This window comes from Actinomyces urogenitalis DSM 15434 (genome assembly GCF_000159035.1).
GTDB lineage: Bacteria > Actinomycetota > Actinomycetes > Actinomycetales > Actinomycetaceae > Actinomyces > Actinomyces urogenitalis.
In genome coordinates this window covers 33,148-88,730 of the sequence record NZ_DS999576.1, presented here as the reverse complement: position 1 = coordinate 88,730, position 55,583 = coordinate 33,148, and the positions used below count along the sequence as shown (strand labels likewise).

The following is a 55,583-nucleotide window of genomic DNA, read 5'->3' as shown; positions in this document are numbered from 1 at the left end:
GAGAAGCGGTAGGAGTTCAGCCCCAGGGAGGCCAGCAGCGCGATGTCCTGGCGATAGCGGTGGTAGTGGTCGCAGGCATCACCGGACGACTCGGCGTACATCGTGGGCCTGACGTGCTCGTAGAGCCAGACGTCATTGTTGGTGTTGCCACCCTCAACCTGGTGGGAGGCCGTGGCCGTCCCCCACAAGAAGCCCTCGGGGAAGACGGGAGCGGCTGCCGCCTGGGGCGCCGAAGCTGTTGTCACAGGATCTGTCCTTTCATGTCCTTCATTGTTACCAGTGGCAGATGGCTGCCGGCTCACCACCAGGAACTGGCGACGGCGCACCCGCGGCCCGCTACCTACCTACTTCACGCCCTTGACCAGCGGCATGATGAGCGCCGCCAGGACGCAGAAGCCGGTGCCCACGCCCCACAGGAGCGGGTAGTTGGTGGAGTCCGGCCCCAGCAGGGTCGGGGCGATCGCCGGGACCAGCACGTTGCCGAGGTTGAGGGCCAGACCGAAGACGGCCATGTCCTTGCCCGCGTCAGCCTCGCTGGGCAGCACCTTGGCGCACAGGGCCAGGTCCACCGTGAGGTACATCGGCTGGCCGACAGCGAAGAGCATCCAGGCCACGGTGAAACCGGTCAGGGAGTCCGAGGTCGCCGCGATGACGAGGGCGACGCCCATAATGACTGAGGCCAGGGCAACCAGCGGCTTGAGCATGCCCAGCTTGTCCGCGATCCAGCCCGATCCGGTGAAGACGATGATCGAGACCGGGGCGCTCATCAGGGACAGGCGCCCGGCGATAGCACCGGCGGAGGCGGGGTCGTTGCCGAGCCCGACGATGAGGTAGAGAACGAAGAACCCTAGGAAGGCCGCCATCGCCGAGCCGGCAAGGAAGCGGGAGACCCACACCCAGGCGAAGGCCGGGTGCTTGACGGGGTTGACGAACATATGGGTGAACATGGAGAGCATGCCGCCGGAGGGGATCTCCTCGCGGGTGTGCTGCGGGTCCTTGTAGAGCAGGAACAGGGGCAGCGCAAGCACCAGGGCCAGGACGGCCGGCACGGTCATCAGGGCCACCGAGCTGACCTTGACCAGGGCGCCAGCCAGGTAGGAGCCGGCACTCATGGCCAGCGCGCCGCACAGGCCCATGACCCCCATGACGCGAGCACGCATATTCCCGGGGATCCCCTCGACCGGGATGGTGGAGTAGGCGTTGAATCCCGCCTGGGCGGCAGCGATACCGATGATGTAGGCCACGATGCTCACCAGCGACGAGGTCGAGGTGCCGATGAGCCAGAAGCAGGCCAGCGCGACGAGGTAGCCACCCAGCATCCAGGGCCGACGGCGTCCGAAGCGCGAGATTGTGCGGTCAGACAGCGCTCCGACGATGGGCACGACGGCCAGCATGAGCAGGGCGGACAGCGAAGTGGCCCGCGAGTAGACGAGGGTCGCCAGGTCCTTGTCAATGACGGACAGGCGCAGCTGGAACGCCGTCCCCATGCCCATCATCATGATGTAACCACCGATGGCGGCGATCAGGACCAGCCAGACCGTGCGCTTGGGGCTGCCGAACTTACGGGTGATGGCCTGGTACTCGGCGTCCAGGGAGTCCGGGGCGTCCTGGGAAGCCTGGGTATCAACGACGGCGGGAGCGACGTCGTCGGCGACGTCGTCCGGGCGGGGTGCGGAAGTGGTGCTCATCGATCGTCCTTGAGATGAGGAGGCCGGCTTATGGCCGGCTGGTGGGCGCAGCGGTCGCTGCGTGCCCACACCATACACAACATGTTCCACTTTGGTCGAGATCTACATCTCAACCAGAGTGGAACATGTCTCACTCGCTAGACTGTTCCAGACAGGGAGCGAGGACCATGCCAAGCACACCATCACCGAGGCACACCCCCACCGCAGGGCAGCCCTCCGCGCAGACAGCACCCGCTCTCCAGCCCACCCCCTCCCCCATCGCCACCCCAGACGGGCGCACCCGCTACGCCAACGGGGAGCGACGGCGCGCCGAGATCGTCGACGCCGCCATGCAGGTCTTCGCCGATCAAGGGTTCCAAGGGCTCTCACTGCGCCAGATCGCTGAGGCAGTCGGCGTCAGCCACACCCTGCTGCGCCACCACTTCGGCACCAAGGACGCCATCCTCCAGGCCGTCCTGACCCGCCGAGAAAAGCTTGAGGCCAGCTGGCGGGCCGAGCTCTTCGCCCAGCACGGTTTCCTCGACGCCCTACCCCAGGTCATGGCGCACAACGCCACGATTCGCGGGCTCATCCAGCTCGACGCCGTCATGCGAGCAGAGGCAGTCAACCCCTCCCACCCCGCACACGACTACATCGTCGGCCTGACCCACCGCTTCCGCTCCGCGATCCGCGCCGACCTCGCTGCAGACCAGGCCGCAGGACGCATCCGCGCCGACCTCGACCTGGATCTGACCGCACTGGCACTCGCCTCACTCATCGAAGGAGTGCAGCTGGAGTGGCTGCTTGACCCGGCCGTTGATATGGCCGCCGTCATGACCGACGCCGTCTCGCGCCTGCGCGCCTAAGACGCCAGCACCGCCCACGCATCCGCCCGACCGCCCTGCACACACTCACCCCACCCCACGCCTCCCACCCCGCGCTCACGCCCACCCTATCGCGAGCGTTGACAGCGCGCCAAGCACGTGCCTACAGTGCCTCACACCGATATGAAACGGTTCAAGGACGATCCGGAGGACGCCATGTCTGACCACCCCACTCTTCTCGACGCCCCGGCGCCCGAGCTCTCCAACCCCGTCGGGACCCTCGCTGCCCCCGTACGCCTGCGCGTGGACCACCACCGCGCCGGCGCCGAGGTCCTCGGCGGCACCTTCGCCACCCCGTCCCTGTCCTGGGAGGTGCCCTGCGCGCCCCAGGGCTGGAGCCAGGCACGCGCCGAGATCGAGATCGCCCGCGCCGTCGTCGGCTCCCAGCCGGTGACCGAGGTGGTCTCCCTCGCCTCCCCCTCCTCCCTCTTCCAGGCCTGGCCAACCACGCCGCTGACCTCTCGCGAGCGCGCTACCTGGTGCGTACGCGTGGCCGGGGACGACGGCGTCTTCTCACCCTGGTCGCAGCCCGCCGTCGTCGAGACAGGGCTCCTGGAGCGCACTGACTGGACCGCCCAGGCGATCACCGCCCCTGGCAACCAGCGTGCGGACGTCGCTCCCGTCCTCGTGCGCCGCTTCACCGTCACCGAGTCCCTGGCCGCCGCCCGGCTGCACCTGAGCGCCGGAGGCACCTACGAGGCCTACCTCGACGGCGTCAAGATCGGCAGCGACGAGCTCGCCCCCGGCTGGACGGAGTACCGCAGCCGCTTCCTCGCCCAAACCCACGACCTCACCTCTGCCCTGACCCCCGGCGAGCACGAGCTCGCCGTCGTCCTGGGCAACGGCTGGTACCGCGGGCACCTGACCTGGCTGATGAAGGAGTGCGTCTACGGTGACCAGCTCTGGCTGGCCGCCCAGCTGGAGCTGAGCAGCGAAGGTGGCGAGCGCACCACGATCGCCACCGACTCGACCTGGGCGACCCGCCCCTCCAACATCACCGCCAACGACCTGTACAACGGCCAGTCCACCGATCTGCGTCTGCCCGCCCTGGGCGATCAGGCCGCCGAGACGGCCGTGGAGGTGCTCGACCTTCCCGAGGCCGCGCTGGAACCGACCACCCTGCCCCTGCCCACGGTCATCGGCGAGGTCGCACCCGTGGAGGTCCTCACCACGCCCGCCGGCAAGACGGTGGTGGACTTTGGCCAGAACCTGACCGGCCACGTCCGCCTCGCCGCACACGGCGAGGCAGGCCAGGTCGTCACCCTGCGTCACGCCGAGGTCATGGAGCACGGCGAGCTGGGGACCAGGCCGCTGCGCAATGCCGAGGCGACGGATCGCGTCACGCTGTCCGGCGGCGAGGACATCTTCGCCCCCACCCTCACCCAGCACGGCTTCCGCTACGTCGAGGTCGACGGCTTCCCCGGTGACGACGCTGCGCTGGCCGCCTCGATCACCGCTCGTGTGGTCTCGGCGGGCATGGAGCGCACCGCCTGGTTCTCCTCCTCCCAGCCGCTGGTGACCAAGCTGGTGGAGAACACCCGCTGGTCCACCATCGACAACTTCATCACTGTGCCCACCGACTGCCCCCAGCGCGACGAGCGCCTGGGCTGGACCGGGGACATCGGCGCCTTCGCCCCGACCTCACTGTCCCTGTACGACGCCTCCGCCTTCCTGGACTCCTGGGTCAAGGACCTGGCCTGGGCCCAGACTCCCGACGGCGCGCTGCCGGTGGTCTCCCCCAACGTCCTGGAGGGCAACAAGCTGACCTGCGCCTGGGGCGACGCCATCACGCTCGTGCCCTGGGCCGCCTATGAGGCCACCGGGGACCTGGGCCTGCTGGCCAGCTCGGTGGAGGCCATGGCCTGCTTCGTTGACGGGATCGACGACGTCGCCGGAGCCAGCCACCTGTGGCGCGGAGGATTCCAGTTCGGCGACTGGCTCGACCCCGACGCCCCGCCGGAGGACGCTGCTGCTGCCAAGGCGGACACCGACGTCGTCGCCACCGCCTACTTCGCCCGCAGCGCGCAGATCACCGCCCGCGCCTACCAGGCCCTGGGCAACACCGAGCGCGCCGCCCACTACGAGGCGCTGGCCACCGCGGTGCGCCAGGCCTACCTCGATGCCTACGTCACCGCTGACGGCATGGTCATGTCCGACTGCGCCACCGTCTACTCCCAGGCCCTGGCCTGGGACTTGCTGGACACCCCGCGGCGCGTGGCCAGCGCGGGCCGGCGCCTGGCGGACCTGGTGCGTCTGCGCTCCTTCCGTATCTCCACCGGCTTCGTGGGCACCCCGCTGGTTCCCATCGCCCTGGTCAAGGGCGGCCAGGCGGCCACGGCCTGCCGTCTGGTGCTGGAGAAGGGCTGCCCGAGCTGGCTCTACCCCATCACGATGGGCGCCACGACCATCTGGGAGCGCTGGGACTCAATGCTGCCCAACGGGGACATCAACCCTGGGGAGATGACGAGCTTCAACCACTACGCCCTGGGTGCGGTCACCCAGTGGCTGCTGACCGACCTGGCTGGCCTGGAGCTGGTCAGCCCCGGCGGCAGCCAGCTGCGCGTAGCCCCGCAGGTGGGCCATGGCTTCACCTGCGCCAGTGTGGTGCGACGCCTTCCTCTGGGCACCGCCCGCACCTCCTGGGAGCTGAAGGGGACCACCCTGCACCTGAGCCTCCAGGTGCCGGTGGGCGCCAGCGCCGAGGTCTGCCTGCCGGGTGGCGAGTGCGTCCAGGTGGGTCACGGGCTGCACGAGTGGACTGTGACCGTCCCTGCCCTGGAGGCCGCCCAGCGCCCGATCCTCACCGTGCGTGACGTTATCGATGATCCCCAGGTCTGGGAGCGCGTTGTTGAGGCTGTCTCCGGTGCGCACCCGATGTTCGGACAGGACCCGGCCTCCACGCTCACTCGCATGCTCAAGCACGAGCTGGACTCCACCGCGAAGGTCCTACCCGGGGCCGCCACGGTCTACGGCTTCGTGCCGGGGCTGGAGAAGGTGCGTGCCGCCCTCGACTCGGTGATCGAGGAGGTCGCCTCCCAGGCGGCCCCCGTCCCGGCGGCACAGCAGTCCTGAACCTAACGACCTGTGGCCTGGCCCAGCATCCCTGGGCCAGGCCACAGCAGCAAGGAAACGGCGATGAACGCGCTCAACACCCTGCCGGTCCTGCCCGGCTTCTACCCCGATCCCTCGATCTGCCGGGCGGAGGGAACCTTCTGGCTGGCCAGCTCCAGCTTTGAGTACCTGCCCGGCGTCCCGGTCCACCGCTCAGGCGACCTCGTGGCCTGGGAGCAGGTGGGGCACGCCTACGAGTGCCCCTCGGCCCTGCCACTGCCTCGGGGCGACGCCGGCTCCCAGGGCACCTTCGCCCCCACGATCCGCCACCACGAGGGCACCTTCTACCTGGTGGTGACCAACATGGGCCAGGAGCCCATGGGGCAGCGGATCGTCACTACCACCGACCCTGAGGCCGGCTGGTCCGACCCCGTTCTGGTGCCCGACACTCCCGGCATCGACCCGGACCTGGCCTGGGACGAGGAGGGCACCTGTCACCTCACCTGGCGGGCCGTCTCCTTCGCCGACGGCGCCGTGACCTCCACGATCACCTCCGTGCCCATCGACCCCACCACCGGCAGGCGCCTGGGCGAGCCCGTGGCCCTGTGGCAGGGAACAGGCATGCGCGACCCCGAGGGGCCACACCTCTACCGCCGTCACGGGTGGTGGTACCTGCTGCTGGCCGAGGGCGGGACCGGCGTCGGGCACTGCGTGACGATGGCCCGCTCGCGCGAGCTGACCGGGCCGTGGGAGCCTCACCCGGCCAATCCCGTCCTCACCCACCGCTCAACCGACCACCCGGTCCAGGCCACCGGTCACGCCGACCTGGTGCCGCTGGAGGGCGACGAGGCCTGGGAGGGTACACGCTTCGCCATGGTCCACCTGGGTATCCGCCAGCGTGAGCCCTTCCCCGGCTACCACCTCAACGGCCGCGAGACCTTCGTGGTTGGCGTGGACTGGGACGGGGACTGGCCCGAGGTCGACGAGTCCCGCTACGACCGGGCCGTGCGGGACCAGGAGGCGGCCACGGACCGCTCCTTCACTGACGCCTTTGCCGGCCCGGCAGGCCCTGTGGCCAGCGGGGACGAGCCCTGGGACCTGGATGACCGCTGGGTCTCCCCCGGCGGCCTGGCACGCGCCGCGCTCTGCCGGGGTAAGGACGGTGTCCTCGCCATGACCGGCCCGGAGAACGCAGCCCTCCCGGCGCCGCTGCTGTGCGCCCGCGTGCGCGACGAGCAGTGGCGTGCCGAGGCGCTGCTGGAACCGGAGGCAGGCGCCGTCGTCGAGCTGTGCGTCTACCTCTCCCCTGAGCACCACGTGGCCGTGCGATGGCAGGACGGCCAGGTCCGTGCCGTCGCCACGGTCCTGGACCTGTCCCAGCAGCTCGGCCCGGTGCTCCAGGCCGCGGGCCCGGTGCGCCTGTGGGCGCGAGCCGAGCCACCCGAGCCCGGGTTCTTCGGCTCGCAGGTGCCTGACACCCTCCTCCTGGGCCTGAGCGACGACGAGGGCGCCCACGAGCTGGGCCGCCTGGACGGCCGCTTCCTGTCCAGCGAGGTGGCCGGTGGCTTTACCGGCCGCATGATCGGAGTGCGCGCGCTCGCCGGCCGCACCCGTATCAGGTCGCTGACCTACACCACGGTCTAGCACGCACTGCTCACAGGCAGCCATCCGACGGCGCCGCCCTCCTACAGGGGAGCGCGGCGTCGTCGGCCACCCCAGCACCGACGCAACCTGGCCGCTCACTGACAAGGACCTGCCATGACCCAGTCACCGCTCACCGACCACTCCACCACGGCATCACCCGCCTGGGCGATCCACCCCGCCTCCACCCCGATCGCCGTCCCCACCGGCGAGACGGGCCCCGTGGTCAGCGCGCCGGCCGGGAGCCTGCGTGGGGTCTGGCGTCAGGTCGCACTCCCGCCCGGTGCCACGGCGGTCCATGACCGCTCGGCTGCCTTCTACAACATCCCCTACGCTCAGGCGCCGGTGGGCCCGCGACGCTTCATGGCACCCGTGCGCGCCGAGCGCTGGCAGGGCGTACGCGAGGCGGCCCTGCCCGGCCCCACGCCTCAGCGTCGTCCCTTCGGGGTGACCACCGCGATCCCTGAGCCCAGCGTGAGCGGTGAGGAGGTCCTCAACCTCAACGTCTTCACTCCCGATCCCTCCTCACAGGCCCGGCTGCCGGTCCTGGTGTGGATCCACGGCGGCGGCTTCTTCGCCGGCAGCCACAACAGCCCGTACTACGACGGCGCCGCCTTCAACCGCGACGGCGTGGTAACGGTCAGCCTGTCCTACCGCCTGGGCATGGACGGCTTCGGCTGGGTGCCGGACTCTGACGCGCCGGTCAACCGCGGCATCCTGGACCAGGTCATGGCGCTGGAGTGGGTTCGCGAGAACATCGCGGCCTTCGGCGGGGACCCAGGGCGCGTCACCATCGCCGGTCAGAGCGCGGGCGGTGCGAGCGTGCTCGCGCTGCTGACCGCTCCGGGCGCTCGCGGCCTGTTCAGCGCCGCGATCTGCCAGTCCGGTGGGACGACGGCGGCCACTCTCGCCGATGCTCGTGCCGTAGCCACGCGCGGGGCCGAGATCGCTGGCGTGCCAGCCACCCTGGCCGGCTGGCGCAGCCTGAGCGAGGAGGAGGTGCTCGACGTCGCAGCCACGCTGGGCACCGAGTTCCCGCTCTTTGATATCAACCTGGGGCCTGAAGGGCTGGCGCCCTTCCTGCGGCTTCCTCGCACGATGTCACGTACCTTCATGCCGGTGGTCGACGGCGAGGTCCTGCCACAGGCGACCTTCGAGGCGGTGCGCGCCGGGGCCGGTCGTCAGGTCCCACTGCTCATTGGCGGGGTGACCCATGAGATGACGCTCATTGGTCACGCACTGGCCGAGCCCCTGGCACGGCTGTGCGGTGGTGCGGAGCAGGTGAGCGTGGACCGTCTGCTGGCTGAAGCCGGACTGGAGCCGGCCGAGGTCGAGGCCTTCCACGCGGCCTATCCCGAGCTGGCGGGACGCCCCGACGCCGATCTCGTGGGTGCGGGACAAGTCATCTCCGACTACCTCTTCCGGCTGCCCGCGCTAGAGGTGGTTCGTCTGCGCGCCGCGGACCGAGGGGCAGCAGGACGGACCTGGCTCTACGACTTCGCCTGGGGCTCGACCCTCCCGGGACCGGGCGCGGGCCTGGCCGGGCACTGCCAGGAGATTCCCTTCGTCTTCGACTGCCTGGACCACCCTCACGCCGACGGCGTCCAGGGCCCGCAGCGTCCCCAGGCCCTGGCCACGGTGGCGCACGCCGACTGGGTGAGGTTCCTCCGCGACGGTGACTCCGGCTGGCAGCCGTGGGCACGCTCGCACGCCGGCCGCACCTACGGCGGGCCCAAGGCGCCCGAGGGAGCCAGTGACGGCGAGGTCTTCAGCTGGGACTTCCACCTGCTTCAGCGGGGCTGAAGAAATGCCGGCCCGTGCGACCGAAGTGGCCAGCTACAGCCTTTAACCCACCACCAGCACCACTCGCTGGTACCGCGTCAGCGCCGGCACGCCGTCATCCGTCCCCTCGACCACGAGGTGGATCTCCTGGCCAGGCTCAGCCTCCTGCGGAACCGAGACGACGGCGCCGCCCTGGCCGTCGTCGTCCAGCTCAGGAGCCACCGGGCAGGGCCTCGGCCCCGCCTCGGGGTAGGCCCACCAGCGCAGGGCAACAGCATCGCCGTCGGGATCGGCGGCCTCAGCCTGGAGCCGTACCCGCTCGCCAGCCCGGACCGCACGCCGCAGCCCGCCTTCCGGGCACTGCTCGCGCGAGGGCCCGCCGACGACGCTGACCACCGGTGGATGATTCGCGTCCTCGAAGCGGGACGTGAGCGACCAAGCCAGCCGGGAGGCGAAGTCGTGCTGGGCTGCACGCCACCAGCGCGTGGCGTGATACTCCGCAGGCGCCTCCCCCTCGGCGTCGTGGTCCACGACCAGGGGTGGCCAGGTCGGCTGCGGCAGCTCGGGCATCCCCGGCAGATCCGGCAGGTGGAAGCGCATGTCTGAGGTCAGGGTGTCGGCGTGCTCCGGGTGAGGCGCCTGACGCCCGCCCCAGCCTCCGTAGGTGGCGTCCTGCCAGCTTGACAGCCCGTTAGGCACGAGCAGGAGGAAGTTGGAGGTATCTCCCTCGGAGATGAAGGCACCAGCCTCCTGTACCGGGCACCACACGGCGTAGCCCTCAGCGGCCAGCTCGGCCCCGTCCTTGCCCTGGATCCAGAAGTAGTCCTCGCGATCGAAGCCCGCGGCCATCTGCCGGCCATCTCCCCACACCCGATAGGCGGCGCCAAGAGGACCTCGCGAGCTGATACTGCGCTCAGTCCACCGGGCTGAGGCGAGCTCACAGTCGGCCGGGGCCAGGACACCACGCGTCATATAGCCCCAGGTCTCGGTAGCTACCTCGCGGTGCTCCAGTCCCGGCCACTGCGGCCGGACGTAGCTGTCCAGCGTGGAGTCCTGCTCACCGAAGGAGGTGATGACCACCCGGTCCACGATCCGCTGGCGTAGCCCCTCCCAGTCCTCGCGGCCACCCAGTTCCTCGGCCACGCTGCGCAGCGCGCGGGCGATGGTGGAGATGCCTCCCCAGGCCTGGATGAACAGCGGCCGGGTCGCGTCATCCTCAGTAGCGCCGTCCGGCGTCAGGGCGATCTCGCGCAGGTAGTCGGCGATGAGGCCCGAGCCCTCGGTCTCCTCCTCCATCTCACCCTCGGCGGCGATGTTGCCGGTGCGTACCAGGGAGCGCAGGTGCGCAGCGCTCGGGTAGCGCGGGTCATGGACGCGCAGGGTGTCCTCAACCTGGGCGTAGGCGTCGATCGCCTGGTCGATATGCCCCCGTTCACCCGGTGCGGGCCAGCGGTAGGGCGCGATGCCGCGCTGCGGGTCTCCGGCCACGTGGCACTGCGAGCCGGCGTAGACCAGGCCGCGGATGTCGATCTCGTTGGCGTAGGTCAGCAGCCGGATCATGGAGTTGAGGTCATCCAGCTCTGGGTCCGTGGTGATGATCGTGCGAGGGCGGACCGCGGTGGGAAAGGGCAAGGAGCGCATGGCCCCGCCATGCCACGGAACACCCCCGTGAGCATGATGATTCACTAGCGAATATCATCCGATCCACACGAGTCAGGTTCAGGCGCCCAGGCAAGAAGACGCCCCTCCCGCTCATCGCGTTTATTGACCAGCCTCAGCCTGCACCCTAGAATTGAATCGCTTCAATGACGAACGGAGAGTTCGATGCCCACCCTCTTCCCCATCCGGCCACTCACGCCCGAGCCTGAGCTGCACGCCGCCAACCTGCCCGACCCCGTCGGCCCGCTCGCGGCCCCCAGTCACCTCAAGCTCGAGCAGTACCTGCCCGGAGACGTCCTGGGCGGAGCCGCGACCGCCCCACGTCTGTCATGGGAGATCGCCACGGCGCCGGCAGGGTGGAAGGCCACCAGCGCCGAGCTAGAGGTCACCCGCACTGACGCCGCCGGCACGCCCCTGGCCACCCCTGAAGTCCTCCCCCTTGCCACAGCCGACGGCATCCTGGCCGCCTGGCCCGCCCAGCCCTTGACCTCCCGCGAGCGCGTCGTGCTGCGCGTGCGCGTCTCGGGCTCAGCGGCGGACGATCAGCGGGAGACCTCGCCGACCTTGACGAGCCCATGGTCTTCCCCCGTGGTCTACGAGGTCGGCCTGCTGGAGCCCAGTGACTGGCAGGCGCTGCCTGTGGGCCCCGCCTGGCCCGAGAACCCGCTGGCTGACCGCCGTCCCCCACGAGTGCGTCGTGAGTTCACGCTGAGCGGCCCCGTCGTGGCGGCCCGCGCCTACGTCAGCGCCCACGGCCTCATCCGCGCCGAGATCGACGGCCAGCGGGTCGGAGCCGACGAGCTGGTCCCCGGCTGGACGGTCTACGGCAGCCGCATCGTGGCCCGCACCTACGACGTCACCGAGCTGCTGACCTCGCGCGGGGACGGGAGCGGCTCCCACGCCGTCGGCGCCCAGCTCGCTGACGGCTGGTACCGCGGCCACATCGGCTTTGACGGCGGCTACCGCAACCTCTACGGCGACGACGTCGCCGCCCTCATCCAGCTCGAGGTCACCCTGGCCGACGGCACTCGCCAGGTCATCGCCACCGACTCCTCCTGGAAGGCGGGGGTCGGCGAGATCCTGTTCACTGACCTCTACGACGGCGAGAAAGCCGACGCCCGACTGGCCACCCCGGGCTGGTCCGCCCCGGGCTTCGAGGAGTCCGGCTGGTGGCCGATCGCCGTCGGCGCCAGCGACGCCGAGCGCCTGGTCATGCCCTCTGACGCGCCTGTGCGCGCGACCGAGGTCCTGCGCCCCGTCGAGGTCACGGTCATGGAGCGGCGCACCGCCGACCTCAACGGCAAGGTCATCGAGATCTCGCCCGAGCGCCTGCTGGTCGACTTCGGTCAGAACATCTCCGGGCGCGTACGCATGCAGGTCAGCGGCGCAGCCGGCCAGTCAGTCACCATCCGCCACGCCGAGGTGCTCGACGGCGGCGAGCTGGGGATGCGGACCCTGCGCGAGGCTGAGGCCACTGACGTCTACACCCTGCGTGGTGACGGCCTGGAGGAGTGGGAGCCGGCCTTCGCGATCCACGGCTTCCGCTACGTCGACGTCACCGGGTGGCCGGGCAGAGCCGACGAGGCCAAGGCCGCCATCGAGAACGGGGCGCTGGTCGCCGTCGTCCTGCACACGCAGATGGAACGTCTGGGTGCCTTTGCCGCCTCGGACGAGCGGGTCACCCGCCTGCACGAGAACTCCCGCTGGTCCATGCGTGACAACTTCGTCTCCATCCCCACCGACTGCCCCCAGCGAGACGAGCGCCTGGGGTGGACCGGGGACATCCAGGCCTTCGCTCCCACGGCCGCCTTCCACTACTCCTGCACCGGCCTGCTCTCCTCGTGGCTGACGGACCTGGCGGTCGAGCAGAAGGCTCATGGAACGGTCCCGTGGTACGTCCCGGTCATTCCTGGCGGCTTCTGGACCCCGCCGACGCCTGCCGCTGTGTGGGGCGACGCTGCCACGGTCGTGCCCTGGGAGCTCTACCGCGCCACCGCGGACACGGGGCTGCTGCGCCAGCAGTACGACTCGGCCAAGGGCTGGGTGGACCTGGTCGACTCCTTGGCAGGCGAGGACCACGTGTGGGACTGCTCGATGCAGCTGGGCGACTGGCTGGATCCCTCCGCCCCACCGGAGGCCCCGATGCAGGCCATGACGGACCCGCACCTGGTGGCTACCGCCTTCTTCGCCCACTCCGCCAGGATCGTCTCCCAGTGGGCCCAGGTCCTGGACAAGCCGCAGGAGGCAGCGCACTACGGCCAGCTCGCTGACGCGATCGGCGAGGGCTTCCGGGCCCGCTACACCGACGGCGTAGGCCACCTGAGCAGCGACACCCAGACGGCCTACGCCCTGACCATCGCCTTCGACCTGGCCGGGGACGAGGAGCGTCGCGCGGTGGCCGGCAAGCGCCTGGCCGAGCTGGTCGAGGCCAGCGGCGGCAACGTGGCCACGGGCTTCGCCGGGACCCCGGCGCTCACGGCCGCGCTGTCCGCCACCGGGCACGCCGAGCAGGCCTACCGCCTGCTCATGGAGACCTCCTGCCCGTCCTGGCTCTATGCCGTCACGATGGACGCGACCACCACCTGGGAGCGCTGGGACTCGATGCTGCCTGACGGCTCGATCAACCCCGGAGGGATGACCTCCTTCAACCACTATGCGCTGGGCGCGGTGGCCGCGTGGCTGGAGCAGGTCGTCGGCGGCCTGACCCCGGCCGAGCCCGGCTACCGGGTCATCGAGGTCGCCCCGCAGCCTGGTGGCGGCCTGAGCTGGGCCGAGTCGGTCCACCGCACGCCCTTCGGCTGGGCCGCCTCCTCCTGGAGAACCGACGACGACGGCACGCTCAGCCTCGACGTCGTCGTCCCCGTGGGCGCCACGGCGAGGGTGAGCCTGCCCGGAGGCAAGAGCGTCCGGCTCGGGCACGGCCGTCACCACCTGAGCGCCTGATACTCCGCCAGCGCTGGCACGCAGATCGGCCACCTGCGTGCCAGCGCTAGGGTCTGCCCATGAGCAAGAAGCACCGCGGGTCCCAGCCCGGCGCAGCGACGCCGGCCCTCCTCGCCCTGGACAAGGCGGGTGTGGCGCACGAGGTCCTCACCTACGAGCACTCAGACCGCTCCACGACCGGCTTCGGGCAGGAAGCGGCGGCCAAGCTCGCGGTAGACCCTGACCTCGCGCTTAAGACCCTGCTGGTCGGCGACGGCGACCAGGTCGGGGCGTGCGTGCTGCCCGTCAGCCACCGGCTCAGTCTCAAGCACGCCGCCAAGGCGCTGGGGATGAAGAAGGCAGCTCTCATCCCGCCGGCTGACGCCGAGCGCATCACCGGCTCCGTCGTCGGCGGGATCTCCCCGCTCGGCCTCAAGCGGCGCATGTCAGTGGTCGTCGATGCCTCGGTCGAGCACGCGGCTTCGGTGATCGTCTCCGGCGGCCGGCGTGGGGTCAGCGTGCGGCTGGCGCCAGCCGATCTGGCCACCGTCGCGCAAGCTTCCTTCGCCCCGTTGGAGGCCCAGGACTAAGCCTCACTGGGGCGGTCCCGCCGCTACTCTCCCACGTGCCAGCTCACGTCCACGACCCGCGCGGCAGTGGCCGAGGAAAGCGGCCGGGTGCCCGGGCCAGGAACCCGGCGCGCGGGGTCAGAGGATGCCGCCTCCGTCAACGACCTCCTTGCCGAAGGGGAAGCAGGTCACCGGGATCATCCTGAGGTTGGCGATGGCCAGCGGGATCCCGACGATCGTGATGGCCTGGGCAGCCGCCGTCGTCACGTGCCCGATGGCGAGCCACAGGCCTGCCACCAGGAACCACACGACGTTGGACAGCCCGCTCATCGCCCCGGCGCCCGGCCTCTCCACCACGGAGCGCCCGAAGGGCCACAAGGCGTACCCGGCGATGCGGAAGCAGGCCACGCCCGCGGGGATCGTCACGATGAAGACGCAGGCGACCACGCCGAAGAACAGGTAGCCCAGGAACAGCCAGAAGCCGCCGAAGACCACCCAGATGAGGTTGAGCAGAGTACGCATGGACTCATTGTCTCCCGTCATGGGCGTTCACGCTCACCCATGACGGGGTCGAGGCGCAGGCCCTCACCAGAAGGCTCGCTGAGCGATCGCGTCAGCGAAGTTCGTCAGGGCCTCAGGCGTCGATCCCAGGTAGAGACCGGCGTCAATGAGGGAGACCTCCATGAGGTAGAAGCCGCCCTGCCCGTCCGAGACCACGTCCACACGGTTGAACAGCAGCTGGATGTCGCGTCCCGCGGTCTCCTTGATCAGGCCGTGGATCGCCTTGCGCACGCGCTCGCCCCACAGCCACTCCTGCTCGCTGGGCTCCCGGGCGGTGACGATCTCCTCGTGTACCTCATCGGTGGAACGGAAGGAGGGGTGAAGCATCGGGGCCTTCTCCACGGCGTGGGAGAGCACACCGTTGAAGTAGACCAGGGAGAGCTCACCCTTGCGGTCCACCTCCTCCAGGTAGCGCTGGACCATCACCGTGCGCCCGCGCCCCAGGTGGTGCATGGCGTCGTTGATGGCCTCCGAGCGCGAGCGCGCGTCGGTAGCCGTGTAACGGCCGGTGCCGCGTCCACCGGAGGAGACGGCCGGCTTGACCACGAAGTCACCGTGGGCCGGGAAGCGGGTGTGGACCTGGTGCTTGGAGAAGCCTCGCTCCGGCTCCAGCCACATGGTCGGGATCATGGGCACCCCGTGACCACTCATGCGCTGGAGGTAGTGCTTGTCCGAGTTCCAGTCGACGACGGCGGGGTGGTTGAGCAGGCGTGGCACCGAGTGCGCCCAGCGCAGGAAGGACTCGTAGTTGCGCTTCTTGGCGTAGTCACGCACCGAGCGCAGCACGACGATGCCGGCCTCGTTCCAGTCGACGTCCGGGTCGTTCCACACGGCGATACGCGGCTCGATGCCGCGTTCGGCCAGCGCGTCAGGCAGGGCCTGGTCGTCGACGTCGAGCTCGGGGTAGTCAGCACAGGTCGCGAGGGTCACGATCGGTTTGGTCACCCGGCAACCGTACCGTCTTCACAGCCTCCGCCGCGGCCGCACGAGGCCGATATGGCTGAGGCGACACTCGGCCGCAGCCGGATGGGTCACAATAGCGCCTATGACAGCACCCACCGTGCATGACGACGGCGTCCCCTCCCATCCGCTGCGCAGCTTCTACCCGCCGATCGAGCCACGTGCCACCGGCATGCTCGACGTCGGTGACGGTCAGCAGATCTACTGGGAGGAGTGCGGGAACCCGGACGGCATCCCCGCCGTCTTCCTCCACGGCGGCCCTGGCGGCGGCTGCTCCCCCGCCCACCGGCAGGTCTTCGACCCCGAGCGCTACCGGATCATCCTGTTCGACCAGCGAGGCTGCGGGCGCTCCCTGCCTCACGCCTGGGAGCCGGAGGCAGACCTGTCCACCAACACCACCTGGCACCTGGTGGAGGACATGGAGAGGCTGCGCACGCACCTGGGAGTTGATCGCTGGCTGGTCTTCGGCGGGTCCTGGGGCTCGACCCTGGCCCTGGCCTACGCCCAGACCTACCCGCAACGGGTCCTCGCCCTGGTCCTGCGCGGCATCTTCACCCTGCGCAAGCGAGAGCTGGACTGGTACTACGAGGCTGGCGGCGCGGACATGGTCTGGCCCGACGAGTGGGAGCACTACGTGGCCGCAGCGGGCGAGGACGTGGAGCCCGGAGGCTATATCGAGCGCTACCACGAGCTCTTGTCCCACCCCGATCCCGCCGTCCACGGGCCTGCGGGCATCGCCTGGACCACCTGGGAGGCCGCGACCTCCACCCTGCTGAGGGACCAGGCGCATCTCGACGAGGTCCAGGACCCCAGCTACGCTGTGACCTTCGCGCGCATCGAGAATCATTTCTTCTACCACCAGGGCTGGATGCGAGATGGTCAGCTCATCCAGGGCGCCCGCCTCTTGGCCGAGCACCACATCCCGGGGGTGATCGTCCAGGGCCGCTATGACATGTGCTGTCCGATCGGCACGGCCTGGGCACTGCATCGCGCCTGGCCCGAGGCCGAGCTCCGCATCTCCCCCACCGCCGGGCACGCCTTCTCCGAGCCGGAGACGCTGTCCGCGCTGATCGAGGCGACCGACTTCTTCGCCACCCAGCTCTCACAGTCGTTCGACGGCGCACACAGCCGCGAGACCTCGGGGCAGGCGTCATGAGGCTCAACCCGTCTCAGCGCTACTGGCTGTCGATGCTGGGCATCGTCGTAGGAACGATTGCGGTCGCGGGCCTGGCCGGCGGGACGGTCGCCCGGCTGGTTGGCGAGCGCTCGCTGCTGGCCGGGGCCGTCGTCGTCCTCATCTTCCTCATGGGCTGGCAGGTGGGCGTGCGGGTGCGCGAGCGCAAGAAGCTCGATCTGCCGCTGTGGCGCGGGCTGGACGAGGACCAGGCACGCCAGCTCGCCCAGTACCGCGAGTTCACCCGGACAGGGCGGATCACCCAGCCCGGACGGCGCGAGGTCTCCGAGGCCTCCCGCACGCCGCTGGGCCGCACGCAGCTCTCGGCACGTGACCGGGCGCGGATCGCTGACGTCGAGCGGCAGCGCAAGGCGCGCGAGCACAGTGACCATCCCGAGGACCCGGCCGCGCGCTGACCCGCAACCTTGCCCCACCGCGCTGAGACTTCTCGCACATTCGCGCAGAATTGCGGTTTTTCGATTGGACGCCGGCGCCCCGGCGACGTAAAGTCTTCCTCCGTCGCCGGGCGCTCAGGCGCTTCGAGACATGCCTCCTTAGCTCAGTTGGTTAGAGCACCTGACTCTTAATCAGGGTGTCCAGGGTTCGAGTCCCTGAGGGGGTACCACGGAAGAGGCTCTTCGGAGCCGCTTCCACAACCAACGCCTCCTTAGCTCAGTTGGTTAGAGCACCTGACTCTTAATCAGGGTGTCCAGGGTTCGAGTCCCTGAGGGGGTACCACGCAAGGCGGCTGCGTGATGCACCGGATTCTCCGGAAAGCATCAGCAGTCATCGTGAGCACTTCTGCTCCGAGGTCATCGAAAGATCGAGGACCCCCAGTGTTCACGCGTCCGAGGCTGACTCGTCACCCCATGGAATACCGGTGGCTACCTCGAGCGTTCATCCTTGCGTCGGCAGTGCCTGAGCTGCGTAACCCGCGCCAGGTGCCATGCCATCCCGGGCACTCCCCCGCCTCGTGCGGGCTATGAGGACCGGACCAGACCACACATGCTGGGCGCAGGACCGACCTGCCATTCACTCCCAGCGCAGAGGGGCCCTACGGGGCCGTGATGTTGAAGAAGGATGATGAGATTGATGATGAACACGATGCACATGCACCAGGACCTGCGAGAGGCTGCCGAGCGCGAGTACAGCGCCGCACAGGCCGAGCTGAGTTCCCTGGCGGCTGACGCCTCCCCCTCCCGCCTGGAGCGGGCGCTGGAGCGCTTCGAGGCCGCTCGCGACGCTCTCGCCCTGGCGGCCTGAGCGCCGCTACCAGCCAGGCAGCAGCCTCGCCCTACCATGGACAGTCACCGACTCACAGGAGACCACCATGCCTCAGCTCACCCCCGGTCAGGCCGCGCCTGACTTCACCCTCGCAGACGCCACCGGCACCCCGGTGCACCTGGCAGACCTCCTCAGGAACCATCGCGAGGGCTGTGTCGTCTACTTCTACCCGCGCGCCTCAACCCCGGGGTGCACCAAGGAGGCCTGCGACTTCCGCGACTCACTGGCCGCGTGGGAGCAGGCGGGCTACGGCGTCGTCGGCGTCTCCCCTGACTCTCAGGCCGCTATCGCGCGTTTCGCCGCCACGCAGTCCCTGCCCTTCCCCCTGCTCTCCGACCCTGACCACTCGGTCATGGAGGCCTGGGGCGCGTGGGGCGAGAAGAAGAGTTACGGCCGCACACTGACCGGCGTCATCCGCTCCACCGTGGTGCTGGGCAAGGACGGTGCCGTCAAGCTGGCCAAGTACAACGTCAAGGCCACCGGACACGTGGGGCGCCTACGCAAGGAGCTCGGCCTGGACTGACTGACCACGTGCGGCGGGGCACCGTCGGCCTTTCGGACAAGGTCGACGGCGCCCCGCCTCGTCTCCTGGGCGATCAGGCCGCAGGCAGAGGATCAGGCCGCGGGCTGCTCGCCGGGGTAGACCACGCCGAGATCGCGGCGAACCTCATCCATGAGCTCCATGACCCGCATGGTCGCCGACCACGGCATGATCTCGGACTGGGTACGGCCGGCAGCGATGCAACGCGCCGCCTCCGCCGCCTCAAACTGGAAGCCGCCGGGCACCGCGGCGTCCCAGGTGGCGCTGACCTCGCTGCCATCCTGCCCGCGACGTGCCAGGGTGACGGTGGTGGGGGCGAAGAACCACGGCCCGAGGTCCACCCGCGCCCGACTGCCCAGGACCTGGGCGGTGTTGGTCCCGACGCTGTCCATGCCGGCACCGGCCACCGCCGTCGCACCGGGATAGCCCATGGCGACGACCTCGTCCAGGTCCACGCCCTCCTGGCTCAGGCGTCCCAGGACCCGCATCGACTCCGGGCTGCCCAGCAGGGAGTGGACGAAGGAGACCGGGTAGACCCCCAGGTCCAGCAGTGCACCACCGGCCAGCTCCGGGCGCACCAGACGCGGCACGTGCAGCAGCACCTGGTAGTGGTCGGCCCGCACATTGCGGATCTGGCCGAGCGCGCCGCTGGAGGCCAGCGCGCGCAGGACGACCTGCCCAGGCAGGAAGCGCGTCCACATCGCCTCCATGGCGAACAGGCCCTGCTCCTGTGCCGTATCGAGGACCTCGCGAGCCTGGGGGGCGTTGATCGTGAAGGACTTCTCCACCAGCACCGGCTTGCCGCCTCGCAGCGCCGTCAGCGCGTGCTCAGCGTGGAACATGTGCGGGGTAGCAACATAGATCGCGTCGACCTCGGGATCGGCCACGAGCTCCTCGTAGGAGCCGTGAGCGCGTGCAGGTCCGCCCTTGGTCGTGCCCGGGTGGGCGTCGATGAAGGCCTGAGCCTTGGACACCTCGCGCGAGCCGACGGCGGCGATGACCCCGGAGGACAGGTTGGGGACGTCAGTGGCGAACTTGCCGGCAATACCCCCTGCGCCCAGGATTCCCCAGCGGATGACCGGGGCGTCCTGCGGGTCGGGAACGAGCGTGGCTAGGTCGAGTGAGCCCGCCGCGGCACCGGCCTCGGCAGCCAGCTCATGGGCGAGGTCTGGAAGAGGGGGAAGAAGGTCAGTGGTGCGTGTGCCTGGGGCGTCATTGCGTGCCATGGCATGAGCCTACCCTGCCACCACCCAATTGGTTTCACGGACAAACTTACATCGGTCCGCTGTTTCGCGCCGCCACAACCCCAGCCTCGCTCTCGCTCGGGCGCGCTGCGGCCCAGTTCGGTGCTCGGGCCGTGAACCGCTAGGCTGTCCCGCGAGCGCGAGTGGCGGAATTGGTAGACGCGCTGGATTTAGGTTCCAGTGTCCATGACGTGTGGGTTCGAGTCCCATCTCGCGCACCAACCGAGCCCGCCTCGTGGCATGACGCAGGGGCCGGAGCGAGGACGCCGGCAGCGTCGACGCCTTGGCCCAGGCATGCCCCAGGTCCGTGTCCGTCACCGTGCGCGGCCGATCAAGACCTGGGCGTGTTGTCCGTGTGAGTGATGACGCCGGCGCAGCTCAAGGTTGCGCCCCCGTATCCCCTTCCCCCCGTCTGCCTTCACCCGCCTGCGTTGCCTAGCCTGCTGCTCGCCTGCGGCCTACGGGTAGGCTGCAGGCGTGACTTCTACATCCACCTTCACCCGCAAGGACGGGCGCGCCACCGATGAGCTGCGCCCTGTCACCATCACCCGCCGCTGGCAGGAGCACGGCGAGGGCAGCGTCCTGGTCGAGTTCGGCCGCACTCGCGTCCTGTGCGTCGCATCCTTCACTGAGGGCGTCCCCCGCTGGCGCAAGGGCAGCGGCGAGGGCTGGGTGACCGCCGAGTACGCCATGCTGCCGCGCGCCGGCTCCGAGCGCTCGGGCCGAGAGTCCGTGCGAGGCAAGGTTGGCGGCCGTACCCACGAGATCTCCCGTCTTATCGGCCGTGCCCTGCGCGGCGTCGTCGACGTCGCGGCCCTGGGTGAGAACACCATCGCCCTGGACTGCGACGTCCTGCAGGCCGACGGTGGCACCCGCACCGCCTCCGTCACCGGCGCCTACGTGGCCCTGGCCGACGCGGTGGCCTGGGGCACTGAGCGGGGACTGATCAGCCCACGCGCCGGCAAGCCAGTGATTGCTGACTCACTGTCCGCCATCAGCGTCGGGATCATCGACGGCGTTCCCTGCCTGGACCTGCCCTACGAGGAGGACGTGCGCGCCCACACGGACATGAACGTCGTCCAGACCGGTGCGGGCAAGTTCATCGAGGTTCAGGGTACGGCCGAGCACGCCCCCTTCAACCGGGACGAGCTCTGCGCGCTGCTGGACCTGGCTACCAAGGGCAACGGCGAGCTGGCCGAGCTGCAGAAGGCGGTCCTGGCAGGTCCGTCCGACGAGCCCTTCACCGTCCGCTCGGGCCAGGACGCCTGAGGCGCGCGATGACGACGACGCAGGTCACCGTGCCCGCAGGCGCCCGGCTGGTGCTCGCCACCCACAACCCCGGCAAGCTGGCCGAGCTGCGTGCAATCCTCACGCCGCTGGTCCCCGGCCTCGCACCGGAGCAGATCATCTCTGCCGCCGCGCTCCAGGCTCCTGAGCCCGTGGAGGACGGGCTGACCTTCGCTGCCAATGCTGAACTCAAGGCGCGAGCGCTGGCCACGGCCACGGGCCTGCCGGCAGTGGCTGACGACTCCGGCCTGTGCGTGGACGTGCTCGGCGGGGCACCCGGGATCTTCTCGGCACGCTGGTGCGGCCATCACGGCGACGACGCAGCCAACCTAGAGCTCCTGCTCGCGCAGCTCTCCGACATCGCCGATCCCCACCGTACGGCCCGTTTCACCTGCGCCGCTGTCCTAGTGACCCCGGCAGCCCAGGACACTGCGGACCAGGCTCCGGCCGTCACGGTGGTGGAGCGCTCGATGGAGGGGCGCCTGCTCACGGCCCCGCTGGGTGAGGGAGGCTTTGGCTACGACCCCGTCTTCGTCCCGGTCCAGGAGGACCGGCCGGGCGCAGCCGGGCGGACGACCGCGCAGATGAGTGCGGCGGAGAAGAACGCCATCTCCCACCGCGGCCAGGCCTTCCGGGACCTGGCACCGGTTCTGGCGGATCTACTGGCCTGACCCCGCCCAGGTGCCCTCAGGACCGTGGTTTCCTGTGCGGGAACGGCCCCTACGCATCGCGTAGGGGCCGTTTTCTCACGCAAAACCACGGTCGCGATGGCGAGGGTGGCGGGCAAGTAGCGGCGGGGGGCTAGTCCTCGTCCTCCTGGGACGCGCCGGACTGCGAGCCAGCCGCCTCCTGTGCGTCCAGGCGACGCTGGATCGCCTTGGGCGTCAACGACTCCTGGGCCTTAGCGAAGCCGTAGAGCCACCGCCAGCCACCCATGACGATGACCATGAAGCAGGCGAGCATGAGGGCAAAGCCAAGGACGCCGTCGGCTCCTGTCACCAGGCGCGCGACCACCCACACCAGCCAGGTCATAACCACGACGCTCGCGCCGTCGCGACCGGCCGTCTCCAGGTGATCGGATGGGCGGGCCAGGAGCCAGGCGGCGACCCACCCGGCAAGCAGGGAGATGATGCCCCCGACGAGCAGCTCAGGCGCCTGCGAGGTGTCATGCACGCAGGCAGCGGCGAAGAAGGCGATGAGGACGACGGCGAGCAGGTCCGCCGGGACCACGAGCCACCAGCGCGTGCGTCGGTCACGGGTCCAGGGGCAGTCCGGACCATCGGGCACCGCAGGCGTGTAGGAGATACGGCGGACCGCGCCCTTCTCCTCTGCCTGGGCACCGGCCCGGCCTGTGCCTGGCTCCAGCGAGTCCTCACCTGCCATCTCAGATCTCCCAGCTCGCGCCTGCCGTTGCCGCCTCCAGCGGTCCGTCAAAGACGTGGGCGGCATTGCGCAGCGGTACACCCGGATCGGTCCATGGCTGGATATGGGTGAGAACCAGGTGCCCCACCGGCCGGCGCGGGGTCTGGCCGGCAGTGCCCGCAGCCAGCTCACCAGCGCGCTTGCCGGTCAGGTGCATCCCGCGCACGGTATCCCGTCCCTCAACGAAGGCCGCCTCCGCCAGGAGGAAATCCACGCCGTCAGCCATGTCGATCATCGACTCGGTCAGGTCGGTGTCACCAGTGAAGGCCATCGCGGCACGCGTCGGCACACCGTCCTGCCCCAGGGACTGACTCGGTCCCTCGATGCGGTAGCCGTAGGCCTCCACCGGGTGAAGAGCCTCAAAGGGGGTGATGGTCATCGGTCCGATCTGGATGCTCTGCCCCGGCACCGCCGTACGGAAGGTGAACTCGGTGGCATAGGTCTCCGCCTCACTCGTGCCGTCCACCCCGCGCAGACGGGCGGGCAGCTCGGCAGGACCGATGGTCAGCACCGGGCCCAGCGCGCCAGCGGGGTTCCACCGGCGGAAGACGTGCATCCCTACCAGATCCACCATGTGGTCGGCGTGACAGTGGGAGATGACCAGGGCATCGAGATCTGCCGGATCGATGTAGCGCAGCATCTGCCCCATGGAACCCGGCCCGAGGTCCAGGACCACCGAGTAGGTGCGTTCGGTGCCCTCAGCTGACATCCCCCGCGCCTGGACGAGGTAGCTCGAGGCTGAGGAGTCCGGACCAGACATGCTTCCGGTGCAGCCGATGACGGTGATCTTCATGAGGATCCTTGGATGGGAAGGGGTAGGGGACGGAGTCAGTGGGTGGAGCCACCGAGCGGGCTGTCAGTGCCCAGGCCGGAGCGGGTGACGTGCGTGACCTCCGGGCCGAGGAAGCGACGTGCCAGGACCGCGAAGGACTCTGGGTCACCCGTGGCACGGAACTCGTGGACCGGGGCCGGGGCGTCGGGATCACGCAGCAGGCCCTGGCTGGCCAGCCCGCGGTAGACGTCCTTGGCGGTCTCCTCGCTCGAGGTCACCAGGGTGACGTCCTCGCCCATGACGTAGGAGATCGGGCCGATGAGCAACGGGTAGTGGGTGCAGCCCAGGATCAGCGTGTCCACCCCGGCCTCTCGCAGCGGCAGCAGGTACTCCTCCGCCCGAGACATCACCTGTGGCCCGGTGGTCACGCCGCGCTCGGCCAGCTCAACGAAGTCCGGGCACGCAGTAGACAGCAGCTCGACGCCGGGAACCGCCTCCAGGGCGTCGGCGTAGGCCCGGGAGTCCACCGTGCCCTGGGTGGCGATGAGCCCGATCCGGCCGTTGCGCGTCACCCTCGCCGCCGCGCGGGCAGCGGGGTGGATCACCTCCACCACCGGCACTCCCTTGCCCAGGGTGTAGCGACGGCGGGCATCGTGCAGCACCGCGGCAGAGGCCGTGTTGCAGGCGATGACCAGCATCTTGACCCCGGAGTCCACCAGCTCGTCCATGACGGCCAGTGCCAGCTCGCGGACCTCGTCGATCGGTCGGGGCCCGTACGGGGAGTGCTCGGTGTCCCCGATGTAGAGCACCTGCTCCCCCGGCAGCTGGTCGAGGACTGCACGCGCTACCGTCAGGCCGCCGACGCCGGAGTCGAACATCCCGATCGGTGCGTCATTCACGCCTTCGAGACTAGGCGGGCCCATCGCCGCTAAGCAGCACGGTCAGCAGTGATTCCTGCCACCAGGTGAGCATGTCGTAGACCATCGACATCGCCCGCCGCGAGCGCTCGGTCTCGCTCTCCTCCTGCGGCGGGTCCTCCCAGGCGACGGCGTGGACGTCCTCGGCAGCCTGGGCGTCCTCGATCCCGAGGCGCTGGGCCAGGACCAGGCGCAGGTCATTGAGCGCCCCGAGCCAGTCCTGCTCCGTGCCGGCCTCCACCCGCACGCTCGCACCCTGGCCGGTTGGCTCGCGCAGCTGAGCCATGACGATCCGGGCCCGTTCAACCTTGAGGGAGCGCAGCCGCTCACGGGTGATCGAGGCGACCTCGACGGCGGTGAGGGGGTCCTCTGAGGCCTCCGGCAGAAGCACCTCCAGCAGGGGCGTGAGCTCCGCGTCGGCCCGGGGCGAGTGCGTTGTGCGGGACTGCCCGGCGGCATCCTCCATCGCGAAGTCGAGGGAGGCCAGGATCTGGCTGTCACGCTCGCTCTCACCGCTGCGCTGCCCGGTTCCCGGTCTGTGCGCCTCCTGGCTCGGCCCGCCCTGAGAGGTCAGGACGAAGAGCACCTGCTCCAGGAGGCCCGCAATCAGCTCACGCTCCCAGGCCTCCACCAGGCTCTCCCACCCTCCTGTCGCAGGGACGAAGTGCTGCATCAGGCCCCCGCCTCCCCCTCAGCGCCCTCAGGATCCTCGCCGTCGGGCTCAATCGTGGCCCGCAGCCCGTAGGAGTGCATGGCGGTGACGTCCACCTCCATGCGCTCGCGAGGCCCGCGCGAGACGATGGCGCGCCCGGTGGTGTGGACCTGCATCATGCGCTGGTGGGCGAGCGAGAGCGGAAAGCGGAAGTAGCTGCGGAAGACCCACACGACGTAGTCCATGGTGTTGACCGGATCGTCGTGGACCACGGTGCGCCAGCGCTCCAGGCGCTGGGTGGCTGAGTCCTCGCGGGTGTCGGGCGAGGCGACGGGTGCACTGGCTGACATGGCTCCAGGGTATCGAGAGGGTCAGACACGATTGCCGCAGCCTGGCCCGCCGCCTGACCCTACGGCCTGACCCGGTCTCGTGCGTCGTGCGGGCCTGGGGACTAGGTTGGTGTCATGACTCCCAGCAAGGCCACTCCGCGCAACGCGGTCACCGGTAGCCCGATCGACCCCCAGCACGCTCCGGCGGTGACCTCCACGGCACTGCTGACGGACATGTACGAGCTGACGATGCTCCAGGGGGCGCTGGCCGCCGGCACCGCCGAGCGCCACAGCGTCTTCGAGATCTTCGGCCGAGCCCTGCCCTCATCCAGGCGCTACGGAGTGGTCGCCGGCACCGGCCGGCTGCTGGACGCCATCGAGCGCTTCACCTTCACGCCTCAGCAGATCGACTTCCTCCACGCCACCGGCGTCGTCGACGACGCCACCCTGGACTACCTGCGTGACTACCACTTCTCAGGGAGCATCCGCGGCTACGCCGAGGGCGAGTGCTACTTCTCCGGCTCCCCGCTGCTGACCGTGGAGGGCACCTTCGCCGAGGCCTGCATCCTGGAGACCCTGGCGCTGTCCATCTACAACTATGACTGCGCCGTTGCCTCAGCCGCCTCGCGCATGGTCATCGCCGCCCACGGGCGCCCCTGCGTGGACTTCGGTGCCCGCCGTGCTCACGAGCGCGCTGCCGTCTCTGCGGCCCGCGCCGCCGTCGTCGGAGGCTTCGTCGGTACCAGCGACCTAGAGGCCGGCATGCGCTACGGCATCCGCACCGTCGGCACCTCCGCCCACTCCTTCACCCTCCTGCATGACAGCGAGGAGGAGGCCTTCGCCGCCCAGGTCGCCTCACTGGGCCACGACACGACGATCCTGGTCGATACCTATGACATCGAGCGCGGTATCGAGAGGGCGGTCAAGGCTGCCCGCGCCGGCGGCGGGGAACTGGGAGCGGTGCGCCTGGACTCCGGCGACCTCGTCGCCGAGGCTTTCAAGGCGCGTCAGCAGCTTGACGCCCTGGGGGCCACGAGCACGAAGATCACGGTCACCAATGACCTGGATGAGTACGCCATCGCCGCGCTGGGGGCTGCCCCCGTGGACTCCTACGGTGTGGGTACCAAGCTGGTCACCGGCTCCGGGCGCCCCACCGCAGCCCTGGTCTACAAGCTGGTCGAGCGCGCCGACGCCGACGGCGTCATGCAGGAGGTCGCGAAGTTCTCCACCGGAGGCAAGTCGACCGTGGGCGGCCGCAAGTGGGCCGGGCGCGTCCTGGACGCCACCGGCACAGCGGCCGAGGAGCTGGTGGTCTCGGCACGCGAGCAGGGCGAGGCCCTGGCGGCCCTGCACGATGCCGGAGCACGCCCCTTGCAGGTCGAGCTCGTGCGCGACGGCGTCGTCAACGAGGAGCACCGTGGGCCGGCTGCGCTCCAGGCTGCCGCCGAGCGGCACCGGGCCTCACGCGCCGAGCTGCCCTACGACGCCTGGAGGCTGTCCGAGGGTGAGCCGGCCGTGCCCACCCGTCACCTGGACCTGGACGGCCGTCAGACCCTGCGCGGCTAGCGCTTGCCGACGAACCAGCGGCGCAGCGTCGCTACGCGCTTCTCGATCTGCTCGGTGGAGGCCTGGGCGATCTCGGGGCCGCCACACACACGTCGCAGCTCGTTGTGAACCGCACCGTGAGGCTGCCCCGAGCGCCTGGCCCAGGCGGCCACCAGCTGCGAGAGCTCTTTACGAGCGGCCTGGCGGCGCCGAGCGTCGTCGATACCGGAGTTGGCGCGCCGCTTGGCCGCTGCCGCTGACTCCCGCTTCTGCGCCGCGATCTGGCGGTCCTGACGCTGGCGCAGCAGGGCCGTGACCTGCTCAGGCTCCAGCAGCCCGGGAAGCCCCAGGTACTCCTGCTCCTCGACGCTGCCGACCATGGCGCCGGTACCGAACTCTCCGCCATCGAAGAGGACCCGGTCGAACTCAGCGGTGGAGTCCATCGCCTCGAAGCCGCCGAGCAGGTCGTCGGAGGCCTTGGCGTCCTGGTTGGCCTCAGCCACCAGCCGGTCCTCGGCGTAGGCGCCGAACAGGTCGTCCTCCTGGGAGGAAGACCGCTTACCCAGCACGTGGTCGCGAGCCACTTCCAGCTCGTTGGCCAGACTGAGCAGCGGCACCACGGAGGGCAGGAAGACTGAGGCGGTCTCGCCCCGTGAGCGCGAGCGGACAAAGCGTCCCACCGCCTGAGCGAAGAACAGCGGCGTGGAGGTGGAGGTGGCGTAGACGCCGACGACGAGGCGGGGTACGTCCACGCCCTCGGAGACCATGCGCACCGCAACCATCCAGCGGTCGGTAGAGGCGGAGAAGGTCTCGATCCGGCTGGAGGCGCCCGAGTCGTCAGACAGGACGACGGTCGGTTCCTCGCCCGTGATCTGGCGCAGCTGCTTGGCGTAGGCGCGGGCCTTGGCCTGGTCAGTGGCGATGACCAGGCCCCCGGCGTCAGGGACCTGACGACGCACCTCGGTCAGGCGCTGGTCAGCCGCGGCCAGCACTGAGGGGATCCACTCCCCCTTGGGGTCCAACGCGGTACGCCAGGCCTGGGCCTCCAGGTCCTTGGTCAAGGGCTCACCCAGTCGCGCCGCCACCTCGTCACCGGCCTTGGTGCGCCAGCGCATTTCGCCGGAGTAAGTCATGAACATCACCGGGCGCACGACGCCGTCGCGCAGGGCATCGGAGTAGCCGTAGGAGTAGTCGGCCCGCGAGCGCTTGATACCGCCGGTCTCCTCGACGTAGCGGACGAAGGGAATCGTCGACTCGTCCGAGCGGAAGGGCGTACCCGTCAGCGCCAGCCGGCGCCGGGCGGGGGCGAAGGCCTCGCGGATGGCGTCTCCCCACGAGCGGGCGTCACCGCCGTGGTGGATCTCGTCCATGATGACCAGCGTGCGCCGCGCGTCGGTGCGGGCACGGTGCAGGTTGGGGTTCGCCGCTACCTGCGCGTAGGTCAGGGCCACGCCGTCAAAGCGGGAGCCGAGAGCCCCCTGGCTGTTGGTGAAGGAGGGGTCGATGTGGATCCCGACGCGTGCGGCGGCCTCCGCCCACTGGTACTTCAGGTGCTCGGTCGGGCACACGACGGTGACCTGGTGAACGTCACCCGTGCTGAGCAGCTCGGTGGCGATGCGCAGCGCGAAGGTGGTCTTACCAGCGCCTGGGGTGGCCACGGCGAGGAAGTCCTCGGGCATGGTCTCCAGGTACTTCTTCAGCGCCGCGGCCTGCCAGGCGCGCAGTGACCCCGCCGTGCCCCAGGCGGCACGACGCGGGTAGGCCGGCGGCATCGTCTCCGCGGCGAAGATAGAAGGCTGGGTCGGGTTGCTCGCTGCCTGGTTGCGACGCGCGCCGCTCACTGACCGCCTCGGGAGAAGGGGAAGCGGGGGAAACGCGGTCCCTTGCCGCCGGAGTCGCCACCCTCACGCATCTGCTCGTAGATCTGCTTGCACGTGGGGCACACCGGGTACTTTGACGGATCACGCCCGGGCGTCCAGACCTTGCCGCACAGGGCGACGACGGGGCGTCCGGTCGCGGCTGCGGCCGCGATCTTGTCCTTGCGCACGTAGTGGGCGAAGCGGTCAGCGTCGCCGTCGTCGGTGGACTGGAGCTCCTCGCGCTCTAGCACCGCGGTACCGGTCGAGACGCCGGTGGACGGGTCCGAGAGCGGGCGGCCGGGCTCGCCAGGGCCGGAGTCGGTGCTCGCCGTCATCTGCTCAAGGGACTCAGTCATGCGTCCCAGTGTAGGACGGGCGCGCAGGGGTGGTCCTGGCTCGGGCCTGTGGAAACTCTCTCGCTGCGCGCACGCTCACCTCCCCCGCGGGCCCCGGCTGCGTCAAAGGACGAGGAACGCTCAGTGGCTCAGGCGCGAGGCGGCCGCCGGGTCAACCAGCACCAGGGCGTTGGCGTGGCGCTGCATGACCGTGGCTGGCCACTGCTCGCTCACCTCGCCTTCGACCAGCTGGTGGATCGCCTCAGCCTTGTTCTCGCCGGTGGCGATGAGAACCAGCTGACGCGCCTCCATGATGGTGGCCAAGCCCTGGGTGATGCAGTGGGTGGGGACGGCGTCAATGTCCCCGTTGAAGAAGCGGGCGTTGTCCCGGCGCGTCTGCTCGGTCAGGACGTCAATGTGCGTGCGCGAGTCCAGCGGGCCGCCGGGCTCGTTGAAGCCGATGTGACCGTCCGAGCCGATGCCCAGGATCTGCAGGTCGCAGTACCCGGCCGCGGCCATACGCTCCTCATAGCCGGCGCAGGCCACCTCTAGGTCCGCTGACAACGCGTCCGGGCCGTGGAGGGAACCAGGACGCATGTCCACCCGCGAGCGCAGGTTGCGCTCCATGAAGGTGGCGTAACGCTCAGGGTGGCCCTCGGGAAGGCCGACGTACTCATCGAGCATGAAGCCGGTGACTTCCTTAAAGGAGATCCGGCCGGCCTCGTAGCGGCGCACCAGCTCGTCGTACAGGGGCAGGGGGCTGGAACCCGTGGCAGTTCCGAGGACGGCGTCCGGCTTGGCCGTCAGCAGCTCCTCGATCGCGTCGGCGGCGGTGGAAGCGATCTGCTCGGCAGTGTCGAGGACGACGAGCTTCATTGTTCTCCTCAGATGAGACGTCACGGCCGTAGCCGGGTGCGTCCGTGCACCAGCACCCATGATAGCCCCACCCATCAGGACATCAGACGTCCTGGGACCATGCGTCTGCGCCGCCGAGACGGTCGCGTCCTCGGTGATCGGGCCAGGCGCATGCTGCGGCGCCCGGCCCGCCCCACGCAGGCTCCTGGCCTGCCAGGTCTAACGTGTCTCCTCGTGCCCGGGCCAGGAGCGGATCGTCGTCAGGACCCGCGCCCCGCGATCGTCCAGCGCTCGCCCGCCGTGGACCATGCCGATCCATGCCGCCCCGAGGCCCCAGAGCGCACCAACCACCAGTACCAGCCACCCCCACGCCCAGGAGCCGGAGACCGCGATCCATACCAGGCCAGCGATGACGGGTGAGCTCGCCGCGATGATGACGACGAAGCCGAGGAGCTGCAGCAGACTGAGAATCAGGGTCATCCCGGATCCTCGCGACTTCCAGGGGCTGTCCCCCGGCGCGTTGGTCTCATAGGGCATGACGACGCTGGAGATCGCGGACCAGGCGTGACCGACGCCGTACAGGGCCAGGCTCGTGCCTGCCACGGCCGGCACGGTCTCCCACCGCGCGGCGTAGGCCGCGGTCAGGAGCAGGACCATCACGATGAGCGGGACCTGCCACAGGGCTGCCGCCACCATGCGCCCCAGGCGGTCGTGACGTCCAGGAGTGCCGGCGGAGATGAGCTGCCACACGGCGGTGGAGTCCATAGCGAGGTCGTCATGGAGCATCCACCCTGAGAAAAGGGCGAGGAGCAGGGCAGCCCCCACCACCGTGACAGGTGCCTGCCCCCACGCCATGGAGGAGTCCTGTCCGGCGGCCGAGCCCACCGAGCGAACGAAGACGAAGGTGAACACCGTCGGCAGCAGGAGCAGGCTGATGAGCTGGGAGAGATAACGCGGATCGCTTCGCCAGTAACGCAGGCACCGTGCGGCCACAGCGGCTGCCGGACCAGGAACGAGGTGTCCCAGGCACCGCTGCCAGGGCAGCGGGTCCACCCCGCCCTGCTGAGCCTCGCCGGCCTCGCGGGCGACCTTGACGCTGTCATAGGAGCGGCGGCGAGACCGGCTGCGCTCTGGCCCGGTCATTGCCCGCGTCACCACCTTGCCCCAGGCAGGCATGAGCGCCACTGGCAGGGCGATCGCTAGGACGGTCAGCGCCGTCGCCACGAGGAAGGACCCCTGTGCCAGGTATCCCGGCGCTGCGAGCGCCCACCCGAGCGGGGTCAGCCCGATCACGGTGCCGACGTGACGCAGCGACTGCACGGCGTCAGCCCCCAGGCTGACGTTCTGCAGGAAGGAGGGGGCCAGCGCCACGCCCAGGAGGAGCAGCACGCCCACGAGGCCCGCGATCTCCCTGCCTCGCCGAGACTGGGAGACACCTGCACCGATGACGACGACGCGGCTGAGCAGCACACAGGTTGCCAGCGCCACCGGAGCCAGGACGAGCGCGAGCCCGGCCGCTGCCCACTGCCCGGCGCAGGCCCAGGACACGGCCGGAAGGAGCAGCCCAAGGCCCGTGAGGATGCCGGGGATCCCGGCTGCTCCCGCCACGGCCAGTCCACGGGCCAGCGCGCGCGACGGAGCGGTCCAGGCCGCCATGGCCCGGGGGTCCAGGGTGGAGTCGGCACCGGTGAGCAGCAGCGGCAGCAGGGTCCAGCCCGCCACCACCAGCGCACCGGCAACCGCCAGCACCGCAGCGATGGCCTCCGGCGAGGCCTGGCCCAGCGCGACGGCGAGAGCGCCGACCAGGGCCAGCCCGCCCAGGCCGTAGAGCACGCCGACGATCGTGCCGATGACCGCCCAGACGTTGCGCAGCAACCCGTTGACAGTCAGCCGCCACCTCAGACGGACGAGGGTCGCAACCACGACAGCTCCTCCCGCGTTGCCGGCGCCCCGACCAGCTGGGCAAAGCGCGTGTCCAGGTCCTGCCCGGCCGCAACCTCCTGCGTGGCCCCTGCCGCCAGGACCCGGCCGGCGGCGATGACCGCGACGTGGCTGCAGAAGCGCTGCACCGTGGCCATGACGTGGCTGGAAATGATGACCGTGCCCCCGGCGCCGGCGAAGTCTGTCAGCAGCCCCTGGATGGTCTGGGCCGAGACGGGGTCCACGGCCTCGAAGGGCTCGTCCAGGACCAGGACGGAGGGAGAGTGCACCAGAGCGCAGGCCAGGTGGACCTTCTTGCGCATGCCGGCGGAGTAGTCGGCCACCAGCGTGGTACCCGCCTCCCACAGCCCCAGGACGTGGAGGAGCTGGATGGCCCGCGGCACCACGACCTCGCGGTCCAGTCCACGCAGGAGGCCTGAGTAGGTCACCAGGTCCAGGCCACTGAGCCGGTCAAAGGTGCGCAGGCCATCGGGGAGGACGCCCAGCAGGGCCTTGGCCCGGCCAGGCTCCCGCCACACGTCCGCCCCGTGGACCAGGACGCGGCCAGCGTCCGGGACGAGTAGGCCGGTGGCCATGGACAGGGTGGTTGTCTTGCCGGCGCCGTTGGGCCCCACCACGCCGTAGACCGAGCCAGCCGGCACCGTCAGAGTGAGATGGTCCACCGCAAGCTTCTGTCCAAAGGCCTTGCACAGCCCTTGGCAGACCAGCGCGGGCACGCTCGCCTCCGGTGCGCTCACGGGGGCTGCGGCGTCAGGGGCCGGCTGCCAGGCGGAGGGGTGCTCGCCGCCTGGGCCTGCTGGAGGGACGGCGTCGAAAGGCGTGCTCTGGCTCATAGCCACACCTTACGGAGAGACACCGACACCGTCCTCCTCCCCTTGGAGGATCTGCCCTGTCCTGCCCGGACAGACGACGAAGGCGTGCCACCAGCCGTGGTGGCACGCCCTCGCTCGCGACGTCCTCGCCAGGCGAGGAGGTCAGCGGATCGTCACTTGGCGACGGCCTTCTTCAGGGCGGAGCCGACGGTCAGCTTGACGCCGTAGCCAGCCGGGATCTGGATCTCCTCACCGGTGCGGGGGTTGCGGCCGGTGCGAGCAGCGCGCTCGACGCGCTCGACGCCCATGAGACCCGTGATCTTGACAGCCTCGCCCTTGGCGACGTTCTCAACCAGGACCTCCTGGAAAGCGCCGAGGAAGGCGTCGGCGTCGGTCTTGGTCAGGCCAGCCTTCTCGGCGATGGCGGCGATGAGCTCAGTGCGGTTGACGGACATGTATCTGCCTCTCAGTTCGTGGGTGGGCACCGGTCGGTTCGGTGCCGCTGGCCGTAACGCTATGCATAAAACGGCGGTTTTGTCAGATACGGCGGACAGATTCGGGGCGGAGAACGTCACTTTTCACTCCGACGCTGCCTCTTGGGTCACATGTGTCACACCAACCACAACCCGATGAGACTGCGCCCTGCCCCCACTCAGGCCCGCCAGCCACATGAGGATCACACGACAGTGGGCCGGCCCCTGCGCGCTACAGCGTAGGGACCGGCCCACCGTGGTGCGGTGCGGGAGGACTCAGCCGCCGTCAGTGACGGGCGACGGCGTCGACGAACCAGGAGGTGATGGTCGTGGGATGGGTGATCGCGGTACCGACCACCACGGCGAAGGCCCCGTGCTCCATGACGGTGCGAGCCTGCTCAGGCGTGTGAACCCGCCCCTCGACGATGAGCGGGACCTGGGCGATGGCCGCGACCTGGTCCACCAGCTCGATATCCGGGCCGTCGGTCTTGGGCCGGTCCCCGGTGTAGCCAGCCAGCGTGGTACCCAGCATGTCCGTTCCCCCGTCCTGGGCCGCCTGGGCGTCCTCCAGGCACCCGCAGTCGGCCATGACGAGCACGGAGGGGAATGCTTCCTTCAGGCCTGCGACGGTCTGAGCAAAGGTCCGCCCGTCAGGGCGGGGCCTGCGGGTGGCGTCCATCGCCACGATCTGGCAGCCGGTGGCAGCCACGGCCACGGCGTGGGTGAGGGTTGGGGTGATGAAGACCCCGTCGTGCCCGTCCTTCCACAGTCCGATCACCGGGACGTCCACGTGCTGGGTGATCAGGGCCAGGTCGGCCAGTCCCTGGGCACGGATGCCGACGGCGCCGCCGGCCACGCAGGCCTGCGCTACCTCGTCCATCGTGCGCGGGTCACGCATCGGCTCGCCCGGATAGGCCTGGGCAGAGGCGATGAGCCCACCGCGCAGCCGGTCAAGGATCTCGGTCTTGGTCATCGTGCTCGTCATCATGCCTCGTTCCTCTCACCAGCAGCCTGCGGCAGACGCAGCCAGGCCTCGTGCGCGGCGCCGATGATCGGCGCCGTCGTCCCCAACGTTGCAGGAAGCAGCTCAGTCGAGTCCGCGATGAGCTCGATGAGCTCGTCAGCCACCGTGCGTCGCAGCGGCTGCCACCACAGGTCCCCGGAGCGTGCGAGTCCTCCGGAGATGATGACGCGCTGCGGGTCCACCGCCGTGACGATCTGGGCGATGCCCCGCCCCAGCGCGACCGCGGCCTCCTCATAGACCCGCTGCGCGACGACGTCGCCACCCTGCGCGCGGCGCTCAACCTCCAGCGCCGTGGTCACCGAGGTCTCCCCCGTGGCCTCGCGGTAACGGCGAGCGATCTGCGGGCCGGCAGCTACGGCCTCCAGGTGACCGGACTTGCCGCAGGTGCACGGCTCGCCCGCCGCGGCCTGGCTCGGCATGTGCCCGATCTCGCCGGCCAGGAAGTGGGTGCCGTGATGCACAGCTCCGCCCAGGACCAGCGCACCGCCGACCCCGGTGCCTACCGCTACGACCAGGGCGCTAGAGGCCCCGTGCCCGGCTCCCAGCCACGCCTCGCCAGCCGCGTAGGCGTTGACGTCGTTATCGACGTGCACGAGCGGTGCCTGGCCGTCAGGGGCCAGCACCCCGGCACCGGGCAGGAGGCGAGCCACGCCGTCGGCCACGTTCGTCCCCGGCCACCCGGCGATCGCGTCGGTGGCCGAGAGCACCACCCCGCTGCGTGCGTCAATGATGCCGGCCGAGCCGATCCCGACCGCCAGTGGGCGGGGCGAGCGCCCGCCATGGGTGCCAGCGGCGACGACCTGGCCGACTAGCCCGGCGATCGCAGCGAGCATGGCCGCGGGACCCTCCCGCCCAGGAGTGGGGACCTGGTGGACCTCGCCTCGCAGCTGACCACTGACCGTCACCAGGCAGGCGGCGATCTTGGTCCCTCCGAGGTCCACACCAACGAGGACAGGATCCTCCTCGGTGCCCGGGCGCGAGTCGTCCCGCGTGCTCATGTCAGATCAGCCCCTGTTCTCGGGCGATAGCCACGACCTTCTCCTTCGTCTCGCCCGTCAGCGCGCGTACCGGGAAGGCCATCTCGTTCGAGGCGATCGTACCCTGGGCCTCCATGACGGTCTTAAACGCCCCGATGCCCGAGGCGTCAGCCGAGCGCCCCTGCGGCACGAAGACGATCTCGAAACCAGCGCAGATCCGGTCCTGGATCCGCCGCGCTTCCTGCCAGTCGCCACGCTGGGCCGCCTGCCACAGCTCAACGTAGGGGCGGGGCTCGACGTTGCCGTAGCCCGGTACCATCCCGTCCCCGCCCAGCAGCAGCATGCCGTCGACCACGCACTCATGCCCGGTCAGCAGCACCAGCGGGTGCCCAGCCTCCTCGTTGGCGGCCACCAGGCGCCGGAAGGCGACGTCATCGCCAGAGGAGTCCTTGACGCCGTCGAGCACCCCCAGGCCACCCAGACGCACGAGCATGTCCACGGCGAGCTTCTTGCCGTTCAGGCGCACCGGCACGTCGTAGGCGAACAGCGGCAGGTCCACGGCCTGACGGATGGCGGTGAAGTGCTCAGCGATCTCGGTCATGTCATTGATGGCGTAGAAGGGGCAGGCCGCCACGATGGCGTCAGCCCCCAACGCCTGGGCCCGGCGGGCGTGCTCGATGACGCGATTCGCTGTTGTGTCAATGGCACCGACCAGCACGGGCAGACGGCCGGCGGCGCGGTCAACCACACGCGTGACCACCAGCTCACGCTGGGCGTCAGTGAGGTAGGCGGTCTCGGCGGAGGATCCCAGGAGGAACAGGCCGTTGACACCGGCGTCGATGAGAAGGTCAACGAGGTGGTCCAGGCTGTCCAGATCGATCTGGCCGTCCTTGAAGGGCGTGATGACAGGGGGGATGACACCGGTGAATCGGGTATCCATAGTGGTGTTTCCTAACGTTGGTGGGACAGGGGTTGCAGTCATGCCTCAAGCAGGCTGGGCACCGCGCCCAGGAGGGTGCGGGTGTAGTCCTGCTGCGGGCGGGAGAAGATCTCCTGGGTCGTGTTCATCTCGACGATCTCGCCGAAGTACATGACGGCGATGCGGTCGGAGACGTAGCGCACGGTGTTGATGTCGTGACTGATGAAGACCAGCCCCAGACCGAGCGCGCTCTTGAGGTCCTGGAGGAGGTTGAGGACCTGGGCGCGCACGGACACGTCCAGGGCGCTGGTGGGCTCGTCCGCGACGATGATGTCCGGCTCTAGCGCCCGTGCTCGGGCGATGGCCACGCGTTGACGCTGCCCGCCAGAGATCTGCCGGGGCAGGACCTCCAGGGCGCTGGGAGGCAGTCCCACCAGGTGCAGCAGGTCACGTACCCTCGCCTCGCGCTCCTTCGGGGAACCGATGCCGTGGACGTTGAGCGGATCGATCAGGGTGTCGTGAACGATCATGCGTGGGTTGAGCGCCGTGGCCGGGTCCTGGAAGACCACGGACACCGAGCGGCCCAGGGCCTTACGGTCCGCCGCCGAGCTGCCCAGGCGACGTCCCTTGAAGTACACCTCACCCTTGGTCAGGGGCTGTAGCCCCACCATGACACGGGCGGTGGTGGACTTACCGCAGCCGGACTCACCCACCAGACCCAGGGTCTCTCCGCGGCGTACGGTCAGCGAGACGTCGTTGACGGCATGCACCGTGTCCGGGCGAAACAGCTTGCCGGTGCGGGACTTGTGGATGACGTGGGCGTGACGCAGCTCGATCACCGGGTCGGTCTGCGGGTCCCAGGTGGAAGCGGATTGGGCGCTCATGACATGGCCTCCTTGGCGAGGATCGCCTCAAGCTCAGGCGTGACGGCGTAGAAGTGGTCGCTGCCGGCGGCAACCGGCTTGAGCACCGGGCGGGTGTCCAGGCCGACCGTGGGGTAGGACGAGCGCGGGGCGAAGCGGTCACCCTTGACGAACTCTGAGGGGCTGGGAACGGTGCCCCGCACCTGGTGGAGGCGGTTGGAGCCTGCCTCGATGGACAGGACCGCGCCGAGCAGGCCCCGGGTGTACTCGTGGACGGGGTTGGTCAGCAGCTCACTGGTCCCCGCCTGCTCAACCACCTGGCCCGCGTACATCACCGTCACCCGGTGGGCGACCTTGGCAACCAGTGCCAGGTCGTGGCTGACGAAGACCATGGCGAAGCCGAGCTTCTCGCGCAGGTCGTTGAGCAGGTCGATCACCTGCTTCTGGACCGTGACGTCCAGGGCCGTGGTGGGCTCGTCAGCGATGACCAGGCTCGGGTCTCGCGTCAGGGCCATCGCGATCAGGACGCGCTGACGCTGTCCGCCGGACAGCTCATGCGGGTAGCTCTTGAGCGTGCGGACCGGGTCCAGCCCAACCAGATCGAGCAGCTCCTCGGCGCTGCGGGTGCCCCCTCGGCGAGTCAGCTGCTTCATCTGGGAACGGATGAGCATCGAGGGGTTGAGGGAGGACAAGGCGTCCTGGTAGATCATGCTCATCTCGTGACCTCGCAGGGCGTTGTGCTCCGCGAGCGTCATCTCCAAGATGTTGCGTCCCTTGAACAGGATCTCACCCGTGATGCGCGCCGTCGGAGGCAGCAGCCCCATGACGGCCATCGAGGTGATCGACTTCCCGCAGCCGGACTCACCCACCAGCCCCATGGTCTCGCCGGGGCGAACGGAGAAGGAGACGTCGTCGACGATGTTGACGTCGCCGTGCTGTGCCGGGAAGGCAATCGAGAGGTTCTTGACCTCCAGGACCGGCTCGGCCTCGGGGGTGGGGTAGACCAGTCGGTCCTGGCGCGCGAGCTCGGCCCGGCGCAGCGTGGCCAGGCGTTCCTCCAGAGGAGTCTCCTCGGCAGCAGGCTCGACCAGCCCGGTCAGCTCGGAGACCTGCGCCTGGGTGACGGCATCGGCGGGCAGATCGGCGTGCGAGCGCACCGCGGCCCCGGCCTCCTTCCAAGCGTGCTCGGTCTGCATCGCCTCCTCGTCCGCCTCGACGTCGACGTTGGCGCGGATACGCGGCGAGGCCATGGCGTCGGTCAGGCCCTCGGACAGGACGTTGAGGCACAGCGTGGTGATGAGGATCATCAATCCGGGGAAGAAGGTCGGCCACCAGTGCCCTGACAGCAGCAGTGCCTTGCCCTCGGAGAGCATGTTGCCCCAGGTCGGGGTGTTGACCGAGGTGATGCCCGCACCGATGAAGGACAGTGAGGCCTCGAAGACGATGGCGTCAGCCACCAGGACCGTGGCGTAGACCATGATCGGGGCCACGCAGTTGCGCACGACGTGCTTGGCCAGGATCCAGGGCACACGAGCGCCCATCACCTTGGAAGCGGCCACGTAGTCCTCACCGAACTGAGCCAGGACGTTGGCCCGCACGACTCGGGTGAGCTGCGGGGTGTAGACGACCGCGGTCGCGATGATGATGACGGGCACCATCGGCAGCCGGGTCGACATCGCCAGCACCAGCACCGCGGCCAGCGCGATACCGGGGAAGGACATGACGACGTCGAGCACGCGCATGACGGCCTCGCCGATCCACTTGCGGCTGGTGGCCGCCACGGCGCCCAGCACCGTAGCCAGGGCCAGGGCGATACCGGTGGCGCTCAGGCCCACGACGAGCGAGACCCTGGCGCCGTAGACCGCGCGGGAGAAGATGTCACGGCCGGTGGCATCGGTACCGAAGAGATGGCTGAAGGAGGGAGCGGTGGCGGGGTCGGAGGAGACGATGTCTCCCACTCCCTCCACGTGGGTGACAGTCTCACTGGCGGCCAGGCCTGTGGCTCCAGGGTTGTAGGGAGCCACCAGCGGGGCGAAGACCGCGATCAGCGCCACCAGGGCCAGTACGAGGACGACGATCTTGCTTCCCAGCGGCAGCTTCCTCCAACCCTGGAAACGCAGCCCGGGCTGGGCAACCTTGTCGAGTGTGCGACGGTGCAGCATCAGACGCTCCTGATCCTCGGGTTGACCAGCACGTAGAGCATGTCAACGACGATGTTGATGATGATGAAGGCCAGCGCCACGGTGATGGACACGCCCTGGACGATGTTGACGTCGTTACGGGTAATGCCCTGGAAGATGAGCTGGCCCATCCCCTGGATGTTGAAGATCATCTCGATGACGACGGCGCCGCCCATGGCGTAGCCCAGCCGCAGGCCCAGGACCGTAAGCGGGGTGATGAGCGCGTTGCGCAGCACGTTGCGGGCGATGACCACGGGCTTGGGGATCCCAGCGCCAATGGCGGTGCGCACGTAGTCACGATCGAGCTCCTCGACCATGGCAGTACGCACCACACGCGTGAAGGTGCCGGTGTTCGGCACCGCGATGGCCAGGGCGGGCAGGAAGATCTGTCGCACGTAGGCAGCCGGATCGTCCCCGAAGGAGACCCACTCGGTGACCACCGAGGGGAAGGTGCCACTGGCGCCCGGGATGTCACCGAAGCGCTGGATGAGCAGCAGCGCGAGCCAGAAGGAGGGCGTGGCCAGGCACAGCACCGAGATCACCCGGATGACCTGGTCGGGCCACCGGTCACGATAGAGGGCGGCGATGACACCCAGTACCGTGGCTGCGATGACCGCCACAAAGATGCCGATGAAGGTCAGCTGCAGCGTGATCGGGAAAGCCTGAGCAACCAGGTCGGAGATCTTGACGCCGGTGAACGTCGTCCCCAGGTCCCCGTGGACGAGCCCCACGAGGTAGTCCCAGAAGCGGGACAGGAGAGGATCATTGAGGTGATGGGTCTCGCGGTACTGCTCGAGCGCCTGCGCCGTCGCCGACTCCCCCAGCGCCAAGCGCGCAGGGTCTGCGGAGGAGAAGGACATGACGACGAAGACGAGCAGCGTCACGCCCAGCACCATGACGGGCAGCGCCACCAGGCGCCGTCCAATCAGGCGGAGGAGGTTGGACACTGGGACGCTCCTTTGCTTGTGCGTCCCGCGCCGCGCAGAGCCGGCCGACGTCATGTCGGCACAATGGCGCTGCCACGTGCGAGAGGGCCGGCGACAGTGTCGGCCACCGCCTTATTGTCTGACATCTGATGTCTGATGGCAAGTGGGGACTCGCCGCGAGGCAACCGCGTCCACTGACGACACTGGGCCCCGCAGCACACAGGCTGCGGGGCCCAGCATCACGGCAAGGACGACGACGCCCTGCCTCAGCCGAGAGGGCTCGTCAGGCTCAGGCCTGGGTCGAGCCGACGTCGACGAAGGACAGGCCCGTCAGTGCGATCGGCTTGAAGTCGGTCAGCGTCGTTTCCGAAGACCGAAGGGTCGCCTGGAGCAACCACCACGTCCCACGTCCCCTCATTGGAGTCAATGAAGGAGTAGACGTCGGAAGACTTCTTCTCGTCGTAGTTGACCGTGACGCCCAGAGCCTCCAGGTTCTCCCGAATGATCGGACGAGCCGAGGCGAACCAGCCGTGGTCGGTGCACAGGAGGTTGATCGTCGTAATCCCAGCCTCGGCGAGCAGCGACTTGGCCTTCTCAGCGTCGTAGGTGTAGACCGTCGACGCCTTCTTGTAGGCAGGGTGGTCCTCCTGGACGAAGCAGGTAGCCGGCGTCGCCAGCGTACCCATGCCCGTCTCGCAGATCTTGGCGTAGTCCAGGGCGTACATGACGGCCTGGCGAGCCTTGACGTCCGAGAACACCGAATTGTTGAACATGACGAACAGCAGCGAGAAGCCCTGCTGGGCCGCCACCTGGATCGGGGCCTGCATCGTGGCCAGGTTGGCCACGGGCACTGCGTCGATCGCCTGGACAGTACCGGAGGTGATGGCGTTGGTCCGCGTGGTGTCATCGGGGAGGATCTGCCACTCCATGGACTTGGCCAGGGCAGGGCGCGGACCGGAGTAGGAGTCATTGCGCTCAAAGACGATCTTCTGCGAACCCGCGCCGTTGTCCGTCATCTTGTAGGGACCGGTACCGATCGGGCTCATGTCAAAGGCTGCCGCGTCTGCCTCGGCCGCAGCCTTGGGGACCACCTTGACGACGCTGATGCGCTCCGCCACCAGAAAGTAGGGGAACTTCGTCTTAATCGTCACCGTCTTGTCATCCTTCGCACTGACAGAGTCAACGAAGGAGATGAACTGGGCGTAGAGTGAGTTGTTGTCCGGGTTGAGGACGCGTTCGAAGGAGAAGACGACGTCGTCGGCGGTCACCGGGTTGCCGTCCGTGAAGACGGCCCCCTCACGCAAGGCGACCTCGTAGGTGGTGTCATCTACCTTGGTCGGCAGGTCCGCACCAAGGGCGGCATAGACCTCGCGCGTGGCAGGGTGGAGCTCGGTGAGTCCTTCCATGGTGTGCCAGTTCGCCGCCACAGTCAGGGCGGCGGTGGTCGTCATGGGGTCGTAACCGTTCGTGCCCAGCTCGTAGGAGATTCCCGCCTTGATGACACCGTCCGGATTGGCCTGGGCGGAGGAGGACTGCTCCTCCGTGGCCGCGCTGCTCGCACCGGAGGACGCGGAGCCGGAGCCACCGCAGGCCGACAGCGCGGCGGCCAGGCCTGCGGCCACACCGAGCGTCGAGGTCAGCTGAAGAAAACCGCGGCGGGAAGGACGGGGAGTCGGGATCGCCATTGAAGCACTCTTGAAGGTCGGACGTCTGTTGTCTGACGTTGGTAGAATGACAGTAACACAGACCACCCCAGAGTCCAAGGCAAGGACAATAGAGCCATGACAATCGCAAGGCCCTCCGCGCGCGGCACCACCACGGTCTCATCCGACCTACGCAGCGCCTATCCGTCCTTGAGCCCAGCCCCAACCACTCAGGCGACGCTCACCATGCAGGCGATCAAGGACTACATCATCCAGGCGCACCTCCAGCCCGGGGACCCGCTGCCCACCGAGTCCCAGCTGTGCGAGGACCTGGGCGTCTCCCGCTCGTCAGTACGCGAGGCAGTGCGCACCCTCGTCGCCCTCGACATCGTCGAGGTCCGCCACGGTCATGGAACCTTCGTCGGCCAGGCCTCGATGCGTCCCATGGTGGAGTCGCTCGTCTTCCGCGGCCTGCTCAACCGTGACAAGGGCTACCAGGGCCTGCTCAACGTCGTCGAGCTACGCGCGACGCTCGATACTGCCCTGGCCCCCGAGGTGGTCCGCGCGTGGAAAGGACACCAGGACCCCCAGATCGAGGCAACGGTGGAGGAGATGGAGGAGCTGGCGCGCCGGGGACAGCCATTCCCCGAGCAGGACCGCGCCTTCCACTCCCAGCTGCTGGCGCGGCTGGACAACCCGCTCTACCGGCACCTGACCGACGCACTGTGGGCCGTCCACGTCCTGCTCATCCCGCTTCTGCGAGCCCCGGAACCCAAGGACATCCTGGACACCGCCACCTCGCACCGCCAGATGCTGCGGACCGCGCAGGCTGGAGACACCGACTCCTACCTGGTAGCAATCAAGTCCCACTACCGCCCGCTCCTAGCCTCAGTTGGCCGCTGAACGGCGGGCGGCGTGCTCCCGGGCACCCTGCCTCAGTGCGCTGCAGGCTCTAGCAGGCCCGGGTAGGTGCCGTTGGCGATGACCCGCCGCAGGTTCTCGGCCGGGTCTTGCGGCTGAAGGAGACGCGCCAGCCAGGACTGACGTGCCTGCTCCAGGTCACGCGCCAACCAGGTGCTGCACACCACCTCCATGGCATGGGTCCCGCCGGGATAGACGTGCAGTTCGCAGTCTCCGCCGTCGCGCCAGATCCTGCTCGCCATCTCCACGACCTCGTCACGGAAGACCTCCGCAGAGGCCACGGAGAGGAAGACAGCGCCCATCCCGCCAAGGTCGCGGGCGCGGGAGGCGGCGTCCTCCTCAGTCACCTTCGTGCCTCCTCTCCGCTCGCCAAGGACCTGGTCCCACGCCCAGTTGTTCCAGGACGCCGGCCAGCGCCCGTCCTGCGGGTACTGCGCCGCAGAGGAAGGCCGGACGACGCCGTCGGGGTCCTGCATCCCGGTGCGGTCGTCGAGCATGGGATAATCCAGGAGATAACCCAGCGCACGAGGTCCGCCCGGCTGGCGGCCGGCGAGCGCGAGGCACATGCCCAGTCCTCCCCCAGCGCTCGGACCGGTGACGATGATCCGCTGCGGATCACAGCCCAGCTCCTCAGCATGCACATGCGCCCACCGCAACGCACTCACGCAGTCCCGCGTCGCCGCGGGCGAGGGGTGCTCAGGAGCCAACCGGTACTCCGGGGAGACGATCACCCCTCCCCACCGCCGCATCCACGGCACGCAACGTACGACGTCGTCGTACCGGTTGCCCACCACCCGTCCCCCGCCGTGCAGCGAAAGGAACAGCGGCGCACCCGCTCCCGCCTCGTCAGGACGGACCGGAGCGTCCTGGCCTGTGCGGACGACGGCGAGCGTCATCGCCGAGCCGTCCTCGCGACTGATCTCACTCTCGCTCACCACCAGGTCCGGGTGCTGGTCCAGCAGACGCTGGCGCGTGACCTCGACCGGCCTGCGCCAGGCAGGCAAGGTCTCCTCGTTCAGGGGAAGGTCGAGACCAGCAGCGTCCAGCGCATCAAGAACCACCTGAGTGTGTGGGTCATAGGCGGGACGCACAGGAGGAAGGGCAGACATCGGCGTTCCTTCAGTAGCATGGTGGCCGCCGGGTCGCAGACGTCGTCTCCCGCGCCGCGCGCTGTCCTCCCCATGGTGGGAGCGCACGCAACGGGCTCTCAAGGCGCCCCGGCATGTCCGTCCCATCCTAGGAGAGTCCCTTTCGTATGTCCTACGGCCAGCCTCCCAGTGTCGCTGATCCTGTCTCCTCCTCCCCTCGCCCCAAGGACCCTGTTGACGCCGTTCCTCCCTTCGGGCGCCTTGCCGTCCTCGGGGTCCAGCACGTCCTGGCCTTCTACGCGGGCGCCGTCGTCGTCCCCCTGGTCATCGCCTCCGGGCTGAACCTGGACGCGGCCACCACCGTCCACCTCATCAACGCCGATCTCCTGACCTGCGGTATTGCCACGATCATCCAGTCCGCCGGCCTGGGACCGAAGATTGGTGTACGCCTGCCCCTCATCCAGGGTGTGACCTTTACCGCGGTCTCGCCGCTCATCGCCATCGGCCTGGCAGCCTCAGGCGGTGCCGGTGGCACGCAGGGGCTGACGGCGATGTACGGCTCGATCATCGCTGCCGGTCTCGCCACCTTCCTCGTTGCGCCGTGGTTTGCCCGCCTGCTGCGTTTCTTCCCGCCGGTAGTCACCGGCACGCTCCTGACGGTCATGGGCACCACGCTGATGAGCGTGTCCGCCGGGGACATCGTCGCCTGGGGTACCCAGGCCAGCGCCGCGGGGGCGGACCCTGCCGGCCCCACCCTGCGAGGCCTGGGCTACGCCATGCTCACCATCGCCCTCATCGTGCTCGTCCAGCGCGTCTTCAAGGGCTTCATGTCCACGATCTCGGTTCTCATTGGCCTCGTGGTGGCCACGGGCCTGGCCTGGGTCCTGGGTGACACTGACTTCTCCGGCGTGGGCGAGGCGGCCGTGGTCGGCATCACCACGCCCTTCTACTTCGGCATCCCCACCTTCACCGTCACCGGCATCGTCTCCATGCTCATCGTCATGGCTGTCACGGCGGTGGAGACCACTGGTGACGTCTTCGCCACCGGCGAGGTCGTCGGCAAGCGCATCACGCCCACGCACGTGGCCAACGCCCTGCGCGCTGATGGCCTGTCGACGATGCTGGGCGGGGTGCTCAACTCCTTCCCCTACACCTGCTTCGCCCAGAACGTCGGTCTGGTGCGCCTGACGCGGGTGCGCTCACGCTGGGTGGTCACCTGCGCCGGCGTCATCATGATCGTGCTGGGCCTGCTGCCCAAGGCCGCTGCCGTCGTCGCCGCCATCCCCTCCCCCGTCATCGGCGGAGCCTCCCTGGCGATGTTCGCCTCGGTGGCAGTGGTGGGTATCCAGACCCTCGGCAAGGTTGACATGCATGACAACCGCAACGCCGTCATCGTCTCGACCTCGATGGGGCTGGCGCTGCTGGTGACCTTCAAGCCCGATATCGCCTCGATGATGCCTAGCTGGCTGGCCATCCTCTTCGGCTCGGGCGTGACGATCGGTGCGCTGACCGCCGTCATCCTCAACCTGCTGTTCTTCCACCTGGACCGTCAGGACGGGGCCGACGTCGCACTCGTCCACGGCCGGGCGGTGGGCCTGGACGAGGTCAACGAGATGGAGCGCGAGCAGTTCGTTGAGGTCTTCTCGCGCCTCTACGCCGACGCCACCTGGCCGGCCGAGCGCGCGTGGGAGCACCGCCCCTTCGCCTCGACCGCCGCACTGCGCCAGGCCTTTGAGGACGAGGTCCTGTCCGCCCAGCCGCAGGAGCAGGAGGCCCTCATCCGCGGCTACGCCGACATCACCGAGCTCCTGCTGGGCGAGGACGGCAACACCCAGGCCGAGCTCGACACCGCCTCACTCGCGCTGGGCTCCTTCAACGACGCCGAGGAGGCCGAGCTTCGCGGCCTGTCCCAGGCCTACCAGGAGAAGTTCTCCCGTCCCCTGGTCATGTGCGTGGAGCGCCTGACCGACCGCCACCAGCTGCTGGCCCGTGGCTGGGCACGCGTGGAGAGCTCGCCGGCCCGCGAGGCCCGCTGCGCCGTCGGCGAGGTCATCGACATCGCCGACGAGCGCTTCGACGCCATGGTGGCTGACGCGAACCCGATCCGTAGCGCCTGGTCGCGCAAGTTCGAGCAGCTCGACTAGGACCGGCGCCGCCTGACGCGGGTGCGGCCGGGGAGGACAGTACGTCCTCCCCGGCCGCACCCGTTGTCGCAGAAACGACGGCGCAGGCACCTACCAGCGATCGTGCACGTGGGAGCGGATGAGCCGGTCGTAGAGCTCCTCCAGGGCCGTGTGCAGCTGCGCTGACAGCGGCTCAAGGTTGCCGGCAGCGGCGTTGGCCCGGGCCTGGGCGCTGTTGCGGGCACCGGGAATCACGGTGGTCACGCCCACCTGGTCCAGGATCCAGCGCAGAGCGACCTGGACGGGGCTCACCCCCTGGGGACCGAGCTCAGAGCACAACGTCACGAACTCGCGAGCAGCCTGGACACCGACCTCGTAGGGGACGCCGGAGAAGGTCTCTCCGACGTCGAAGGCCGAGCCGTCACGGTTGTAGCTGCGGTGATCGGCGGGGGCGAAGGTCGTGGTCTCGGTGTAGCGGCCGGACAGCAGGCCGGAGGCGAGCGGGACGCGCGCGATGATCGCGGTGTCCATGCGCTGCGCCGTCGGCAGGACCTCCTCCAGGGGCTTGCGCCGCAGGACGTTGAGGATGATCTGGACGCTGGCGCAGCCAGGTCGGCTCATGGCACAGAGGGCCTGATCGCAGGTCTCCACGCTCACGCCGTAGGCGCGGATACGCCCCTGCTCGACCATCTCCTCCAGCCAGTCCCAGGTCTGCTCGGCGTCGATGACCTCGCTGGGCGGGCAGTGGAGCTGGACCAGGTCCAGGGTGTCCACGCCCAGGTTCTCCCGCGACCGATCGTTCCAGGCCCAGAAGGCGTCGCGGGTGTAGTTCTCAGGCAGCTGAGCCACCCGCCGTCCCATCTTGGTCACCACCGTCAGGCCGGCGTCGGGGTGGTCCTTGAGGAAGCTGCCCACGAAGCGCTCGGAACGGCCGTCGCCATAGACGTCGGCGGTGTCGATGAAGGTGACGCCGCTGTCCAGGGCGGCCTCAAGCGTGGCGGTGGCGTCGGCCGGGTCTACCTCGCCCCAGTCAGCGCCCAGCTGCCAGGTGCCGATCCCTACCGCGGAGACCTGGCGGCCCAGGGCGTGAAACGGTCGTGTCTCCATTGACTCCTCCTGAATCCTTCAGTGCAGGGTCATGATGTCATGGCCGGGGGCAGGCGGACCTGCTTCACGCGGCACCCGGAGGAATACGACGCGATGAGGGTGTGTTGTCTTGGTGCCGATGCTGCTAGCATGACGGTCCGGCCCCACGGGGCCAGTTGCCGGTCCTCGTCTCGACGGCGGCCATTGACAACTACACAGGGGATGATCGGTTTCGACGACGGTCGTGGGTTCAGGAGAAGCGGGTCGAGGATGCACAGTCATCTCGTCAACGCTCTGTGCGAACCAATAGGTGCCGATAACACTCGCACCGACTTCGCCCTCGCCGCCTGAGCGAGCCTCGAAGTCCGTCAGCCCGGGGACTGCTTCCGCCCCGGTTCCTGGCGTCATCTAGGGAGCCACTGCTGAGGTCCTTCGTCATCAGGGGCTTCGGGACTTTTAGGTGACTGAGCCCGTCGGCGTCCTTGTTCGCGTGAGACGCCGGGGCTGAGAAAATCGCTAGCGAACTGCACCCGGAGAAGTCCTGTTGCACCACCGTCGGACGGGGGTTCGATTCCCCCCATCTCCACCACTCGTTGCAATTCCAACGATCCACCCCCTCAATGGGGGCCTATGGGGTCCCAGTGGGGACAGCGAAATGAGTCATGCGGCGTCAGTCCATCTCCCAGAGAGGACACGTCATGCCCACCCACTCCCCCGACCACGCCGGGACCCCGACGCCGCCCACGTCTGAGCGACAGCACTGGGGGGTCGTCCGCCTCTACGGGTGCGCCTCGGTCCGAGGCAGGTACTCCGACCACCTGAGGGTCGCCCTAGAGGTAGGCGAGGACGGCACTCTCAGGCTCCAACTCCCCACCGTGTCCGACCTACTGAGCCTGCCAACGCGTGGCGACGTCGAAGAGGCCATGGCGGCCCTGCGAGCGGCGGCCGAGGACCTGGGGGCCCGCGTCTGCACTGCGGAGAACGGGGGTGCGCTGTGAGTCCCGCCTACTCGGTGATAGTCCCCTCCTCAGCACTGACACCCAACGGGGGTCCCTTCTCCGTGGGGCCGGGGGTCCGCGTTGGGTGCCGCTCGCGCGGGGTCCAGTGGTTCGACAACGTCCTCAACCGTGAGCAACTGTGCGCCAACCTCGCTGACGTGCACTGCGTCGGCGACAGCGTGATCGAGGTCCGTGTCGCCTTCGACCTGCCCGAACGCGAGTTAAGGAGGGTGTTCGCCGGTGTGCGCTACATCAGTGGCGTGACCTCCTGGCTAGTCAGCAAGGGGGCCACCTCCTGTGACGACCACTCAGGTTGCCGCGTCGTGTTCGTGTCCTGCCTTGCCGGTGACCTCGTGGCCGCTGACGCCGAACAGGCGGCGTCTGACGCCGCGCGTGACGCTGCTGAGGCAGAGCGCGTCCAACGTGTGTTCGACCAGATTGCCAACGACCTGGACGCGCAAGACGGTCACAGTGAGCCAGCACGTCCCCGCCGATGGTCGCGGGGCGCTCGCGGGACGGTCTGACGTCATGGCCTAGACCCCTACGGGTAGGGGCGTTCTGGGAAGGTGAGGGCTCCAGGCGGCCAGGTGGTGGGCGGGGAGAGGCCGCCCCCTCCCCTGGGGTGTAGGGGGGTCGCGCGCGCACGCGCGCGCGAGGGATCACTCGCAACCACCCCTTTAAGGCCCCTAGGAGCGTTGTAGACAGCCTTTCGGACCCTGTGCCCATAGTTGCCCCTTATAGGCAACTCGGAGCGCGTACGGGCCTATTAGGCCCCCTTAGCGGGTGTTCAGCCACCTGTGGGGCATGTCAGCGGCTCACGGCGTTGTGCGCTGAGGGAGGTACGGCGGCCCCGCAACCACCACGGTCACGAGGCCGCCGCCCTTTTCCCTCCCTTTGTGTCCCGCCCCCTCAAGGGTGAGACGACGGTGAGGCTGTAACGAAACAACCCTCGCAATCGCCCTGTACGGGCACGAGACCACGCCCTCCCTCCGGGGGGCGCGGCGGCGGGTGCCGGAGCCCCTACGGGCCTGCCAGCAGCGTCCTAGAGGCCCAAAAAACAGAAGGTTCGCGACGCACGTAGTGCCGGGGCTGCTATCCAGCGGTTTCAGGGTGGCCACGGGAGGGGGGAGGCACCCCCACCCCCTCACCCTTCGCATCGCTCCGCGTATAGGCGCTCAGATTCTGTACGGGTTTGAGAGTCACCCTGAGTGCACGGACCCGGCCGGGGCCTCATCTGTTACCGGGGTGGTGGCTGACGGCTCAGGTGTCAGATTTCTGACACCTGCCTTGATGTCTTGTGATGCGGCCTCTGGGGCTGTGGGGCCCTGCTCTACTGAGCAAAATTGCTCAGTAGATGCCGAAGCATCGTTGGCAACTGTCCTTGCTGACCGGGCGTAGGTCTTGCCGTTGAGCCCGGTCACCGACTCCTCAGAAGTTGGCCCCGAAGTATTGGTTGATAGTTCTACTGTCTCGTTTGAGACAGTAGAATTCGTGAGACCCCTGGCGGCTGACGGCCCAGGTGATGCATTTGCATCACCTGCTGTGGAGGAAGGTGCAGGTGTAAAGGTCTTTACACCTGCATTCAGGTCATTAGATGCAGTCATGTGACTCACCCCAACCACGGGTGCGATGGCGCGGGTGGACATGCCGGTGGACGAGAGCATCGCGACCATCTCCCGACGCTCCCCACGAGACAGACGCATCGACCTGGGGGCATCCCCCTCCCCCACCCCGGCTCGCTGGCCCGGCGGCATAGCGTGATCTCTCCCCGCCGTTTTTCTCCACCGGCTCGCCAACAGGGGTACGCGATCAGTGCGTGCCCTCCATCAGCAACAACCCCCCCCCTGGGGCACGCCTCACCCCCAGCCCCTGCTCCGCGAGCGCGAGGGCGTGAATCTTTGAACCCCTCACGTACTTTCTGCCTCTCCCCGGCGGTCCGCGCACAGCGCCGTTCAATCCCTCCCCCTGGGGTGTCGAGAGCATGGACCCCCTCAGCACAAATGAGGAGGTGGCCCCGCAACCGGTCTGGTCACGGGGCCACCCCGTGGACCCCTAGGAGGCTGAGGACTGGCCGCGTTGTTCTCGCAGGACCTCCAGTGCCTCACTCATGGCTGGGACGTACCCCAGCTGCCGGGTGAGCCTCCGCATGGCTCTTCTTCCTCGGGCCACCCATATGCCAGGTATAGGCACCGCCTGGCCGTCCCAGTTGTGCGCGCTCCACTCCTCCACCGCCTGGGTGGGGAGGTCCAGGAACAGGGCCAGTTCCTCACTGTCAATGACAGGTTCGCCGTTGACTTCCTTCATGCCGCACTCACTCCTACCGGCACGTTGGCCACGTCCATCGTGTTCGAGGTGCATGTGTTCGCGCTCGCGGACTGGTAGCAGCAGGGGTGAACCCCACCATCACCCCGGTAGGGGACACGAGGCAGGCCACAGACGGGGCACCAGTAGCCGGTGACCTCGATCATGGACTCGGCGAGTCGGGTGGCTGTGGCGTCCTGGACGAAGGTTCGTCCGTAGTAGGTGACGGTTCTTCCCCTCATGCTGCTTCACCATCCTCCAGTAGGCCGAGCATGTCGGGTGTGCCCATGTCGTCCGCACCTGCGTGTGGCTGGCACTCCAGGCAGAGGCGGGGTGTCGGCGCGCCGTGCGGGCATCCAGGCGCGGCGACCTCCTTGGGGGGTGTCTCCGCATCCGTCGTAAGCGTCTGACCTGTCGCAACCGTCGGTGGCTGGTCGCTGGTCTCCGACGGGTCCGACAGGTGCGACGGGTTCGACGGTTCCCCTGAGGGGTGTGCTCCTACCTGTCTCCACACTCTCAGGAAGTCCTCACGACGGTAGCCTCGGCGGTCGCGAGAGTCCTTCTGAGACCTGATCTTGGCACCCTGGTTCAGAAGGTTGCTGATCCTCTTGCCGTTGACGTCCGCACCGTAGGCACTGGCAGCGGACCAGTAGCCAGGGTTGTGGGCCTTGAGCCTGGCCACGATGTCAGCCGTGGGCAGGAAGGGCTCTGAGGGGTCCCAGACCTCCGCAAGGTCACTGATGAGGACCACGGCGGGAGACCGGTTGGCGACGCCTTCGGCGATCTCGGCCGCGACCTCCTCGGCATGTCTCTCGTACAGGTGGAGCACGGTGTCAGGCCAGCGGCCTCCTGCCACGTCAGCGACACGCGCCAAGGGCCTCCAGACCTCCTTCATACGTCCGGTGCACTGCGTGGGTAGGACGGGCCGTGAGGCAGCAACCTGGTCTCGGCACTGCTCCAGCGCGGCTGCCAGGTCTCGCGCCAAGGCTTGTGCCTCAGGCTCGATCTCCTCCCAGTCCGAGTCCTCAGCCGCGCCGTCGTCGTCGCGCATCAGAAGCACCCTGATGGACCGGCTGCGGGTGTCATCGGGAAGGCTAGGCATGTTGCCCGCCATCACCACAGGCCCATAGGTTGACATCTCCACCGGCTCCCAGTCCCCGCCCTTGACCGGGGTAAGGACCGGACGGCTCCCACCGACCCGGTAGCCGGAGTTAAGCACCGCGAGCAGATCCTTAGTCCCCTCCTCTTTCGGGTTGAGTGTGCGGTCAACCTCGTCGATCAGGATTGTGCGGGGCTCGTCCTTCAGTAGCCTGACAAGCAGTGCTGGTGAACTCAATGAGGCGGCTAGTACCGGCCTGAACGCCAAACGGTTGAGATGATCCAGCACTGTCGTTTTGCCTGAGCCTGGCATCAGAGAGTCAAGGATGAGTCGCGGAGTGGTGTGCGTCTGGAGGCATACGTGAGTGTGTGCCGTCCACAGCGTCAGCAGGTCCACGTCATCGGGCGTCGTGGTACAGATGAAGCGAGCGAACCAGCCGTTGAGCCTGTCTAGCACCTCTGCCAGGCTCCAGCCCTCGGCGCCCTCTCCTCTAACCTCCTGCATGGGGGTCATGCGATCCCCCTCTCAGCCAGGACGGCGCGTGCTCGGCTGGCCCGCTCCCGCTCACCACGACGCTCACACAGGTCTGCGAACGACGTCGTTGCAGCAAGGTCAGACGCCAGGGCACGGGCGTGCTCGGTGAGGTAGATGCTTGAGGCGTCGACCAGTTCACCGGCCAACTCGCACCGCCCCTCCACGCGACCTAGACGACGCTGTGTCGCCCCCTCGGTACGTGCACCGTCCTGCCAGCCCGACAGGTAGCCGGTGCGCTCCCCCATGGCCAGGGTCGCGTTAACCTCCGCGAGCGCTTGCCGGTCCAGGCTCTCTAGTCGGGTGGCCCACGCTGGCAACGGCGTCGGTTCGCCGTCTCGCGGAAGGGTGTCCACAGTGGCGGCCTGGTAGGCCCTTAACGCCTCCTCCAGGCACTTAGCCTCACGGGCGTAGACGGCGCGGAAATCAATCTCAACGGGCTCTCCTCTCCTCACTGCTCCGCCTCCGTCCACGCCTGGGGTGAGCACATGAAGTCGGCAAAGTCGGTTGCTGCTGCCTCCAGCGTGGCCAGCAGTGCCAACGCGTCAGCCGACACGCCCGACCTTCGCGCGGTCTCGGCGACCTGTCCGATCCTGCGCGCTACCTGGCACGCTCCGAGCCGAACGGACTTTTGGGCGAGACGGACGCGGGCGCGCTCGCGGACTGCTAGGGCAGTATTGGAGGGCGTGCGGCGGCTGTGGGCAGTAGGCTGGTTGTCGAGCGCGAGGTCCTTGCTTCTACGCCCCGCCTGGGCTGCCACCGGGCGGGGCTTTCTCGTTGCCGTCATGGTCAGGCCGCCTCCTTCAGGTAGGAGGGCACGGCCAGACCGAGGCGGTCCAGTTCTGTGATGGGGATGCGTACCGCGCGGCCCAGTTTGGTGGCCTTGAGGTCACCCTTGGCGATGAGTGCGCGGACTGTGGTGAGGCTGATGTTGGCGGCTTCGCCGAACTCAGCGGGTGACAGGTTTGCGGTGCGGTAGGTGACCGCTGCCTTGCGGGCTGTCATGGTAGAACTCCGTTCCGTGAACGGGGTGCACGCGGGCACGCCGGATGCACCCCAAGCAAGTAGGGGTTCCAGGCGTGCCGACGCTCTCAGGTAACTTCGGACCTGTCTACCAGCCGTCAGCCGTGCGGGCTTCGGGCGTGAACTACGACGTCACGTATCTAGGGCGGAGAGGACCGTCATCGCAGGTCATTCGGACCTGTTGACGGGAGCCTAGCACTCTCGAAGGGTTGCGGCGGTAGTCAACGGGCTAAAACGGCGGCTTCACATCCTCACGGGCAAGGCCTTTCTCGATCATGTGCGCAAAGCTTGTCCGCTTAGGAGTCTGCCCTGAGCGGCGTTCCAGGAACTCGTCGTCCAGCTGTTCCCGCGTCGCTTTGATCCAGCCTCGTAGGCCACAGGTCGGGCACTCGATGTTGAGCCTCCCCGGTGCATCGCTAGGTGTGGAAGGCGGCATTAGCGTCGGCACCCCCACGCTCACCCTCCATTCCGATTCCCAACGAGCGAGATAGCCAATCGTTTTACGCACGGGCTGACGTCTACCTCCCCGCTCTCGCGTACACCGCCCACAGTAAAGAGCAACCTCATGAAATGGGCCCATAGCCTCGCCACCAGCAAATACATACTCGGCCAGCAGCGCTTCAAGCTCCTCGCTGCCATTGGTGTAGTACCGGCGGGGAAGAGAGTCGTCACCGGGATTGACGTAGTACTCGGTGGGCTTACCGGTGTCGAGATCAAACAGCGGCTCGGCACTCTCCCACCATGAGGACGGGCCTCCCCAGGGGTCTGTGTTCATGCTCGCTTCCTCCTCTTGTCCGCGAGCGCGGTCACGTTGTCTGCTTTGGCGGCTTTGATGGCGTCGGAGCGTTCTTTCCAGGTTGGGGCACCGGCATCGACTTCTTGGGTCATGCGGTCCAGGACGGTGCGCTCATAGTCGGAGTCGGCGCGCTGGTAGTGCATGGCCTGTTCAGGTTTCCTCCAGCCGTAGCGCTGCATCAGGGAGGAGGTGGAGGCTCCTGCTTGACCGAAGCGTGTTGCTGAGTAGTGGCGGAATGCGTGCCACCCGCCCATCTTGTCGTCTGGGATGACGATGCCTGCGTCAGCCATCGCTTTGTCCAGGAAGCGGGTGGCTGAGTTGTCCTGCATACCGATCTTGTCGCCGGGCCGGGACGGGAAGATCGGGGCGTTGTCGCCGTCGTCGCAGAAGCGGCCGATGTGCTCGGTCAGCGTGTCCGCTGTGGTTGGTGAGACCTGCACGCGCCTGGTGCGTTTGGTCTTAGTGGGGCCGAGTGTCCTGGTGCTGCCCTCACGGACGATGGAGTGGCGGACGTCAACGAAGGCCGCTTGCCGTCCGTGGGTGAAGTCGCAGCGTCGGAGGGCTAGGGCTTCGTTGATCCTGAGTCCTGCGTCTGCCAGGAGGATGACTAGTGCACGGGCTCGTTCGTCGATGGCGTCAGCGAGCGCCTGGACCTCGGCGGGGCTGAAAAGGTAGCGCTCGGTGGTCTCGACGTTCTTGGTGTCGCCACCCTTGATCTTGCAGGGGTTGGTTGTCAGTGCCGTCTCCTCGGAGTCGATGGCGGCGTTGAGCATGGTGCGTAGGGTCCGGTAGGCGTTGATCTGTGCCGAGCGGGACGGTAGGGCGTCGTACCAGGCTTGGACCTTCTTGGCGGTCAGGCCCGTCAGTGGTAGGTCTCCAAGGGCGGGATAGATGTGGACGTTGAGACGGGAGACGTAGACGCGCACAGTACCGGCGGCGGTGTTCGTGTCGGCGGCACGGCGTCGGAGCCATTCTTCGCCCCAAGTCTTGACGGTCCAGGAGTTGAGTCGGGCGGCACGAGCCTCAGCCTCAGCGCGTGCGGCTTCTTCGGCGGCGATCTCGTCAGGATGACGCCACGCACCTCGGTCGATGTCTGCCTTGACAGAGGTCAGCCACGCCTCAGCCTCGGCCTTAGTGGTGAAGGTGTGGGGTGCGCTGATCCAAGGGCCGCGCTGCGGTGCCTTCACCCTAGGGTCCCGGTAGCGAGCCCGGTAGGAAAGTGGAGATGGTTTAGAGCGGCGCTCCCCCGCCTTCCACGCAGCCATCTCGTGGGGACGAAAACGAGGTTCGACCGTCCCGAATGTCCGTCGTGCCAACGGATTCTCCTCCCGCTCTGTGGGGTCCCAGTGGGGACAACGATACGGGACAAGGCGAGATTTAGGGGGTTTTGGGGGGTATGCTGTCCCCACAGCAAAACCGGACCTTCCGGCGCGCTACCAACTCAAACCCCGGATTGACGCCGCAAAACCCATCTCCACCACAAGGCATCTCAAAAACTCCCCCCATCTCCACCAAAAGAGGAAGCGTTGAACTCTATTTCGTGAGGAATGAGTTGGCGCTTGTATATAGATTCGCGGACGATTATTGACTGCGAAAGACGCTCTAGGAAGCCCGTAGAGCGACTTTAAGACCTTGGATGGGGAAATCCTCGTCCAAGGTCTTTTTGCGCCTTAAAGCGGCTCTTCACGAACGAGGGTGTAGTCGGTTGAGCAGGAGATGTTTGGCGACGCCCTGGAGGAGGTCGCCAGACTCATGCTCGGGCTCATGAAGCAGGGGCAGGCCGCCGACCTGTCCACCCTTGAGGTGCAGTGGCGCGACCCGGCCACACCGTCCCAGTCCGCATACACGGCGGCCATGCTGCAGGCCCAGGCCCAGGGTGTCATCTCCTCCACCACCGCCAGGGACGCGCTGCGACTGACTCCCGAGCAGCAGGCCCGGGAGGACGCC

Annotated in this window: 50 protein-coding genes, 3 tRNA genes and 1 other RNA gene (1 of these 54 running past the window's edge); 21 read left to right on the top strand and 33 right to left on the bottom strand. The window is 68.6% G+C overall.

Features of this window, described 5'->3' with window-relative positions:
* Nucleotides 1-245: the 5' portion of a glycoside hydrolase family 1 protein gene (locus tag HMPREF0058_RS08615; protein ID WP_006549389.1), read on the bottom strand. Its footprint begins 1,036 nt before the window's first position; only the first 245 of its 1,281 coding nucleotides appear in the window; the start codon lies at nucleotides 243-245; its stop codon lies beyond the left edge, outside the window.
* A 99-nt stretch (nucleotides 246-344) separates the two neighbouring features.
* Nucleotides 345-1,688 (bottom strand): MFS transporter, encoded by a 1,344-nt coding sequence (locus HMPREF0058_RS08610; RefSeq protein WP_006549388.1) that lies wholly within the window; start codon nucleotides 1,686-1,688, stop codon nucleotides 345-347.
* A 167-nt stretch (nucleotides 1,689-1,855) separates the two neighbouring features.
* Between HMPREF0058_RS08610 and HMPREF0058_RS08605 the strand changes: the two genes are divergently transcribed.
* The 4 genes from HMPREF0058_RS08605 (at nucleotide 1,856) to HMPREF0058_RS08590 (ending at nucleotide 9,046) form a co-directional block, all read left to right on the top strand.
* Nucleotides 1,856-2,533: a TetR/AcrR family transcriptional regulator gene (locus HMPREF0058_RS08605; RefSeq protein ID WP_006549387.1), complete on the top strand. Its 678-nt coding sequence runs from the start codon at nucleotides 1,856-1,858 to the stop codon at nucleotides 2,531-2,533.
* Nucleotides 2,534-2,674: 141 nt separating this feature from the next.
* Entirely contained in the window at nucleotides 2,675-5,623 is a 2,949-nt protein-coding gene (locus tag HMPREF0058_RS08600; protein WP_081449219.1) for an alpha-L-rhamnosidase, read from the top strand.
* 63 nt (nucleotides 5,624-5,686) lie between these two features.
* Nucleotides 5,687-7,246, top strand: coding sequence for a glycoside hydrolase family 43 protein (locus HMPREF0058_RS08595; protein ID WP_006549385.1), 1,560 nt, complete (start codon nucleotides 5,687-5,689; stop codon nucleotides 7,244-7,246).
* A gap of 114 nt (nucleotides 7,247-7,360) precedes the next feature.
* A complete protein-coding gene (locus HMPREF0058_RS08590) occupies nucleotides 7,361-9,046 on the top strand; it encodes a carboxylesterase/lipase family protein (RefSeq protein ID WP_006549384.1) in 1,686 nt (561 codons plus the stop codon).
* Between the two features lie 42 nt (nucleotides 9,047-9,088).
* Here the strand turns inward: HMPREF0058_RS08590 and HMPREF0058_RS08585 are convergent, their stop codons facing one another.
* On the bottom strand, nucleotides 9,089-10,666 hold the full coding sequence (locus HMPREF0058_RS08585) for a DUF1593 domain-containing protein (protein ID WP_006549383.1): 1,578 nt from the start codon (nucleotides 10,664-10,666) through the stop codon (nucleotides 9,089-9,091).
* Nucleotides 10,667-10,849: 183 nt separating this feature from the next.
* Here HMPREF0058_RS08585 and HMPREF0058_RS08580 point away from each other — a divergent pair, with 183 nt between their 5' ends.
* Together HMPREF0058_RS08580 and HMPREF0058_RS08575 are read left to right on the top strand one after the other, a co-directional pair.
* Complete coding sequence (locus HMPREF0058_RS08580; RefSeq protein ID WP_006549382.1) at nucleotides 10,850-13,627, top strand: alpha-L-rhamnosidase; 2,778 nt, start codon at nucleotides 10,850-10,852, stop codon at nucleotides 13,625-13,627.
* 59 nt (nucleotides 13,628-13,686) lie between these two features.
* Nucleotides 13,687-14,196: an aminoacyl-tRNA deacylase gene (locus tag HMPREF0058_RS08575; protein ID WP_006549381.1), complete on the top strand. Its 510-nt coding sequence runs from the start codon at nucleotides 13,687-13,689 to the stop codon at nucleotides 14,194-14,196.
* A gap of 117 nt (nucleotides 14,197-14,313) precedes the next feature.
* Here the strand turns inward: HMPREF0058_RS08575 and HMPREF0058_RS08570 are convergent, their stop codons facing one another.
* The gene (locus tag HMPREF0058_RS08570; protein ID WP_034236943.1) at nucleotides 14,314-14,697 is read right to left on the bottom strand and encodes a YccF domain-containing protein; all 384 of its coding nucleotides are present in this window, start codon (nucleotides 14,695-14,697) and stop codon (nucleotides 14,314-14,316) included.
* A gap of 63 nt (nucleotides 14,698-14,760) precedes the next feature.
* Nucleotides 14,761-15,681, bottom strand: coding sequence for an ATP-grasp domain-containing protein (locus tag HMPREF0058_RS08565; RefSeq protein ID WP_006549379.1), 921 nt, complete (start codon nucleotides 15,679-15,681; stop codon nucleotides 14,761-14,763).
* Nucleotides 15,682-15,781: 100 nt separating this feature from the next.
* Between HMPREF0058_RS08565 and pip the strand changes: the two genes are divergently transcribed.
* The 6 genes from pip to HMPREF0058_RS08540 all read left to right on the top strand — a co-directional run bounded on the left by pip (nucleotide 15,782) and on the right by HMPREF0058_RS08540 (nucleotide 18,677).
* Nucleotides 15,782-16,852 (top strand): prolyl aminopeptidase, encoded by a 1,071-nt coding sequence (gene pip / locus HMPREF0058_RS08560; protein ID WP_006549378.1) that lies wholly within the window; start codon nucleotides 15,782-15,784, stop codon nucleotides 16,850-16,852.
* Nucleotides 16,849-17,286 (top strand): hypothetical protein, encoded by a 438-nt coding sequence (locus tag HMPREF0058_RS08555; RefSeq protein WP_006549377.1) that lies wholly within the window; start codon nucleotides 16,849-16,851, stop codon nucleotides 17,284-17,286. Before pip ends, HMPREF0058_RS08555 begins: the two co-directional genes overlap by 4 nt.
* Nucleotides 17,287-17,418: 132 nt before the next feature.
* Nucleotides 17,419-17,495, top strand: a tRNA-Lys gene (locus HMPREF0058_RS08550).
* A 36-nt stretch (nucleotides 17,496-17,531) separates the two neighbouring features.
* A tRNA-Lys gene (locus HMPREF0058_RS08545) sits at nucleotides 17,532-17,608 on the top strand.
* Nucleotides 17,609-17,950: 342 nt separating this feature from the next.
* Nucleotides 17,951-18,133, top strand: a complete 183-nt coding sequence (locus tag HMPREF0058_RS12820) for a hypothetical protein (RefSeq protein WP_006549376.1) — start codon at nucleotides 17,951-17,953, stop codon at nucleotides 18,131-18,133.
* Between the two features lie 67 nt (nucleotides 18,134-18,200).
* Nucleotides 18,201-18,677 (top strand): peroxiredoxin, encoded by a 477-nt coding sequence (locus HMPREF0058_RS08540; RefSeq protein WP_006549375.1) that lies wholly within the window; start codon nucleotides 18,201-18,203, stop codon nucleotides 18,675-18,677.
* A gap of 92 nt (nucleotides 18,678-18,769) precedes the next feature.
* On the opposite strand, the gene HMPREF0058_RS13390 is transcribed toward HMPREF0058_RS08540, so the two are convergent.
* On the bottom strand, nucleotides 18,770-19,921 hold the full coding sequence (locus HMPREF0058_RS13390; protein WP_006549374.1) for a Gfo/Idh/MocA family protein: 1,152 nt from the start codon (nucleotides 19,919-19,921) through the stop codon (nucleotides 18,770-18,772).
* Between the two features lie 155 nt (nucleotides 19,922-20,076).
* Between HMPREF0058_RS13390 and HMPREF0058_RS08530 the strand changes: the two genes are divergently transcribed.
* The 3 genes from HMPREF0058_RS08530 to rdgB all read left to right on the top strand — a co-directional run bounded on the left by HMPREF0058_RS08530 (nucleotide 20,077) and on the right by rdgB (nucleotide 21,897).
* Nucleotides 20,077-20,160: transfer RNA gene (locus tag HMPREF0058_RS08530), tRNA-Leu, on the top strand.
* Nucleotides 20,161-20,416: 256 nt separating this feature from the next.
* Nucleotides 20,417-21,208, top strand: a complete 792-nt coding sequence (gene rph / locus HMPREF0058_RS08525; RefSeq protein WP_006549373.1) for a ribonuclease PH — start codon at nucleotides 20,417-20,419, stop codon at nucleotides 21,206-21,208.
* Nucleotides 21,209-21,216: 8 nt separating this feature from the next.
* Entirely contained in the window at nucleotides 21,217-21,897 is a 681-nt protein-coding gene (gene rdgB, locus HMPREF0058_RS08520) for an RdgB/HAM1 family non-canonical purine NTP pyrophosphatase (protein WP_006549372.1), read from the top strand.
* A gap of 130 nt (nucleotides 21,898-22,027) precedes the next feature.
* Here the strand turns inward: rdgB and HMPREF0058_RS08515 are convergent, their stop codons facing one another.
* The 5 genes from HMPREF0058_RS08515 to clpS are packed head-to-tail and all read right to left on the bottom strand — an operon-like array spanning nucleotide 22,028 to nucleotide 25,339.
* On the bottom strand, nucleotides 22,028-22,609 hold the full coding sequence (locus tag HMPREF0058_RS08515) for a hypothetical protein (protein ID WP_006549371.1): 582 nt from the start codon (nucleotides 22,607-22,609) through the stop codon (nucleotides 22,028-22,030).
* 1 nt (nucleotide 22,610) lies between these two features.
* Nucleotides 22,611-23,441, bottom strand: coding sequence for an MBL fold metallo-hydrolase (locus tag HMPREF0058_RS08510; RefSeq protein ID WP_006549370.1), 831 nt, complete (start codon nucleotides 23,439-23,441; stop codon nucleotides 22,611-22,613).
* 35 nt (nucleotides 23,442-23,476) lie between these two features.
* Complete coding sequence (gene murI / locus HMPREF0058_RS08505) at nucleotides 23,477-24,298, bottom strand: glutamate racemase (protein ID WP_034236930.1); 822 nt, start codon at nucleotides 24,296-24,298, stop codon at nucleotides 23,477-23,479.
* A gap of 31 nt (nucleotides 24,299-24,329) precedes the next feature.
* Nucleotides 24,330-25,010 (bottom strand): DUF2017 family protein, encoded by a 681-nt coding sequence (locus HMPREF0058_RS08500; protein WP_006549368.1) that lies wholly within the window; start codon nucleotides 25,008-25,010, stop codon nucleotides 24,330-24,332.
* The gene (gene clpS, locus HMPREF0058_RS08495; RefSeq protein ID WP_006549367.1) at nucleotides 25,010-25,339 is read right to left on the bottom strand and encodes an ATP-dependent Clp protease adapter ClpS; all 330 of its coding nucleotides are present in this window, start codon (nucleotides 25,337-25,339) and stop codon (nucleotides 25,010-25,012) included. The genes HMPREF0058_RS08500 and clpS overlap by 1 nt, the downstream gene beginning before the upstream one ends.
* 114 nt (nucleotides 25,340-25,453) lie before the next feature.
* Between clpS and HMPREF0058_RS08490 the strand changes: the two genes are divergently transcribed.
* Nucleotides 25,454-26,884: a nicotinate phosphoribosyltransferase gene (locus tag HMPREF0058_RS08490; protein WP_006549366.1), complete on the top strand. Its 1,431-nt coding sequence runs from the start codon at nucleotides 25,454-25,456 to the stop codon at nucleotides 26,882-26,884.
* On the opposite strand, the gene HMPREF0058_RS08485 is transcribed toward HMPREF0058_RS08490, so the two are convergent.
* The 13 genes from HMPREF0058_RS08485 to HMPREF0058_RS08425 form a co-directional block, all read right to left on the bottom strand.
* Nucleotides 26,881-28,635, bottom strand: a complete 1,755-nt coding sequence (locus HMPREF0058_RS08485) for a DEAD/DEAH box helicase (RefSeq protein WP_180950832.1) — start codon at nucleotides 28,633-28,635, stop codon at nucleotides 26,881-26,883. The two genes, HMPREF0058_RS08490 and HMPREF0058_RS08485, sit on opposite strands and share 4 nt — an antisense overlap.
* Before the next feature lie 65 nt (nucleotides 28,636-28,700).
* Nucleotides 28,701-29,078: a DUF3039 domain-containing protein gene (locus HMPREF0058_RS08480; protein WP_006549364.1), complete on the bottom strand. Its 378-nt coding sequence runs from the start codon at nucleotides 29,076-29,078 to the stop codon at nucleotides 28,701-28,703.
* 120 nt (nucleotides 29,079-29,198) lie between these two features.
* Nucleotides 29,199-29,933, bottom strand: coding sequence for a glucosamine-6-phosphate deaminase (gene nagB, locus HMPREF0058_RS08475; RefSeq protein WP_006549363.1), 735 nt, complete (start codon nucleotides 29,931-29,933; stop codon nucleotides 29,199-29,201).
* Between the two features lie 198 nt (nucleotides 29,934-30,131).
* Nucleotides 30,132-31,835: a hypothetical protein gene (locus tag HMPREF0058_RS08470; protein ID WP_006549362.1), complete on the bottom strand. Its 1,704-nt coding sequence runs from the start codon at nucleotides 31,833-31,835 to the stop codon at nucleotides 30,132-30,134.
* Nucleotides 31,811-32,686: an ABC transporter ATP-binding protein gene (locus HMPREF0058_RS08465; RefSeq protein WP_006549361.1), complete on the bottom strand. Its 876-nt coding sequence runs from the start codon at nucleotides 32,684-32,686 to the stop codon at nucleotides 31,811-31,813. The genes HMPREF0058_RS08470 and HMPREF0058_RS08465 overlap by 25 nt, the downstream gene beginning before the upstream one ends.
* 152 nt (nucleotides 32,687-32,838) lie before the next feature.
* Nucleotides 32,839-33,120 carry an HU family DNA-binding protein gene (locus HMPREF0058_RS08460; RefSeq protein ID WP_006549360.1) on the bottom strand — a complete coding sequence of 94 codons (282 nt, stop codon included), beginning with the start codon at nucleotides 33,118-33,120 and terminating at the stop codon, nucleotides 32,839-32,841.
* A gap of 304 nt (nucleotides 33,121-33,424) precedes the next feature.
* Nucleotides 33,425-34,126, bottom strand: a complete 702-nt coding sequence (locus HMPREF0058_RS08455) for an N-acetylmannosamine-6-phosphate 2-epimerase (RefSeq protein WP_006549359.1) — start codon at nucleotides 34,124-34,126, stop codon at nucleotides 33,425-33,427.
* Nucleotides 34,123-35,160, bottom strand: a complete 1,038-nt coding sequence (locus tag HMPREF0058_RS08450; RefSeq protein WP_006549358.1) for an ROK family protein — start codon at nucleotides 35,158-35,160, stop codon at nucleotides 34,123-34,125. The genes HMPREF0058_RS08455 and HMPREF0058_RS08450 overlap by 4 nt, the downstream gene beginning before the upstream one ends.
* A 1-nt stretch (nucleotide 35,161) precedes the next feature.
* Nucleotides 35,162-36,079, bottom strand: coding sequence for a dihydrodipicolinate synthase family protein (locus HMPREF0058_RS08445; RefSeq protein WP_006549357.1), 918 nt, complete (start codon nucleotides 36,077-36,079; stop codon nucleotides 35,162-35,164).
* A gap of 38 nt (nucleotides 36,080-36,117) precedes the next feature.
* Nucleotides 36,118-36,942: an ATP-binding cassette domain-containing protein gene (locus HMPREF0058_RS08440; RefSeq protein WP_006549356.1), complete on the bottom strand. Its 825-nt coding sequence runs from the start codon at nucleotides 36,940-36,942 to the stop codon at nucleotides 36,118-36,120.
* On the bottom strand, nucleotides 36,939-39,083 hold the full coding sequence (locus HMPREF0058_RS08435; RefSeq protein ID WP_006549355.1) for a dipeptide/oligopeptide/nickel ABC transporter permease/ATP-binding protein: 2,145 nt from the start codon (nucleotides 39,081-39,083) through the stop codon (nucleotides 36,939-36,941). The genes HMPREF0058_RS08440 and HMPREF0058_RS08435 overlap by 4 nt, the downstream gene beginning before the upstream one ends.
* A complete protein-coding gene (locus HMPREF0058_RS08430; RefSeq protein WP_024036358.1) occupies nucleotides 39,083-40,048 on the bottom strand; it encodes an ABC transporter permease in 966 nt (321 codons plus the stop codon). Before HMPREF0058_RS08430 ends, HMPREF0058_RS08435 begins: the two co-directional genes overlap by 1 nt.
* A 245-nt stretch (nucleotides 40,049-40,293) precedes the next feature.
* Nucleotides 40,294-41,712, bottom strand: a complete 1,419-nt coding sequence (locus tag HMPREF0058_RS08425) for an ABC transporter substrate-binding protein (protein ID WP_006549353.1) — start codon at nucleotides 41,710-41,712, stop codon at nucleotides 40,294-40,296.
* 96 nt (nucleotides 41,713-41,808) lie between these two features.
* Between HMPREF0058_RS08425 and HMPREF0058_RS08420 the strand changes: the two genes are divergently transcribed.
* Nucleotides 41,809-42,573, top strand: a complete 765-nt coding sequence (locus HMPREF0058_RS08420) for a FadR/GntR family transcriptional regulator (protein WP_006549352.1) — start codon at nucleotides 41,809-41,811, stop codon at nucleotides 42,571-42,573.
* Nucleotides 42,574-42,605: 32 nt separating this feature from the next.
* Here HMPREF0058_RS08420 and HMPREF0058_RS08415 read toward each other — a convergent pair whose 3' ends face one another.
* Nucleotides 42,606-43,700: an alpha/beta hydrolase gene (locus HMPREF0058_RS08415; RefSeq protein WP_034236911.1), complete on the bottom strand. Its 1,095-nt coding sequence runs from the start codon at nucleotides 43,698-43,700 to the stop codon at nucleotides 42,606-42,608.
* 146 nt (nucleotides 43,701-43,846) lie between these two features.
* On the opposite strand from HMPREF0058_RS08415, the gene HMPREF0058_RS08410 reads away from it, so the two are divergent.
* Nucleotides 43,847-45,823: a solute carrier family 23 protein gene (locus HMPREF0058_RS08410; RefSeq protein WP_006549350.1), complete on the top strand. Its 1,977-nt coding sequence runs from the start codon at nucleotides 43,847-43,849 to the stop codon at nucleotides 45,821-45,823.
* A 90-nt stretch (nucleotides 45,824-45,913) separates the two neighbouring features.
* On the opposite strand, the gene HMPREF0058_RS08405 is transcribed toward HMPREF0058_RS08410, so the two are convergent.
* Entirely contained in the window at nucleotides 45,914-46,909 is a 996-nt protein-coding gene (locus tag HMPREF0058_RS08405; protein ID WP_006549349.1) for an aldo/keto reductase, read from the bottom strand.
* Nucleotides 46,910-47,106: 197 nt separating this feature from the next.
* On the opposite strand from HMPREF0058_RS08405, the gene ssrA reads away from it, so the two are divergent.
* Both ssrA and HMPREF0058_RS08395 read left to right on the top strand, forming a co-directional pair.
* Nucleotides 47,107-47,477: a transfer-messenger RNA gene (gene ssrA / locus HMPREF0058_RS12155) on the top strand.
* Nucleotides 47,478-47,882: 405 nt separating this feature from the next.
* Nucleotides 47,883-48,410 carry a hypothetical protein gene (locus tag HMPREF0058_RS08395; RefSeq protein ID WP_040319854.1) on the top strand — a complete coding sequence of 176 codons (528 nt, stop codon included), beginning with the start codon at nucleotides 47,883-47,885 and terminating at the stop codon, nucleotides 48,408-48,410.
* Nucleotides 48,411-49,938: 1,528 nt separating this feature from the next.
* Here the strand turns inward: HMPREF0058_RS08395 and HMPREF0058_RS12430 are convergent.
* The 7 genes from HMPREF0058_RS12430 to HMPREF0058_RS08370 all read right to left on the bottom strand — a co-directional run bounded on the left by HMPREF0058_RS12430 (nucleotide 49,939) and on the right by HMPREF0058_RS08370 (nucleotide 54,901).
* The gene (locus HMPREF0058_RS12430; RefSeq protein ID WP_006549345.1) at nucleotides 49,939-50,190 is read right to left on the bottom strand and encodes a hypothetical protein; all 252 of its coding nucleotides are present in this window, start codon (nucleotides 50,188-50,190) and stop codon (nucleotides 49,939-49,941) included.
* The gene (locus HMPREF0058_RS12425) at nucleotides 50,187-50,429 is read right to left on the bottom strand and encodes a hypothetical protein (RefSeq protein WP_006549344.1); all 243 of its coding nucleotides are present in this window, start codon (nucleotides 50,427-50,429) and stop codon (nucleotides 50,187-50,189) included. The genes HMPREF0058_RS12430 and HMPREF0058_RS12425 overlap by 4 nt, the downstream gene beginning before the upstream one ends.
* On the bottom strand, nucleotides 50,426-51,799 hold the full coding sequence (locus HMPREF0058_RS08390; RefSeq protein ID WP_006549343.1) for a DUF3631 domain-containing protein: 1,374 nt from the start codon (nucleotides 51,797-51,799) through the stop codon (nucleotides 50,426-50,428). Before HMPREF0058_RS08390 ends, HMPREF0058_RS12425 begins: the two co-directional genes overlap by 4 nt.
* Nucleotides 51,796-52,272 (bottom strand): hypothetical protein, encoded by a 477-nt coding sequence (locus HMPREF0058_RS08385; protein ID WP_006549342.1) that lies wholly within the window; start codon nucleotides 52,270-52,272, stop codon nucleotides 51,796-51,798. Before HMPREF0058_RS08385 ends, HMPREF0058_RS08390 begins: the two co-directional genes overlap by 4 nt.
* Before the next feature lie 334 nt (nucleotides 52,273-52,606).
* Entirely contained in the window at nucleotides 52,607-52,822 is a 216-nt protein-coding gene (locus HMPREF0058_RS08375) for a helix-turn-helix domain-containing protein (protein WP_006549340.1), read from the bottom strand.
* 247 nt (nucleotides 52,823-53,069) lie between these two features.
* The gene (locus HMPREF0058_RS12420; RefSeq protein WP_141560540.1) at nucleotides 53,070-53,615 is read right to left on the bottom strand and encodes a hypothetical protein; all 546 of its coding nucleotides are present in this window, start codon (nucleotides 53,613-53,615) and stop codon (nucleotides 53,070-53,072) included.
* Nucleotides 53,612-54,901, bottom strand: coding sequence for a site-specific integrase (locus tag HMPREF0058_RS08370; RefSeq protein ID WP_081449218.1), 1,290 nt, complete (start codon nucleotides 54,899-54,901; stop codon nucleotides 53,612-53,614). The genes HMPREF0058_RS12420 and HMPREF0058_RS08370 overlap by 4 nt, the downstream gene beginning before the upstream one ends.
* A gap of 451 nt (nucleotides 54,902-55,352) precedes the next feature.
* On the opposite strand from HMPREF0058_RS08370, the gene HMPREF0058_RS12815 reads away from it, so the two are divergent.
* A partial coding sequence (locus HMPREF0058_RS12815) for a hypothetical protein (protein WP_040319852.1) occupies nucleotides 55,353-55,583 on the top strand: 231 nt, incomplete at its 3' end.

Bases quoted from the DNA above. Each gene is read 5' to 3' on its own strand.
- HMPREF0058_RS08580 (WP_006549382.1), top strand. From the start codon at position 10,850: ATGCCCACCCTCTTCCCCATCCGGCCACTCACGCCCGAGCCTGAGCTG.
- pip (WP_006549378.1), top strand. From the start codon at position 15,782: ATGACAGCACCCACCGTGCATGACGACGGCGTCCCCTCCCATCCGCTG.
- nagB (WP_006549363.1), bottom strand. From the start codon at position 29,933: ATGAAGCTCGTCGTCCTCGACACTGCCGAGCAGATCGCTTCCACCGCC.
- HMPREF0058_RS08420 (WP_006549352.1), top strand. From the start codon at position 41,809: ATGACAATCGCAAGGCCCTCCGCGCGCGGCACCACCACGGTCTCATCC.
- HMPREF0058_RS08510 (WP_006549370.1), bottom strand. From the start codon at position 23,441: ATGAAGATCACCGTCATCGGCTGCACCGGAAGCATGTCTGGTCCGGAC.
- HMPREF0058_RS08390 (WP_006549343.1), bottom strand. From the start codon at position 51,799: ATGACCCCCATGCAGGAGGTTAGAGGAGAGGGCGCCGAGGGCTGGAGC.
- HMPREF0058_RS08425 (WP_006549353.1), bottom strand. From the start codon at position 41,712: ATGGCGATCCCGACTCCCCGTCCTTCCCGCCGCGGTTTTCTTCAGCTG.
- rdgB (WP_006549372.1), top strand. From the start codon at position 21,217: ATGACGACGACGCAGGTCACCGTGCCCGCAGGCGCCCGGCTGGTGCTC.
- HMPREF0058_RS08370 (WP_081449218.1), bottom strand. From the start codon at position 54,901: ATGGCTGCGTGGAAGGCGGGGGAGCGCCGCTCTAAACCATCTCCACTT.
- HMPREF0058_RS08460 (WP_006549360.1), bottom strand. From the start codon at position 33,120: ATGTCCGTCAACCGCACTGAGCTCATCGCCGCCATCGCCGAGAAGGCT.
- HMPREF0058_RS08540 (WP_006549375.1), top strand. From the start codon at position 18,201: ATGCCTCAGCTCACCCCCGGTCAGGCCGCGCCTGACTTCACCCTCGCA.
- HMPREF0058_RS13390 (WP_006549374.1), bottom strand. From the start codon at position 19,921: ATGGCACGCAATGACGCCCCAGGCACACGCACCACTGACCTTCTTCCC.
- HMPREF0058_RS08490 (WP_006549366.1), top strand. From the start codon at position 25,454: ATGACTCCCAGCAAGGCCACTCCGCGCAACGCGGTCACCGGTAGCCCG.
- HMPREF0058_RS08500 (WP_006549368.1), bottom strand. From the start codon at position 25,010: ATGCAGCACTTCGTCCCTGCGACAGGAGGGTGGGAGAGCCTGGTGGAG.
- HMPREF0058_RS08465 (WP_006549361.1), bottom strand. From the start codon at position 32,686: ATGAGCCAGAGCACGCCTTTCGACGCCGTCCCTCCAGCAGGCCCAGGC.
- HMPREF0058_RS08480 (WP_006549364.1), bottom strand. From the start codon at position 29,078: ATGACTGAGTCCCTTGAGCAGATGACGGCGAGCACCGACTCCGGCCCT.
- HMPREF0058_RS08485 (WP_180950832.1), bottom strand. From the start codon at position 28,635: ATGCCGCCGGCCTACCCGCGTCGTGCCGCCTGGGGCACGGCGGGGTCA.
- HMPREF0058_RS08600 (WP_081449219.1), top strand. From the start codon at position 2,675: ATGAAACGGTTCAAGGACGATCCGGAGGACGCCATGTCTGACCACCCC.
- HMPREF0058_RS08575 (WP_006549381.1), top strand. From the start codon at position 13,687: ATGAGCAAGAAGCACCGCGGGTCCCAGCCCGGCGCAGCGACGCCGGCC.
- clpS (WP_006549367.1), bottom strand. From the start codon at position 25,339: ATGTCAGCCAGTGCACCCGTCGCCTCGCCCGACACCCGCGAGGACTCA.
- HMPREF0058_RS08410 (WP_006549350.1), top strand. From the start codon at position 43,847: ATGTCCTACGGCCAGCCTCCCAGTGTCGCTGATCCTGTCTCCTCCTCC.
- HMPREF0058_RS08595 (WP_006549385.1), top strand. From the start codon at position 5,687: ATGAACGCGCTCAACACCCTGCCGGTCCTGCCCGGCTTCTACCCCGAT.
- murI (WP_034236930.1), bottom strand. From the start codon at position 24,298: ATGTTCGACTCCGGCGTCGGCGGCCTGACGGTAGCGCGTGCAGTCCTC.
- HMPREF0058_RS12820 (WP_006549376.1), top strand. From the start codon at position 17,951: ATGATGAGATTGATGATGAACACGATGCACATGCACCAGGACCTGCGA.
- HMPREF0058_RS08455 (WP_006549359.1), bottom strand. From the start codon at position 34,126: ATGATGACGAGCACGATGACCAAGACCGAGATCCTTGACCGGCTGCGC.
- HMPREF0058_RS12420 (WP_141560540.1), bottom strand. From the start codon at position 53,615: ATGAACACAGACCCCTGGGGAGGCCCGTCCTCATGGTGGGAGAGTGCC.
- HMPREF0058_RS08590 (WP_006549384.1), top strand. From the start codon at position 7,361: ATGACCCAGTCACCGCTCACCGACCACTCCACCACGGCATCACCCGCC.
- HMPREF0058_RS08445 (WP_006549357.1), bottom strand. From the start codon at position 36,079: ATGGATACCCGATTCACCGGTGTCATCCCCCCTGTCATCACGCCCTTC.
- HMPREF0058_RS08405 (WP_006549349.1), bottom strand. From the start codon at position 46,909: ATGGAGACACGACCGTTTCACGCCCTGGGCCGCCAGGTCTCCGCGGTA.
- HMPREF0058_RS08515 (WP_006549371.1), bottom strand. From the start codon at position 22,609: ATGGCAGGTGAGGACTCGCTGGAGCCAGGCACAGGCCGGGCCGGTGCC.
- HMPREF0058_RS08415 (WP_034236911.1), bottom strand. From the start codon at position 43,700: ATGTCTGCCCTTCCTCCTGTGCGTCCCGCCTATGACCCACACACTCAG.
- HMPREF0058_RS12425 (WP_006549344.1), bottom strand. From the start codon at position 50,429: ATGAGGGGAAGAACCGTCACCTACTACGGACGAACCTTCGTCCAGGAC.
- HMPREF0058_RS08605 (WP_006549387.1), top strand. From the start codon at position 1,856: ATGCCAAGCACACCATCACCGAGGCACACCCCCACCGCAGGGCAGCCC.
- HMPREF0058_RS08450 (WP_006549358.1), bottom strand. From the start codon at position 35,160: ATGAGCACGCGGGACGACTCGCGCCCGGGCACCGAGGAGGATCCTGTC.
- HMPREF0058_RS08555 (WP_006549377.1), top strand. From the start codon at position 16,849: ATGAGGCTCAACCCGTCTCAGCGCTACTGGCTGTCGATGCTGGGCATC.
- HMPREF0058_RS08375 (WP_006549340.1), bottom strand. From the start codon at position 52,822: ATGACAGCCCGCAAGGCAGCGGTCACCTACCGCACCGCAAACCTGTCA.
- HMPREF0058_RS08440 (WP_006549356.1), bottom strand. From the start codon at position 36,942: ATGAGCGCCCAATCCGCTTCCACCTGGGACCCGCAGACCGACCCGGTG.
- HMPREF0058_RS08435 (WP_006549355.1), bottom strand. From the start codon at position 39,083: ATGCTGCACCGTCGCACACTCGACAAGGTTGCCCAGCCCGGGCTGCGT.
- HMPREF0058_RS08610 (WP_006549388.1), bottom strand. From the start codon at position 1,688: ATGAGCACCACTTCCGCACCCCGCCCGGACGACGTCGCCGACGACGTC.
- HMPREF0058_RS12430 (WP_006549345.1), bottom strand. From the start codon at position 50,190: ATGAAGGAAGTCAACGGCGAACCTGTCATTGACAGTGAGGAACTGGCC.
- HMPREF0058_RS08585 (WP_006549383.1), bottom strand. From the start codon at position 10,666: ATGCGCTCCTTGCCCTTTCCCACCGCGGTCCGCCCTCGCACGATCATC.
- HMPREF0058_RS08570 (WP_034236943.1), bottom strand. From the start codon at position 14,697: ATGCGTACTCTGCTCAACCTCATCTGGGTGGTCTTCGGCGGCTTCTGG.